The sequence below is a fragment of the Caproicibacter fermentans genome (assembly GCF_014303955.1).
GTDB lineage: Bacteria > Bacillota > Clostridia > Oscillospirales > Acutalibacteraceae > Caproicibacter > Caproicibacter fermentans.
Window position 1 is genome coordinate 284670 of the sequence record NZ_CP060286.1, and the last position, 57671, is coordinate 342340.

52 protein-coding genes, 1 tRNA gene and 2 pseudogenes (2 of these 55 cut by a window edge) are annotated in these 57671 nt (G+C 48.3%); 30 read left to right on the forward strand and 25 right to left on the reverse strand.

All coding sequences use genetic code 11. The annotated features are described in order from the left end of the window. From rpsB to HCR03_RS01450, 3 genes are all read left to right on the forward strand, one after another. A protein-coding gene (gene rpsB, locus HCR03_RS01440) for a 30S ribosomal protein S2 (RefSeq protein ID WP_066643887.1) crosses the window boundary here: on the forward strand, positions 1 to 370 show its end. The gene continues 374 nt to the left of window position 1, outside the view; 370 of the gene's 744 nt are visible here — the last part of the coding sequence; the start codon falls outside the window, past its left edge; the stop codon is at positions 368 to 370. A 46-nt stretch (positions 371 to 416) separates the two neighbouring features. Continuing rightward, positions 417 to 1331, forward strand: a complete 915-nt coding sequence (gene tsf / locus HCR03_RS01445) for a translation elongation factor Ts (RefSeq protein WP_187036353.1) — start codon at positions 417 to 419, stop codon at positions 1329 to 1331. A 405-nt stretch (positions 1332 to 1736) separates the two neighbouring features. Further along, positions 1737 to 2288 carry a M48 family metallopeptidase gene (locus HCR03_RS01450; RefSeq protein WP_066643824.1) on the forward strand — a complete coding sequence of 184 codons (552 nt, stop codon included), beginning with the start codon at positions 1737 to 1739 and terminating at the stop codon, positions 2286 to 2288. 47 nt (positions 2289 to 2335) lie between these two features. Here the strand turns inward: HCR03_RS01450 and HCR03_RS01455 are convergent, their stop codons facing one another. The 18 genes and pseudogenes from HCR03_RS01455 to HCR03_RS01540 all read right to left on the reverse strand — a co-directional run bounded on the left by HCR03_RS01455 (position 2336) and on the right by HCR03_RS01540 (position 26913). Beyond that, positions 2336 to 4438: a methyl-accepting chemotaxis protein gene (locus HCR03_RS01455; protein ID WP_187036355.1), complete on the reverse strand. Its 2103-nt coding sequence runs from the start codon at positions 4436 to 4438 to the stop codon at positions 2336 to 2338. A 43-nt stretch (positions 4439 to 4481) separates the two neighbouring features. Further along, complete coding sequence (locus HCR03_RS01460; RefSeq protein ID WP_187036357.1) at positions 4482 to 5507, reverse strand: galactose ABC transporter substrate-binding protein; 1026 nt, start codon at positions 5505 to 5507, stop codon at positions 4482 to 4484. Between the two features lie 15 nt (positions 5508 to 5522). Beyond that, positions 5523 to 6476, reverse strand: a complete 954-nt coding sequence (locus HCR03_RS01465) for a substrate-binding domain-containing protein (RefSeq protein ID WP_066643826.1) — start codon at positions 6474 to 6476, stop codon at positions 5523 to 5525. A 7-nt stretch (positions 6477 to 6483) separates the two neighbouring features. Continuing rightward, on the reverse strand, positions 6484 to 8286 hold the full coding sequence (locus HCR03_RS01470) for a histidine kinase (RefSeq protein ID WP_066643827.1): 1803 nt from the start codon (positions 8284 to 8286) through the stop codon (positions 6484 to 6486). Positions 8287 to 8295: 9 nt separating this feature from the next. Beyond that, positions 8296 to 9894 (reverse strand): response regulator, encoded by a 1599-nt coding sequence (locus HCR03_RS01475; RefSeq protein WP_187036359.1) that lies wholly within the window; start codon positions 9892 to 9894, stop codon positions 8296 to 8298. A gap of 163 nt (positions 9895 to 10057) precedes the next feature. Beyond that, positions 10058 to 11281 (reverse strand): galactose/methyl galactoside ABC transporter permease MglC, encoded by a 1224-nt coding sequence (gene mglC / locus HCR03_RS01480; RefSeq protein ID WP_187036361.1) that lies wholly within the window; start codon positions 11279 to 11281, stop codon positions 10058 to 10060. A gap of 20 nt (positions 11282 to 11301) precedes the next feature. Beyond that, the gene (locus HCR03_RS01485; RefSeq protein WP_156990701.1) at positions 11302 to 12801 is read right to left on the reverse strand and encodes a sugar ABC transporter ATP-binding protein; all 1500 of its coding nucleotides are present in this window, start codon (positions 12799 to 12801) and stop codon (positions 11302 to 11304) included. 85 nt (positions 12802 to 12886) lie between these two features. After that, on the reverse strand, positions 12887 to 13990 hold the full coding sequence (locus tag HCR03_RS01490) for a galactose ABC transporter substrate-binding protein (protein ID WP_187036363.1): 1104 nt from the start codon (positions 13988 to 13990) through the stop codon (positions 12887 to 12889). A gap of 798 nt (positions 13991 to 14788) precedes the next feature. Continuing rightward, positions 14789 to 15649 carry a FadR/GntR family transcriptional regulator gene (locus HCR03_RS01495; RefSeq protein WP_187036365.1) on the reverse strand — a complete coding sequence of 287 codons (861 nt, stop codon included), beginning with the start codon at positions 15647 to 15649 and terminating at the stop codon, positions 14789 to 14791. A gap of 219 nt (positions 15650 to 15868) precedes the next feature. Further along, positions 15869 to 17074, reverse strand: coding sequence for a mandelate racemase/muconate lactonizing enzyme family protein (locus tag HCR03_RS01500; RefSeq protein ID WP_187036367.1), 1206 nt, complete (start codon positions 17072 to 17074; stop codon positions 15869 to 15871). 59 nt (positions 17075 to 17133) lie between these two features. Then, positions 17134 to 18552, reverse strand: coding sequence for an APC family permease (locus HCR03_RS01505; protein WP_187036369.1), 1419 nt, complete (start codon positions 18550 to 18552; stop codon positions 17134 to 17136). A 141-nt stretch (positions 18553 to 18693) separates the two neighbouring features. Beyond that, positions 18694 to 19884, reverse strand: coding sequence for a mandelate racemase/muconate lactonizing enzyme family protein (locus HCR03_RS01510; RefSeq protein WP_187036371.1), 1191 nt, complete (start codon positions 19882 to 19884; stop codon positions 18694 to 18696). Between the two features lie 432 nt (positions 19885 to 20316). Continuing rightward, entirely contained in the window at positions 20317 to 21837 is a 1521-nt protein-coding gene (locus tag HCR03_RS01515) for an IS1182 family transposase (protein ID WP_187034602.1), read from the reverse strand. A gap of 243 nt (positions 21838 to 22080) precedes the next feature. Continuing rightward, a pseudogene (tnpA, locus tag HCR03_RS01520) lies at positions 22081 to 22456 on the reverse strand (IS200/IS605 family transposase). Between the two features lie 566 nt (positions 22457 to 23022). Then, positions 23023 to 23721, reverse strand: a complete 699-nt coding sequence (locus HCR03_RS01525; protein ID WP_228725051.1) for a FadR/GntR family transcriptional regulator — start codon at positions 23719 to 23721, stop codon at positions 23023 to 23025. Between the two features lie 102 nt (positions 23722 to 23823). After that, positions 23824 to 24186, reverse strand: a complete 363-nt coding sequence (locus HCR03_RS01530) for a DUF1667 domain-containing protein (protein WP_187036373.1) — start codon at positions 24184 to 24186, stop codon at positions 23824 to 23826. Next, positions 24180 to 25415, reverse strand: coding sequence for an NAD(P)/FAD-dependent oxidoreductase (locus HCR03_RS01535; protein ID WP_228725052.1), 1236 nt, complete (start codon positions 25413 to 25415; stop codon positions 24180 to 24182). Before HCR03_RS01535 ends, HCR03_RS01530 begins: the two co-directional genes overlap by 7 nt. A 43-nt stretch (positions 25416 to 25458) precedes the next feature. Beyond that, positions 25459 to 26913, reverse strand: a complete 1455-nt coding sequence (locus HCR03_RS01540; RefSeq protein WP_187036377.1) for an NAD(P)/FAD-dependent oxidoreductase — start codon at positions 26911 to 26913, stop codon at positions 25459 to 25461. A 581-nt stretch (positions 26914 to 27494) separates the two neighbouring features. Here HCR03_RS01540 and HCR03_RS01545 point away from each other — a divergent pair. From HCR03_RS01545 to tnpA (HCR03_RS01585), 9 genes and pseudogenes are all read left to right on the forward strand, one after another. Further along, positions 27495 to 27821 carry a hypothetical protein gene (locus tag HCR03_RS01545; RefSeq protein WP_187036379.1) on the forward strand — a complete coding sequence of 109 codons (327 nt, stop codon included), beginning with the start codon at positions 27495 to 27497 and terminating at the stop codon, positions 27819 to 27821. Between the two features lie 58 nt (positions 27822 to 27879). Further along, entirely contained in the window at positions 27880 to 28902 is a 1023-nt protein-coding gene (locus tag HCR03_RS01550; RefSeq protein ID WP_228725053.1) for a zinc-binding alcohol dehydrogenase family protein, read from the forward strand. A gap of 46 nt (positions 28903 to 28948) precedes the next feature. Continuing rightward, a complete protein-coding gene (locus HCR03_RS01555; RefSeq protein ID WP_228725054.1) occupies positions 28949 to 30001 on the forward strand; it encodes a TRAP transporter substrate-binding protein in 1053 nt (350 codons plus the stop codon). A gap of 82 nt (positions 30002 to 30083) precedes the next feature. After that, on the forward strand, positions 30084 to 30572 hold the full coding sequence (locus HCR03_RS01560) for a TRAP transporter small permease (RefSeq protein WP_187036383.1): 489 nt from the start codon (positions 30084 to 30086) through the stop codon (positions 30570 to 30572). Continuing rightward, entirely contained in the window at positions 30569 to 31852 is a 1284-nt protein-coding gene (locus HCR03_RS01565; RefSeq protein ID WP_228725055.1) for a TRAP transporter large permease, read from the forward strand. Before HCR03_RS01560 ends, HCR03_RS01565 begins: the two co-directional genes overlap by 4 nt. Before the next feature lie 162 nt (positions 31853 to 32014). Next, positions 32015 to 33088, forward strand: a complete 1074-nt coding sequence (uxuA, locus tag HCR03_RS01570) for a mannonate dehydratase (protein ID WP_187036385.1) — start codon at positions 32015 to 32017, stop codon at positions 33086 to 33088. A gap of 122 nt (positions 33089 to 33210) precedes the next feature. Next, on the forward strand, positions 33211 to 33987 hold the full coding sequence (locus HCR03_RS01575) for a GntR family transcriptional regulator (protein ID WP_187036386.1): 777 nt from the start codon (positions 33211 to 33213) through the stop codon (positions 33985 to 33987). Positions 33988 to 34055: 68 nt separating this feature from the next. Further along, positions 34056 to 35678 carry a mannitol dehydrogenase family protein gene (locus HCR03_RS01580; protein WP_187036388.1) on the forward strand — a complete coding sequence of 541 codons (1623 nt, stop codon included), beginning with the start codon at positions 34056 to 34058 and terminating at the stop codon, positions 35676 to 35678. Positions 35679 to 35993: 315 nt separating this feature from the next. Continuing rightward, positions 35994 to 36463: pseudogene (gene tnpA / locus HCR03_RS01585) on the forward strand (IS200/IS605 family transposase). Here tnpA (HCR03_RS01585) and HCR03_RS01590 read toward each other — a convergent pair. The 4 genes from HCR03_RS01590 to tnpA (HCR03_RS01600) form a co-directional block, all read right to left on the reverse strand. Then, positions 36435 to 36692 (reverse strand): hypothetical protein, encoded by a 258-nt coding sequence (locus HCR03_RS01590; protein WP_187036390.1) that lies wholly within the window; start codon positions 36690 to 36692, stop codon positions 36435 to 36437. The pseudogene tnpA (HCR03_RS01585) and the gene HCR03_RS01590 sit on opposite strands and share 29 nt — an antisense overlap. 203 nt (positions 36693 to 36895) lie before the next feature. After that, complete coding sequence (locus tag HCR03_RS20440) at positions 36896 to 36988, reverse strand: hypothetical protein (RefSeq protein ID WP_407926850.1); 93 nt, start codon at positions 36986 to 36988, stop codon at positions 36896 to 36898. A gap of 10 nt (positions 36989 to 36998) precedes the next feature. Beyond that, positions 36999 to 37253, reverse strand: a complete 255-nt coding sequence (gene tnpB, locus HCR03_RS01595) for an IS66 family insertion sequence element accessory protein TnpB (protein ID WP_187036392.1) — start codon at positions 37251 to 37253, stop codon at positions 36999 to 37001. Next, complete coding sequence (gene tnpA / locus HCR03_RS01600) at positions 37247 to 37597, reverse strand: IS66 family insertion sequence element accessory protein TnpA (protein ID WP_187036395.1); 351 nt, start codon at positions 37595 to 37597, stop codon at positions 37247 to 37249. Before tnpA (HCR03_RS01600) ends, tnpB begins: the two co-directional genes overlap by 7 nt. 184 nt (positions 37598 to 37781) lie before the next feature. Here tnpA (HCR03_RS01600) and HCR03_RS01605 point away from each other — a divergent pair. The 13 genes from HCR03_RS01605 (at position 37782) to HCR03_RS01660 (ending at position 46976) form a co-directional block, all read left to right on the forward strand. Then, a tRNA-Trp gene (locus HCR03_RS01605) sits at positions 37782 to 37857 on the forward strand. A 489-nt stretch (positions 37858 to 38346) separates the two neighbouring features. Then, a complete protein-coding gene (rpsU, locus tag HCR03_RS01610) occupies positions 38347 to 38523 on the forward strand; it encodes a 30S ribosomal protein S21 (RefSeq protein WP_066643841.1) in 177 nt (58 codons plus the stop codon). Positions 38524 to 38614: 91 nt separating this feature from the next. Then, positions 38615 to 39130 carry a YqeG family HAD IIIA-type phosphatase gene (locus HCR03_RS01615; protein WP_066643842.1) on the forward strand — a complete coding sequence of 172 codons (516 nt, stop codon included), beginning with the start codon at positions 38615 to 38617 and terminating at the stop codon, positions 39128 to 39130. A 13-nt stretch (positions 39131 to 39143) separates the two neighbouring features. Further along, entirely contained in the window at positions 39144 to 39581 is a 438-nt protein-coding gene (gene aroQ / locus HCR03_RS01620) for a type II 3-dehydroquinate dehydratase (RefSeq protein WP_156990706.1), read from the forward strand. 109 nt (positions 39582 to 39690) lie between these two features. Beyond that, positions 39691 to 40248, forward strand: a complete 558-nt coding sequence (gene efp, locus HCR03_RS01625; protein ID WP_066643843.1) for an elongation factor P — start codon at positions 39691 to 39693, stop codon at positions 40246 to 40248. A 49-nt stretch (positions 40249 to 40297) separates the two neighbouring features. Next, positions 40298 to 40768 (forward strand): CD1247 N-terminal domain-containing protein, encoded by a 471-nt coding sequence (locus HCR03_RS01630; RefSeq protein WP_066643844.1) that lies wholly within the window; start codon positions 40298 to 40300, stop codon positions 40766 to 40768. Positions 40769 to 40921: 153 nt separating this feature from the next. Continuing rightward, positions 40922 to 41608: a Crp/Fnr family transcriptional regulator gene (locus tag HCR03_RS01635; RefSeq protein ID WP_066643845.1), complete on the forward strand. Its 687-nt coding sequence runs from the start codon at positions 40922 to 40924 to the stop codon at positions 41606 to 41608. Positions 41609 to 41642: 34 nt separating this feature from the next. Next, on the forward strand, positions 41643 to 42179 hold the full coding sequence (locus HCR03_RS19600; protein WP_228725056.1) for a substrate-binding domain-containing protein: 537 nt from the start codon (positions 41643 to 41645) through the stop codon (positions 42177 to 42179). A gap of 19 nt (positions 42180 to 42198) precedes the next feature. After that, positions 42199 to 42690 carry a substrate-binding domain-containing protein gene (locus HCR03_RS19605; RefSeq protein WP_228725057.1) on the forward strand — a complete coding sequence of 164 codons (492 nt, stop codon included), beginning with the start codon at positions 42199 to 42201 and terminating at the stop codon, positions 42688 to 42690. Further along, positions 42668 to 43468 carry an ABC transporter permease gene (locus tag HCR03_RS01645; RefSeq protein ID WP_187036397.1) on the forward strand — a complete coding sequence of 267 codons (801 nt, stop codon included), beginning with the start codon at positions 42668 to 42670 and terminating at the stop codon, positions 43466 to 43468. Before HCR03_RS19605 ends, HCR03_RS01645 begins: the two co-directional genes overlap by 23 nt. Continuing rightward, positions 43458 to 43985 (forward strand): ABC transporter ATP-binding protein, encoded by a 528-nt coding sequence (locus tag HCR03_RS01650; RefSeq protein WP_228725058.1) that lies wholly within the window; start codon positions 43458 to 43460, stop codon positions 43983 to 43985. The genes HCR03_RS01645 and HCR03_RS01650 overlap by 11 nt, the downstream gene beginning before the upstream one ends. A gap of 205 nt (positions 43986 to 44190) precedes the next feature. Continuing rightward, the gene (locus HCR03_RS01655) at positions 44191 to 46101 is read left to right on the forward strand and encodes a nucleoside-diphosphate sugar epimerase/dehydratase (RefSeq protein WP_066643849.1); all 1911 of its coding nucleotides are present in this window, start codon (positions 44191 to 44193) and stop codon (positions 46099 to 46101) included. 110 nt (positions 46102 to 46211) lie between these two features. Then, a complete protein-coding gene (locus HCR03_RS01660) occupies positions 46212 to 46976 on the forward strand; it encodes an NYN domain-containing protein (RefSeq protein ID WP_066643850.1) in 765 nt (254 codons plus the stop codon). Positions 46977 to 47039: 63 nt separating this feature from the next. Here the strand turns inward: HCR03_RS01660 and HCR03_RS01665 are convergent, their stop codons facing one another. Genes HCR03_RS01665 through HCR03_RS01680 form a run of 3 tightly spaced genes read right to left on the reverse strand, consistent with a single transcriptional unit; the run spans position 47040 to position 51373 of the window. Next, complete coding sequence (locus HCR03_RS01665; RefSeq protein ID WP_187036399.1) at positions 47040 to 48083, reverse strand: glycosyltransferase; 1044 nt, start codon at positions 48081 to 48083, stop codon at positions 47040 to 47042. Next, the gene (locus HCR03_RS20245; RefSeq protein WP_330601098.1) at positions 48080 to 50317 is read right to left on the reverse strand and encodes a sugar phosphate nucleotidyltransferase; all 2238 of its coding nucleotides are present in this window, start codon (positions 50315 to 50317) and stop codon (positions 48080 to 48082) included. The genes HCR03_RS01665 and HCR03_RS20245 overlap by 4 nt, the downstream gene beginning before the upstream one ends. 48 nt (positions 50318 to 50365) lie before the next feature. Continuing rightward, on the reverse strand, positions 50366 to 51373 hold the full coding sequence (locus HCR03_RS01680) for a glycoside hydrolase family 130 protein (RefSeq protein ID WP_066643854.1): 1008 nt from the start codon (positions 51371 to 51373) through the stop codon (positions 50366 to 50368). 717 nt (positions 51374 to 52090) lie between these two features. On the opposite strand from HCR03_RS01680, the gene HCR03_RS01685 reads away from it, so the two are divergent. The 5 genes from HCR03_RS01685 to HCR03_RS01705 form a co-directional block, all read left to right on the forward strand. Further along, positions 52091 to 53680 carry an ABC transporter substrate-binding protein gene (locus tag HCR03_RS01685; protein WP_187037965.1) on the forward strand — a complete coding sequence of 530 codons (1590 nt, stop codon included), beginning with the start codon at positions 52091 to 52093 and terminating at the stop codon, positions 53678 to 53680. A gap of 166 nt (positions 53681 to 53846) precedes the next feature. Beyond that, positions 53847 to 54863 carry an ABC transporter permease gene (locus HCR03_RS01690; RefSeq protein WP_187037967.1) on the forward strand — a complete coding sequence of 339 codons (1017 nt, stop codon included), beginning with the start codon at positions 53847 to 53849 and terminating at the stop codon, positions 54861 to 54863. Between the two features lie 5 nt (positions 54864 to 54868). Further along, on the forward strand, positions 54869 to 55792 hold the full coding sequence (locus HCR03_RS01695) for an ABC transporter permease (protein WP_187036401.1): 924 nt from the start codon (positions 54869 to 54871) through the stop codon (positions 55790 to 55792). Between the two features lie 14 nt (positions 55793 to 55806). After that, a complete protein-coding gene (locus tag HCR03_RS01700) occupies positions 55807 to 56793 on the forward strand; it encodes an ABC transporter ATP-binding protein (protein WP_187036403.1) in 987 nt (328 codons plus the stop codon). Further along, on the forward strand, positions 56790 to 57671 hold the 5' portion of the coding sequence (locus tag HCR03_RS01705) for an ABC transporter ATP-binding protein (protein ID WP_187036405.1). 111 nt of this gene lie beyond the right edge of the window; only the first 882 of its 993 coding nucleotides appear in the window; the start codon lies at positions 56790 to 56792; its stop codon lies off the right edge, out of view. The genes HCR03_RS01700 and HCR03_RS01705 overlap by 4 nt, the downstream gene beginning before the upstream one ends.

The window sequence follows — 57671 nt, forward strand, 5'->3', positions numbered from 1 at the left end:
TTTCGAACTGCTTCCCAAGAAAGAAGTCGGCAAACTGAAACTTGAGATCGAGAAACTCGAAAAGTTCCTCGGCGGTATTAAAGATATGAAGAGCCTTCCCGGCGCGTTGTTTATCGTGGACCCGAGGAAGGAAAGAATTGCGGTCGCAGAGGCAAGAAAACTGAATATTCCGATTGTTGCGATTGTTGACACGAACTGCGACCCGGACGAAATCGATTATGTAATTCCGGGAAACGACGACGCAATCCGTGCCGTGAAACTGATTTCTGAGACAATGGCGAACGCAATTATTGAAGGCAGAGAAGGCCGTATGGGCGCAGCTGCCGCAGCGGAAAAGGAAGACGAGTCTGACGAAAGCGTCAAGGAATAATCCTTTTCCAACTGAAAACAAAATGAATGAAGCGGAGGAATATAACATGACTTTTACAGCTAAAGACGTCGCGGCCCTTCGCGCTAAGACAGGCTGCGGAATGATGGATTGCAAAAAAGCGCTGGACGCTTCCGGCGGGGATATGGACAAGGCGATTGATTTTCTGCGTGAAAAAGGTCTTGCCGCCGCAACGAAAAAAGCGGACCGTATTGCGGCGGAAGGCGTCGCATACGTTGCGCTGAATGACGCCGGCAACATCGGCGTGGTGATTGAAGTGAACGCGGAAACTGACTTTGTGGCAAAGAACGCGGAATTCCAGGAATTTGTCAAGACCTGCGCAAACACCGTGATTGAGCAGAATCCCGCGGATGTGGAAGCTTTGCTTCAGTGCAAGGCTTCCGGTTCCAATGAAACAATCGACGCGATTTTGAAAGAGAAGATTCTTAAGATCGGCGAAAATATAAAAGTGCGCCGTTTCCGTCGGATGGAAGGCGCGCTGGGCGCCTATATCCACGCGGACGGAAAAATCGGTGTCCTTACCAAATTCGACACAACCGCTGAAATCGCCGCAAAACCGGAGTTCCAGGAATACGCGAAGGATGTCTGCATGCAGATTGCCGCGATTGTACCGCAGTTTCTGGATGAGGAAAGCGTTCCGGCAGATGTTGTCGAACATGAGAAGAGCATTCTGAAACAGCAGATTATCGATTCCGGCAAACCTGCCGAAATCGCGGATAAAATTGTGACCGGCAGATTGCAGAAATTCTTTAAGGAAGTTTGCCTTGTCGACCAGCTTTATGTAAAGGATGACAAGCTGACCATTAAGGATTTTACGGACCAGACTGCGAAGAAGCTCGGCGGCACCATCAAAATCGTCGATTTTGCACGTTTTGAAAAGGGCGAAGGCCTTGAGAAACGTCAGGATAATTTTGCGGATGAAGTCGCGGGCATGGTTAAATAATTCATTCAATTCGTTTTTTGGCAGCGCAGATTGCATCTGCGCTGCTTTTTGTTATCATTCAAAAACTCCCGGTTATGACTGGACGCTTAGAAAAGCTCTAGCGGTGAGCTAAAATGCAAGTTGTACCTTGCCTGCAATCCTGCTGATTGCGGAAAACGGAATAGACATTTTATGAAACGCGAAGGGCTTTGGCGGGGAGAGGGTGCAGCCCCTCCCACATCGGTTCTCTTCCGCACAGAATTGCTTTCAATTTTCTGTGCGGAAGGGGGCAGGGGGTGAGCAGCGACGCTGCAAGTGTAAGATACTCCGAGCGCCTTGAGGCGCAGCCGGTAAAACAGGGCTTTGCCCACATAGGAAGAACCCCCGGCTGTGCCGGGGGTGGCTATTGTTTTGGGGGCAGATCATATGGACCGTACAATAAAAGTTCAAAGATCCAAACGAAAAACGATGTCGCTTTCCGTAAACAGAAACGGCGAGATCATTGTGAAAGCTCCCTTATTTCTGAAAAACGAGGTCATAGAGGAGTTTATCGGGAAACATGAAATGTGGTTGACAAAGCAGCTTTATTTTTGGAATGAACGGGCCGCAAGGGAGCGGGCGCTGGCACTGGCGATGACCCCGGAAAAAATAGCGGCGCTGAAGGAACGGGCACGGGCTGTTTTGAGCGAAAGGGTCAATTATTACAGTAAAATCATGGGGGTTCATCCGGTCGGGCTGAAAATCACCTCCGCCAGAACGCGCTGGGGGTCCTGCAGCGCGAAAAATGCTCTTTGCTTTTCTTATCGCCTGATTTTGCTGGAGCCGGATGCCGTAGATTATGTTGTCGTACATGAGCTTGCACACATCCGGGAGAAAAATCATGGCCCCGGATTTTACCGGGAAATAGAAAAATATCTTCCGGATTACCGAAGACGGATTCAACTGCTCAAAGAAAGTCAAAATAAAATCGGTTTATGATGCCGATACAAACGGGCTCCGGCTTGTCCGCCGGAGCCCGTTTCGAATCACTCAGCTGCTTTCACCGGAGTAAAGGAATGTGTTTCCAAAGATGGTTTCGGTTCCGGTACGGCTTCCCATGCCGGTAAATTTGTGCCCGGATTGTTCTTTCCTTCCTGCAGCTTGAATTTTTTTGTGAGCTCGTGGAGCTTTTGGGATTGCAGTGACAGATCATGACTGGCCGCGGCGTTTTCTTCGGAAGCCGCGGAATTTTTTTGCACTACTTCTGCAATTTGGGCGATTCCGGACGTTACTTCGGATACGGCGTTTGACTCCTCGCCGGTGGATTTGGAGATTTCATCGATCAGCCGCGTCGATTCATCCGTGCTTTTCTGAAACTTACGGAAAGCAGTTGCTGTTGAATCAACGGCTTGCATGCCCTTATTCACAAGAGAAATCGAATTTTCAATCAGCAGGGAAGACTGTTTTGCCGCCTGAGAGCTTTTTACAGCGAGATTTCTCACTTCATCCGCTACAACGGCGAAGCCTTTTCCGGCTTCGCCGGCCCTGGCGGATTCCACGGCTGCGTTTAGGGCCAGAATATTTGTCTGGAATGCAATTTCGTCGATGGTTTTAATGATCTTCCTGATTTGTTCGGAGGATCCGTTAATATCGTTCATTGCGGCAAGCAGACCGTTGACGTCCCGGTTGCCCGCTTCCACTTCTTCGAAAGATTTTTTGGAAATGGAACTCGCAAGGGCGGCGTTGTCCGCCGTCTTTTTAATTTGTGTGGAGATTTTTTCGATCGTATCGGACAACAGCTCCGTTGTGCCTGCCTGTTCCGCCGCTCCCTGAGATAGGGAAGAAGCGCTGTCGGCGATCTGTCTGGAACGACTTTCAATGGATTCCGCGGCGGCGTTGATGTCATGGAACACATGGTTCAACGATTGACAAATCGTATTCAAAGCCCGTTTGATTTCGATAAAATCGCCTAAATATTCTTTCTCGGTTCTTACGGTCAGGTCACCGCCGGAAACCGCGCTGAGTATGTCGGAAATTTCACCGATATAAGCCTGCAAACCGGATACGGTGTTTTCCAGTGCCGAAACAACCTGTCCGACCTCATCCCTGGAATGAACGGTAAGAGCAACGACGCTTTGATCAGTTAAGCCAATTTCCCCATGTTCCATATGGTTTGCAAGGGATACGACCTGTTCCAGCGGAGTCTTCACCCTCTTTTTGATGAAGCGTCTTAAAATCAATATTGCGGTCAGCATGAAAGCAACGCCAACAAGAATCGCGAATAAAATCATCGTGTTCTGCGTTTGCTCGATGCCCGAAATGTTTTTGCCTGTGAACAAAGCCCCAACGGCACTTCCGTTATAGCCAATGATCGGCATGTAACCGGAGATATAACTGCATCCTGAGAGATTTTCCTTGGAAAGATAGTTTTGCTTTTGCTGAATCACTTTCTCCTGAACATCTTGCTCCATGATTAAACCGTTTTGCCGAGTTTTATCCTTTGATGCCGTTGTATTAATTTGCTCGTTGCCCAGAAAAACTGAAAATTCACAGCCGGTGGTACTTTTCAGCCGGTCGAGAAAATTTGTCTCCACCGTGGAATCGGATACGCTTTGCAGGGAACACACCGCTGAAACGCATCCAATTACGGTTCCGTTCTCTTCAATCGGGGCGCCGTAGCAAACACACAGCATTTTCCCGGTTAAAACCTCATTGACCAGCGCTTTTTGATTTTTTAATGCCTGCTTGATATGCTGCAGGCCGGAGAGATCGTTCAGCTCCAGCTCATTGTCTGACGAGGCAATGATTTTACCGTTTTTGTCCGTAAGAAAGGCATAGCTCAGACCATAGGATAGCACATCGCTTTTCAGAGCCGACGCCATTCCGTAATTGTTTTTTTCCTTCACCGCACGGATCAGGTCAGAATTTTCGGAAAGATCATTTCCGGCACTCTGTACGTCGCTGTCGAAATCCTTTATAGTTTCAGACAGCCCGTTCAGCGCAACGGCGCAGTCCTGCCGGTAAGACTTTTCAAACGCGCGGTTTGTAAAGACGGTCATGATGAATATGACAACGGTTAGAATGACTGCCAGCAGCACAGCAAAAAACACGGATAATGCAGAACTCAGATTTTTCCATTTTTTTTTCATACGACTCACTCCTTTTGTAAATGATCCTTAATGCTCCCTGAATTTACTCGTAATCTTTCAGATTTTGTTTTGTAATCATTTGATAAGGAATGTAGACGTAATGCTGGTTTTTTAGTTCGACTGTTTCGGGAATCTTTTGTCCGCAGGCCAGAGCATAGGATAAATCCATAATGGCGTCCGCCTGCTTTTTTGCATCGTTATACACCGTGCCAAGCATGGAACCGTCTTTCACTGCCTCCAGGCCGGGCTGTGTGCCGTCGACTCCGACTACGACCGGTGCTCTTTTCAGGGAACTCCCTTGAATCGCGTCGATGGCGCCGAGCGCCATGTCGTCGTTATTGGAAAATACGACTTCGATTCTATCACCGTACTGTTTGATCCACTGTGTCATTTTAGCGGTAGCCTGTGCGCGCTGCCAGTTTGCCGTGTCGTTCGCAAGTTTTTCAACCTGAATGCCTGATTCAATCAGATATTTAATGGAATATTCCGTACGAAGCAAAGCGTCCTGGTGTCCCTGTTCCCCTTCCAGCATGACATACTGGATTTTTCCGTCTTTGTTTCTGTCAATAAGGTCGGGGTTCTCATGAAAAACGTTATCAATGATCTTGCCCTGTATGGTGCCGGACTGCGCTGCATCCGCTCCAACATAATAAACCTTATTCCACATACGCACGTCCTCTTCCACAGGTTCCCTGTTGAAGAACACAACGGGGATATTGGCTTTTTTTGCTTTATTGATGATCGTGGACGCTACGGTGCGGTCCACCATGTTCACACAGATAACCGAGTAGTTTTTAGAAAGAAAACGGTCCACCTGATCATCCTGAACAGCCTGGCTTGACTGACTGTCGGCAATATTCAAAACAATTTTTTTGCCGCTTTCAGCCTCCTTCTTTTTTACTTCTGATTCCAGGTAGGTATCGACGGACTGTATAAACGTGTCGTCCTTTCGGTAAATGGTAACCCCGATTTTAATGGTCTTGATCGGGACGCTTCCTGATGCACAGGAACCAAGCATTCCGGATAAAACGGTCAAAATGCAAACAACCGCCCGCTTCCAACTCCTCATCTTTTCATCTCCCTGTCAACTTACAAACGGAAACAGCATGTATTCGTTTTCGGGGTGATACATATTTGAACGGTCGGAGACAACGAAATTCACGCTCATATTCTTGCACGATATGTGATTGATGCGGTCAACTGCCATTTTGACACCCAGATACCCGATCCCATATTCATTTTCCACACCGATTGCTTTTATGATACCCTCTTCCAGGAGGGAGACGATCGTGCTGCTTCGACCGACTCCATAGATTTGAGAATTCGTCGCGGCCTTGGATTTCAGAACTTTTTCAGCCTTTCCAAAGAGCTCCAGAGTCGCACTGTCCGCAGCAATGAAAACTTCTCCTTTGTGTTGAAGCAAAATTCTTTCGGCATGGACGGGAGCATCCTGTGAAAGATCTGAAAAATCCAGATAAGAGGGCTTGACGCCTGCGTCTTTCAAAACCTTTTCCACGCCGCCGCAAAGCTCCGGACTGCTTTTGCGATTCAAAATCACAAAACGTTGAGAGGAACTTTCTTTCTGTAAGATTTCTTTCGCCAAATTTTGCCCCAGCTGGTCGTTGTTACAGGAGATGTTAACGAGGCCGGACAAATCCGAGAGAGAGGACTGCAGGACAATCACGGGAACTATTTTGTCCCCATCCTTCATTGGTTTCATCAGGTCGGGGGAATTAACCGGCATGATCAGCACCGCGTTTGCGCCGTTGTTGATTTCCCGTTTTAAAAGCTTAATCTGCTGATTTGCGTCATTGTCGCTGGTCAATGTGTAAAAGCTGATGTCCGCGTTCATCTCATCCGCGGCTTTTTCAATTCCCGACTTCATAACGGACAGATTTTCCGTGCTTTTTCCCGGACAAATGACGGAAATTGCATAGGGCTCGCCGGCGGATTTTGTACTTTTATTATTTAGATAAAGATAATAGCCCGACAGGATCAGCAGCAGGATGAAAAAGATGACGAGTTTGTTTCGTGACATCCGGCTTTCACTCCTTCTCTTCAAATTCTTCCAGACTTTTTTTAGGCAGGTGAATTCTTGCCGTGGTTCCGACATCCGGTTCGCTGAACAGGGAAAGACCGTACTGCATGCCGAAGTAAAGCTGTATTCTTTCATTGATGTTCTTCAGTCCGATGCCGGAGCCGCTTCCCTGAACGGGCGCAGTGTTTTCACTCAGCAGACGATCGGCCTGTTCCTGCGGCATTCCGGGCCCGTTGTCGATGACGTCGATCCATAATTCATGATCTTTGCAATAGGCCTCGATTTTGATTTCTCCGTCATCCATGAATTCCATTCCGTGATAAATGGAATTTTCGACCAGCGGCTGAATGATCAATTTGATCGTTGCGCACTGCAGAATCTGCGGCTCTGCATGAATCGAATATTGAAATTTGTCGGCAAACCTGTGATTCTGAATAATCAGATAATTCTTGACATGCTCCAGCTCATCGGCAACGGAAATCATGTTTTTTCCCTTGCTGATGCTGATACGAAACAGCTTTGCCAGAGAAGTGACCATTGTGTTTGCGTCCTGGTATTTTCCGTTTTCGTTCATCCAGACAATCGAGTCCAGAGTGTTATACAGAAAATGGGGATTGATCTGTGCCTGCAGAGCATCGAGCTCGCTTCGCCGCTTGGCTTTCTGCTCCGATACAATATCGTCCATCAGCTTTCTGGTCTGACGAACCATGGAACGGATCGCTTTTCCGAGGTGTTCGACTTCATAGGAACCGCTGATTGCGATCTTCTGTTCGTCAAGGTCGCCGCTTTCCAGATTTTTTACGGAATTTTCCAGCTTCATGATCGGTTTTGCAATGCGGGAGGATAAAAACATATTGACGATGATGAGCAGATAGGAAATGAACAGGGCAAACAAAAGGGTATAAGACGTAAAGTTGGAGTAATTCGCCGTGATATCCTGAATCGGGTTGACCGCTATAATTTTCCATCCCGTGTATCCGACGGTCTTGACGGTGACCAGACGCTGCCTGCCGTCAAACGTTTCCGAATAGGTACCGTCCTCATGCGTTGCATTCTCCAGGTTGTTTTCATTCGTCAGGTTGGAATAAATCAGCCTTTGCTTGGGGTGATAAATGATTTGACCGTTTTCATCCGTGATGTAAACATAGCCGGACCCGCCCAGATAGTTGTTTTTGCAGACCTGTTCAATTCCGCTGTAATTCATGTCGACCAGCAGGACGCCGTGGAGAATGGAGCCGGCCGAGGTCAGCTCTACCGAACGGCTGAGAGAAATCACCCAATGAGAATTGTCGTCCGGGTCTAAAAAAAGATCTTCCACATGCGGAGTCGAAAAATGAAGATTTTCGATTCTGGCCATCGCGATTTGAAACCAGCTTTGCTTTTTTACGTCGACAGAGGGTTTTAACTGAGAAAGCGGTTCCGACGCTATGATTTTTCCGTCATCTGAAAAGACGGCGATACTGACAAGCTGGTCTCTGTTTGTTTCATAAAGCAAACTCATCTGATAGTTGATATTGTCATCCTTCAGGTCGGAATTTTTAATGACCCGGTAATACATGGAGTCGGAGATTCTCATCATGCTTCGAAGGTAAGAATCCAAATTCAGGCTGATCTGATCCACAATGCGCTTATTGCTGTTCGAAATGACTTCCATTGTGGAATTTACATATCTTACGGACAGGGAGACGGCGATCAGCGCCATTCCGATTACCATTACGATCGTAAATGAAATGGAAATGGAAAACTGAATGCTCCTTTTATGCAAAGAGTGCCGGATACGATCTTTGAAAACTTTAATCTTGTCCCACATTGTAATCCCTCAGGAATCTCTGTATCTGGATGGAGATACTCCAAATTTTTTCTTAAAGACATAACTGAAATAATTGGGCTCTGCATAGCCTACCTTCTGAGCGATCACATAAGTTTTATCTTCGGTTGTGTTCAACAGGTCAACCGCCTGCCGAAGGCGCACTTCGGTCAGGTAGGATACGAAACTTTTTCCCGTTTCCCGCTTGAAAACAGTCGAGAAATAAGTCGGGCTTACGTGAAGAAAGGAACACAGGTCTTCGACGGAGATGCTGGTTTTCTGATAATTTTCCTCTATGTACTCAATCGCGTGCTGCGCGAGGATTTTTGTATTGTTGACCCGCTGGCGTTTGATCTTTGAACTGATTCTGATGCAAACCTGTGCGCACCACTGTTTGATTTCATCCGGGGTCTGCAATTTGGTAAGAGCGTCCGTGTAGCTGAAATTTTCGTCGAAAATCTCACTGCCGTCCAGGCCGTAAGCATGAAGAACCTTCAGAAACGACGTGATGATTTCCAGCAGATAAATCCGATATTGATCGAATGGAAGCAGAGCTGATTTTGGATGGGAGAAAAAGCTGTCGATCTTTTCTTTGATTTTTCGCTCGTCTCCCATTTTGATCAGATTGGAAATCGCTTCTTCATCCTCCTGAAAAAATTCGATTCTGGCTGTTTCGTCAGGTTCAACGTCGTTGATGTAAATCGCTTTATCTCCGCCCATACCGGCACTGTATTCCAGCGCGGTGAACGCTTCACGATAAGATTCCCTCAACTGATGCAGGTCGGGCTTTATGGTGCCGATCCCGGCCATTACTTTTAAATTCAGAACTCGCTGAGCCGACTTACAGACTTCGTTTATGCCGTTGATCATGGGAATTAAGTTGTTGTCATGAAAATATGCGATTACAATGACACAGTCATAGTACAGGAAATCAATAAAACTGCAGAAATTCCCCAACATATCATCCAGAATGCTTTTGACCGAAATAGGAATCAGCTCTTCTTTTCCTTTCAGATTGCATTTCTCATCGATATTCGGGTCTGCACGCAGAAGCGCGGCGGCCCATCCCTCCACATCCAGATTCAGATGGAAGGTGTGTGCCTGGGCGCTGAGTTGCTCCGGCGTCAAATGTCCTTCGATCAAGCCTGAAAAAAACTGCTGGCGCATAATCGGGAGGCTGTCCTCGTACGCTTTCCTGAGCATTTCGACATTTGTTTTTTCATTGAATTCCCGGTCCAGCTGGGCTTTCATTTTCTTTAGTGTCTTGGTCAGCTCCACGGAATCAATCGGTTTCAGGATATATTCGGCAACGTGAAGTTTGATTGCCTGCTGCGCAAACTTAAAGTCGTCGAAGCCTGAAAAGACAATCATTTTTGTGGAGGGCATCATGGCGCAGATTCTTTCGCAAAGATCAAGTCCGCTCAGGAACGGCATTTTAATATCCGTCATAATGACATCCGGATGCAGCCTTTCCGCCTTCTCCAGGGCGTCGACTCCGTTTTCTGCGGAGCCGACAAAGGTATAGCCCAGTTGAGCCCAGTCGATTCTTCTGGCGATTCCTTCGCAGATTTCTCTTTCATCGTCGGCTAATAAAATTCGATACAATCTCATAGGATTCCTTCGTTTCAATAATTGCAATGATTAAGCACAAAAAATAATTGATATCATCGGCAGAAAACATTATTATAACATAAAGGCGTTTCAAAAACAGCTTTCAGCTCATGACAACAGACCTGTCATGAGCTGAATATAGAAGGGTGCATTTGCAGCCATATCAGTGCCATAAAACCTTGTGGTATTTTGAAAGGTCTATTGCGACCGCGACCACAATGATAATACCTTTGATGACCTGCTGCCACATGGGGCTGACATTGATAAACTGCAGGCCGTACTGGATGACGGTGAAAATCAGGACGCCGGTTACGATGCCGCTGATTTTGCCGATGCCGCCGGCGAGAGATACACCGCCGACGCAGCAGGCGGCGATGGCGTCGAGTTCATATCCGTAGCCATATTGGTTGGAGGCTCCTGCTGTTCTGGCAGCTTCCAGAACGCCGCCGAACCCATACAGAACGCCTGCAAGAATAAAGATTCCCATCAGCGTCTTAAAAACATTGACCCCGGAGACGCGCGCGGCTTCCATATTTCCGCCGATCGCATAGATGTTTTTGCCGAAAACAGTTTTATTTAGAATAATCCACATTAAAATTGTGACGGCAATCGCGATGGGTACAAGGATCGATACTTTGTCAAAGAGTTTGGTTTGAGCCAGTCTGGTAAAATCGTCGCGGACACCGCCGATCGGCTGTGAATTGTTTGGCGGCATATCAAAATACAGGGAGCAGATGCCGTAAATGCTGACCGAACTTGCCAATGTTGCAATAAACGGATGCATGTTATATTTTGCCACAAGGAATCCGTTGATTGCTCCGAAGATACCGCACGCAAAAATCGCGAGAAGAATCGGCAGGATAATCGGAACCTGAGGGAGATTCGGGAAAAACCTGTGAGCATAATCGGGGTTCTGCAGCATGGAAGTGGAAATAACAGCAGCCAGTCCGACCATGCGCCCGGCGGAAAGATCGGTGCCTGCAATCAGCAGCGTAATGCAGATTCCCAGGGCGATAATTAAACGAATGGAAGACTGCGCGAGAATATCGAACAGCACGTCGAATTTCATGAAACGGGGTTCGATAAAAATGATGACGATAATTAATACAAGCAGCGCGAAAATTAACGCGTAATTCAGAAAAAAGGATTTCGCATTTTTGCGGGAGAACAGAACCTCTTCTCCTTTTCTGCCGGTGCTGATTGTCTGAAGAGCACCGTACCCCAGCAGGCACGCGCCGATGATGACGAGGAACCCGGGCAGGTCGTAAATCTTCTTGATATGAAACAGCAATCCCAGAATGGCGCCGAAAACCGCAAAGCAAATGCCTGCCGCCATAAATACCGCCGCAAATTTCTTGCGGGGCACAGTTTTTCCTTCCTGATCCATATGTACTTTCACTTCCTAATCTAATTTCTGTATTGTGTTGCGAGACGCATGACCGAAACCTGGTCGGCATCCTCACGGTTCAGAATACCCGTGACCCGGCCCTCGCACATTACCATGACTCTGTCCGCCATTCCAAGCAGCTCCGGCATTTCGGAAGAGATCATAATAATTGATTTGCCTGATTTGATCAGATCGAGCATGATGGTATAAATTTCATATTTGGCGCCAACGTCGATTCCGCGGGTGGGTTCATCCAGAATCAGTATGTCCGGATCGGTTAAAAGCCAGCGGGCAATCAGAACCTTTTGTTGATTGCCTCCGGAGAGATTCTCCATTTCCGTATCAAGATTCGGGGTTTTCACATTCAAGGTTTTACTTATTGATTCCGCGGCTTTGTAGCGTTTTGAATCGTTGAGCAGGCCGCTTTTGGCAAACTTTTTCTGGCTCGCGATGACCGTGTTGTCCAAAACGGACAGATGCGCATAGACGCCGGAAGCCCGGCGTTCCTCCGTCAGCAGGGCCAGACCGTTCCTTTTTGCGTCCTGAACCGACTTGATTTCAATTTTGTGACCATTTTTATAGATTTCTCCGGAGGCGATCCCCCGCAGGCCGAATATGGATTCGACCAATTCCGTCCGTTGGGCTCCTACCAGTCCTCCAAGTCCCAGAATTTCTCCCTTATGAAGTTCGAAGCTGACATGCTGGAAAGATCTTGCTTCGGCAGAACACAGATCGTTGACCCGAAAAACAACTTTGTTGCCGGGAACGCTGTTTTTAGGAGGGAATCTGTTGGTCAGTTCACGCCCGACCATCATCTGAATCATCTTGTCTGTGGTCATTTGGGAAGAAGGCCAGGAACCGATGTATTTTCCGTCTCGCATAACAGTGACTTCATCTGAGATTTTCAGGATTTCTTCCATCTTATGGGAGATATAAATGATCGCGCAGCCTTTTTCCTGAAGATGCCGCATAATGCTGAATAAATGCTCGGTTTCATTGTCCGTCAGGGAGGAGGTCGGCTCATCCATGATGATCAGCTTTGAATTGTAACTGACCGCCTTTGCAATTTCAACAAGCTGCAGGTTGGAAGGGGATAACGTAACCGCCAAGGCCTCCGGATTCACATCGAGGTTAATCTCCTGAAACAGCTCTTTTGTTTTGCGGACCATGGCTTTTGTGCTTACAATAGGCCCGCTTTTCGGGAAGCGCCCGAGCCAGATATTCTCCATGACCGGGCGGTAACGAATCGGGTGCTGTTCCTGATGGATCATAGAAATCCCCATGTCAAGCGCCTGCCTGGTGTTGGCAATCTCAACCTTTTGTCCGTTAAAAATCACATCACCCTCATCTTTGATGTAGATACCGAACAGGCATTTCATCAGGGTTGATTTTCCGGCTCCGTTTTCGCCAACCAATGCATGCACACTGCCTGGCCTTACTTTCAGGCTTACGTCTTCCAAGGCTTTTACGCCCGGAAATGATTTTGATATGTGATTCATTTCCAGGATGTATTCACTCAACTGTCAGCCCTCCTTTTTCGTAGAGGTGATCAGCGATGGGGAACGAAAAGAACCGTCTTCACGTTCCCCACATGCTGTCAGTATCTTATTTGGTCATGTAATCTGTATAATTATCCTGTGTCACCTGAACATAAGGGATCCACACATACTTTTCGTCGGTTAATTCGTAACCAATATTGTCTTTGGTAATGTCTTTGCCTTCCGCGGTGGCGACAGCAATATTCACGGAAGCGTTTCCCTGGTTGACGGCGTCATTCAGAACCGTGCCGTACATGGAACCCCCTTTCATGGCTTCCAGAGCCGGAGCAGTCGCATCCACGCCGACCACAGGAATGTACTTGGACTTGTCGCCCTTGTTGTAGCCGTGAGCCTTAAGCGCCTCAATGGCGCCGAGAGCCATGTCGTCATTGTTGCACAGAACGGCCTCGATCTTGTCGATTCCCTGGGAAGTGATGAAAGTGTTCATCAGGTCGGTTGCTTTTGCCTTATCCCAGTAAGCGGTATCGGCGGCCAGTTTTTCTGTTTCAAAGCCGCCGTCGTTGATCGCCTGAATCGAATACTTTGTGCGCAGAGTGGCATCCTGATGGCCCGGCTCGCCCTGAAGCATTACATACTGGATCTTTCCGTCACCGTTTTTATCTGCATCTTTGTTTTTCTTGAAGTAGTCTACGATCAGCTGGCCGGAAAGCGTACCGGATTGCTCCGCTTTTGCTCCGACGTACCATGTTTTATCATAGCTTTTCAGAATGTCGGCCTCCGGTTCGCGGTTCAGGAAGATAATCGGTATGTTCTTGTCCTTTGCCTTTTTCACAAGGGACTCGGCGGCGGTGCGGTCGACGGGGTTGACGCACAGTGCCGAAACGCCCTTTGTAATAAATGTATCCACCTGTTCGTTCTGAGTGGCCTGTTTGTTCTGCGAATCAACGATATTCAGAGTGACGCCGAACTTCTGGGCCTCTTTCGTCATCTGATCGCGAACGCCCGTCATAAAGGTATCGTCAAATTTGTAGATGCAGACGCCGATCGTCACATCGGACGGGTCAACTGCGGCGGTTTCGCTGGATGTGGGCTCCGTGCTGGCTGCCGACGATGCCCCTCCGGCCGATGAAGCCGGTGTCGAACTGGAACACCCAACTGTTACGGCGCCCATCATCAGAGCAGCCATAACCATTGCCAAGGTCTTTTTCATATAACTTCCTCCTTAGAATTAATTCGGACCGGAAAGCAAACCATTTGTGCGTGTTGACCAATTTGACGCTCGCAAGCCGGCCTTTCTTATTAATTAAATATAAGTATACGGTTCCGATAAGGAAAAATCTATATAAAATTCTTCTATCTTATATTAAAATTCTTAACTGATTGACATAATTTTGTCTATAATTGTGCAAGCGGATGTCCACGTGTCATTGATTGCGGGAGGACATCAACCGTGGAATTTGAACGGAAGGAAACCGCTGAATCTGCCAGTTGATTAAGGCAAATATGTCAGTGCAGGAAAGTACCTGTTAGCAAAAAACGACGGACAAAACAAAGTCCAGGCAGCTTTTGCGCCGCCTGGACTTAGAAGAAATTCTTATTGTTAAGTTACGGTATTTTAATGATTCCGGTTTCTGCCGGTGGATTTTTCTTTCGAACATCGGGAAAATACGGCAGACAGATCTCAACGCTTGAATAGGACTTCATCGCCGTAGAAAGCGGAGGGCACCCCAAGACAGATTTTTGCCCTCACCCCTGCGCTGCCGATGTTGAGCTTAAGCATTTTACTCACATAGGCACACATCTTAATAATTAGGTGGAATTTCATAGTGCATGGAGCACGGGAAAATGGAGAGAGTAGAACCAGTCAATGTAGGATTTTGAAACGCAAAAAATTGAGAACCGCAAAATTTATACACTCTGTCCAAATCGAGTCGCCGGGAATTTCAACGCTAAACTTGCACGTCGGAGGTTTCGGGGAAACATGCCATTGGCGCGGGCGGAAAATTGATTAACTGTTTTCATTCACGCTGTCATCGGGAGTTTTAGGATCCTGGCATGTTTTAGTGTGCTCTTTCCACTCATTGAAGCTTTGTCCGTTGAAAACGTCCATTCCTTCGACGGGGGTAATGCCGAGAAGCTCGTCCGTAATCTGTCGAAGCGCGGTGGTATCGGAGCTGATAATACAGTTATAAATTTTGTTGTGAGTATCATTTTCTCCCAGCGGAGGGAGACCGGCCTCGGCCCGACGATGGGCACGGGCTCTTACCAACTGGGTAATATGCCTACGGATTAGCTGCTGTACCATGAAATAAACGTCCTTATACAGTCTGTTATGACTCATCTTCACCACTTTATAGTGAAAGTTGAAATCTGCGTCCACCATACGCTCCAGTAAGTCTTCGTTGTCCACATCTATGTTATAATCCATCGAAAGGGTGTTGTAATGCATCAGAGCCTTATGCAGTTCCTCTTTCTCCGCATCGGTGCCAGAGAGGATTGCCAAGCGCATACAATCATATTCCAGCAGGCTGCGCAACTGCTGCACATCTTGGTAGCAATCTTTGCCCTCATAAAAGATGGATATCTCACTCAGCATGGGTTTGAGGGAAAAGTTACGGACGAATGACCCCTCGCCAACCCGGGTTTCAATAATGCCCAGGGTGCTGAGCTTCTGCAGGGCCATGCGCACGCTTAGGCGGTTCACGCCGAAAGCGTCAGCAAACTCAGACTCTGAGGGAAGCTTGTCTCCCACTTTCCAGATACCGTCCACGATATCCTGCTTGATGGACGCGCAAACCTGGTCCACAATAGATATTCGGCTTATTCTCATTTTTCGGTGGGAAGACTTGCCGAGGGACTCTTTTTCCATACTGCTCACCTATAATCGTATTTTTTCTAATTATAACTCTTATTTGATATAATGTCATTCTTTTTAAATATATACGGGGAAACGGAACCTCTTCAAAGCTCATCGGAATGAAAAGCAGGGAGGGGACTGGAACCAAAAGCAAATAGAGCAGTAAAAAAGCAGGCGCCTTTCGGTTGGAAGGCGCCTGCTTGCAAGAGAAGAAGAAATTATAATCGGTAGTTATTTAATAACGACTTTTTTAGCTTTCGCCATGTATTCCTCGCTCATCTCCTGACCGATGCCGGGGAGCTCGGGAATCTCGTAGAAGCCGTTCTTCGGCGCGTAATAGTACTTGCCGGCGTTCTTAAACTTCGTCAGCAGATTGGCGTTGTGTTCCTCGTGAATGACGAAATTGGGGATAGCAGCTTCCACCTGGAGAGCGGCGGCGGTAGCAATAGGGCCGCCGCAGACGTGAATTTGCACGCCTATGTCATAGACCTGAGCCATATCGCTTATTTTTTTGGTTTCTGTAATTCCGCCTGTGTTAGCAAGGTCGGGCTGGATCACGTCCAGAGTACGGTCTTCAAAGAACTGGCGGAACCCCCAGCGGGTGTAGCTGCGTTCGCCGGTAGCGAGAGGCAATCCGCTGCGCTCTTTGATATGTTTAAAGAGAGTGGGATTGCAGGGCATCGTGGGCTCTTCGAAATACATGATCCGATAGGGCTCGAGTGCCTTGCCTAAAATAGCGGAGGTGTTGGCGTCAAGCAGGGAGTGAATTTCGATGATGATGTCCATATCGTCGCCGCCGGCCTCGCGCGCCGCCGCGATGCGCTCAACGGAACGCTTTAAGTCATGTTCCCGGTAGCAGCCACGGATTTGGTTGCCCTGAGTTGCAAACACCTCGCCAAAGTCTTTTTCCTGGTACGGAGCGAAAACAGGGTCGATTTTAACGGCGTCGTAGCCGTCTGCCATAGCGTCCTTAACAACATCGTAGTAGTCCTTGGGGTCGTACAGAAGAGTAAGGGAGTCGTTCTTTTCGATGATCTTTCGCCAGCCGAACTGAAGCTGGGATGCGTAGGCACGGAGCTTGTCGTTGGTCTTGCCGCCTAGGAGTTTGTAGACGGGCAGATTCAGAGCCTTCCCCTTGATATCCCAGCAGGCGGTGTCTATGGCCGCCATGGCGGAGGTGACGACCACGCCGCCACCCATGCCCCAGAAGGTGTGGCGATGCAGGTGCTCCCAAATTTTCTCGGTATTAAAGGGATCCATGCCAAGAACAAGTTTGGCAAAGTCCTGGCACTGCCCAAAGGCTGCCTCAGAGCAGTTGCCGTAGGCAAGACCAGCCTCGCCGAATCCGCTGATGCCTTCGTCTGTGTTGACCTTGATGGTGATAAAACCGCCAAGGGCACCGTCGCCAAGATAACATTCAACATTTGTGATTTTCATAATGAAGTTGCTCCTTTCTTGTACAATAAAATTAATTGAAAACTTCAAGAGAAAACTGTTTATTCTGCGGGGACCTTTTCCTCATCATCGGCCCAAACAGAGGTGTGAATCTCAATATTGCCGCGCTTTGCGCGCCAGACTCCGATGGCCGCCATGATCAGCAGTGCCGCCACATTCGCAATTGCCAGAGCCGGGGTCATGGACAGGCAGGACTTCCAGAAAACCACGATTGCCCCAGCCAGGGACAAGACACAGATGACGTAATAAAGGCCATTGGAAACATGAAAGCGGGATTTACTCCAGGCCTCAGGATATTTTCCGGGCAGCCGGATCAGCGCCACGAAGTTCAGAAAAGCGAAAAAGGAGGTAAAGATCTGTACCATATTCGTAATGACGGTAATGGACAGACCGAAAATGACAGGGAGGATACCCAAGATGTACATGAAGGTCAGAATAAAGACGCGGGAGCCCTTGGCGTTCTTCTTTCCAAAAGTGGAAGGGAGCCAACCATCGTCGCAAGACTGGCCTATGGTGATGGCGTTATAGGCAAAGCTGGAGTTCAGGGTAGACAGCAGAGCCATAATGGGGCCGCCTATGATAAAAAAGTAAAACAGCCAGGAAGGGAAGATGCGTTGTGCGGCAAAAACCAAAGTAGTGGAAGACCCGTATTCTTTCACGCTTATCACGCCCACGCCGGCCATGGCTACGCCCACATAAAGAATGATGAGTGTGGGAACGGTCATCAGCAGGGCCGCAGGAATATCCCGCTTGGCGTTTTTGGCATCCCGGCCATAGGCAATAGTCATGTAATAACCCTGGCAGGAGTATACGAACAGCAGGACGGCGCCGGTGAAACCACCGGAAATCTGACCCTTGTTAAAGATAATACCCCAGCCGTTGATCAGAAAATTCGGGTCTGAAAAATTAAAGATCGGCAGCTTGATTTTAAAAATACCCACAATGGCAAAGAGTACCAGCGCGGCTATGAGCAGCCAGGTCATCAGCTTTTGGGCCTTTGCCATTACGTCCACGCCTAATAGATTGACAACAAAGAAGAAGGTCAATAAGGAAATTCCTATCATCGTGCGGGGAATTGCGCCGCCCAGAGCAGGAATAATATCGCCAAGATAGGCAGCCGCGGCGGTGCCGAAAAGGGACAGTGACAGGCATTGTGTCAAATAGGAGAATGCAAAAATTCCGGAAGTAACTGGTCCTGCCAGTTCACACAGCATGGAATAGTTGCCGCCGCCCAGCCGCAGAGTTGATGCGACAAAGATGTAAGGCAGAATCATAATGAAACCCATGATAATAGCCGCAAAGTAGGCAAGCCAGGCGGAATAACCAGTCATTTTGATTGCAGGGACAATAAGGGTGATGACGCCGGCGCCAATAACCTGTCCAACGGCTAGCGCAAAAAGTTCGGTTCTTCCGAGAGTTCCGGGTTTTGGTGCTGGCTCTTTAATCACTTTAATTGCCATAGTAATCTCCTCGTTTTCTCTCTTAATTTAACAGTAACCTCGCAATCTTGATTAAGTGCTTTGCCAGAGATGTCATAACAGGATTTTGACAGGTGGGATATTTGTACCTTTTTCCTCCGAAGTCATGACCGACGATTGAAATTACTCTACCATTTTGTAGAGAATCGCCTTGTCGATAGCTTCTTGAAGGAACTCGTTGCCGATACCGGGCAGGTCTGGAACGGTAAAGTACCCGTTTTCAGGCTGAAGGTTGTACTTCGTGAGGTTCAGGCAGGTGTCCATCCGGTTGCAGGTGTGATGCTCGTGAATTACAAAATTGGGGATGACACATTCCAGATGCAATGCTGCGTTGGTGGTCAGAGGACTGCCGGCGACATGAATCTGGATCCCTGCGTCAAAAGCATGAGCCATGTCGCAGATTTTCTTTACTTCACTGATGCCGCCGCAGTTTCCAATGTCAGGCTGGGCCAACTGCAGAAGGTTGCGCTTAAAGTAGTCGGCGTATTGCCAGCGAGAGAAAAGACGTTCGCCGTTGGCAATGGGAACACTGATGTATTTGGCGATGTATTCTACCGTCTGGGTGGTGGGAGTATTCGGCTCTTCAAATGCCAGAATGTGATATTTTTCGGCCAGCTTGCCAAGCTGCACCGCACCCAGGGCGTCCGGATAGGAGTGGTTTTCCATGATGATGTCAACATCGTCGCCGGCGGCTTCCCGCGACGCCTTCATCCGGGCTTCCACCATCTTGAGCTGAGAAGGCGTGAGAAAACCGGTAGTATCCAGAAAGCTCAGGGGCTTGCCCTCCTCGTCCCGGTCGAAGAAGTCGATCTTCACCGCGTCGAATCCCTCGGCCACAGCTAACTTCACATTGTGGGCGTAATCCTCCGGATTGACAGCCCAGAGGTGCTCGCTCACTCCGACCTGCCCCCAGCCAAACTGTAATTGGCTGGCGTAGGTGCGAAGCTTGTCGCGCGTTTTACCACCCAGCAACTGATAGACAGGAACATTAAAATATTTTCCTTTAATATCCCAAAGCGCGACATCAATCGCTGCAATACCGGAAAATACCACCGGGCCGCCGTTCTGGCCCCAAAAAGTCTTTTTATACATGCTTTCCCAGATTAGCTCAGTTTGCAGCGGATCCATACCGATGATAAGTTCAGCCAGGTCGCATACCATGCCAAACGCCGCGGAACCACCCACGCCGTAGGCCATGCCGGCTTCACCGTCGCCGCGAATTCCCGTGTCGGTGTGGATTCGGCAGCCGATTGGGCTGTTCATTTTGCTCTTGGCAGTGGGAAGGCGAAAGACTTCCACCTTTTTAATTTTCATACAACTCTTCTCCCTTTTCGTTTATTCGCTTGATCACTTGTTCGCTATGTAATCAGTATATATAACATTTATTGTAAAGTCAAGAAATATATATTGAATTCGTGAAAAAAATTGATTTAGCATATAAATTTTTGTTTAATTTTAGTAAATTGGCTTCAAAGGTTGACTGTTGCTAGACAACTCCCAATAAATGCTAAAGGGTTGCGAAGATTTCCAACATGGAAAAATTTCACATAAGAGCCGTAAAAGAATAGTTACGGGGGTGTTGCAAAATGAAAATTTTGCAACACCCCCGTTCATGTTGAAAAGTGATCTAAATACGAAGCTTTTGTTGAAAACTTTGCGAGACAAATCGTCGAAATAGGAATAGCAATGCTAAGCTCCGCCGTAAAGCGAAGCTGAAAAATCAATCATTTTCTGTTTTTCTGGAATCTACTCTTTTTGAAGGCAAAACAAATGTGTTTTTAACCTTCCTGTGTTGCATTTCGCACAGAGCTTGTTCAAGTTGTAGCCCATGCACAAAAGGTAAAGCTCCGTTGAAATGTTTGCCCGGCCCCGGGTAAGAAAGCGCTTGAATTTGCGGTTGCTTTTCAGAACGCCGAAGGCCCCTTCCACCTGGATAGAGCGGTTCATCCGAAGCGTAATTCCACGTTCGGTTTTAATGTTTTTCCGGGAATCGTCACTCAGGCGAACCAAATCCGTTTTCACTCTCAGTTCTTTCGGCGTGCCGCTTTTTGCCTTGCAGCAAGCTTCACGGCACGGGCAGCCGACGCAGCTATCGCACCGGTAATACGCCGTCGTTGGGAAATATCCCTGCCGATTCCGCTGCGTACTTTCGTGATGGAAAAGAAGCTTTCTGCCGGCCGCGCAGACATAGCAGTCTTGCTGTTTGTCATATTGCATATTCTCCCGGCGGCCGATCTGCTGCCTGAACTTTTTGTTTTTTTGTGCTTCGTAGTTGATGGGTTTGATGAAGCTGGTCTGCCCGTTTCCCTCCAGATACAGGTAGTTGTCCAGACTTTCATAGCCCGCGTCCGCCACAATATCCCGGTAGCGTTCCCCATGCTGCTGTTCGAGTCTGCGCAAAAAGGGTCGCAGCGTCCCGCTGTCCGTCCGGTTCGAAAAAGCCGCGGCGCCTGTGATGTACTCGCTGTTCACGGCAATCTGCACATTGTAGCCCGGTTTGAGCTGCCCGTTGCGCATATGGTCTTCCTTCATATGCATAAAGGTGGCATCCGGATCTGTTTTGGCATAACTGTTACGACTGTTTCCCATTAAAAACAGCTTCTTCTCATAGCCCTCCCACTTTTCCAGCAATGTAAAAATCTTCTCATACGCCCGCTGCCGGGGCGGCTTGCGGCGACCGGCTCCATGTACAAAATGAATTCCGTTTTTCTCACAGGCCGCCTTTTCCGATTTTACCAATTCACGGAACTTTTTCAGGGTCACATTGCCGGAAATTCCACGGCTTTCAAATTCCTCACGCACGGCATCCTTCACTTTGGCCAAATATTTCTCCGTCGTCTTGCGCCAGACAAACGTGTAGCGGTTCGCCCGGCTCTCCAGCTTGGTGCCGTCGATGAATACCTCGTCGTGCTCCGTCTCGCCCATCTGTTCCAGGCGCCGGACAAATTGGTAAAACAAATCTTCCACCGCTTCTTTGGTGCGTCCGGTGCGAAACCTCGCAAACGTGCTGTAGTCCGGCACCGGTTCTCCATTGAGCAGCCACATGAAGTCCACGCGTTTCCGGCAGGCCTCCTCCAGCTTTCGCGTCGAGTAGATGCCGCACATGTAACCGTACACCAATACCTCAAAGATGATCCGGGGTTCAGCCGCCGATTTCCTTCCCTGTGAAGAATAGGCGCGATACAGTTCCCTGTAATCCAGTTCCTCAAGCTGCGCGCTGGCAAGCCGTACCGGATCATCCTGCGGTATTGTTATTTCCATATCCATTGGGAGCGTCAACTGTTGATTTTTTCGCTCAAATCTGTTATGCTCTAAGAGCTTTTTATTTTCTTTCACAACTAAATTTTAAAGCAAAAAGCCGGAGCTGCCAATACCTTTTCGTATGGTTGCTCCGACTTTTTTTCGTGCCGTTTTGCAACACCCCCTACTTCCGCGGCGCCAAAGGCGCAACCTGTTCCCTGTGGCCCCCTGAAGGGGCTGATAGTTCCGCCGTCTGCTGTCGCTCTGTTGTTACTTTTTCTTGTAACTATCCATTGTGTCACTGAATGACATTTGATCTTCCGTCAAATCTTCTTTGAGCTGATTCTGAATATATTCCTGAATGATTTTTCTGTTTCTGCCAACTGTATCAACGTAATACCCCTCACCAAAAGCGCTTTCCGAATTTCTCAAAAACAGCTCAACTCTTTCCTTTGAGAAATTCTACAAATCCGGAAACGATCATTTTTGGTGGAATCGATACAAGCATGTGTATATGGTCCGGGCACGCATTCGCTTTTATAATTTCAACGCCCTTCCATGTGCATATGTCTCTCAACATCTTTCCTATTGCTGCTCGTTGCTTTCCATAGATTTCTTTTCTACGGTACTTTGGAGTAAAGACTATGTGATATTTTCAGTTCCATTTCGTATGTGCTAAACTGTAGCTGTCCTGCGGGTTACTTTTATTTGTGACCATGTAAACTACCTCCTTTTCCTGACTGTTGATGGCGAAACCACAGCCATTATAGCAAAAGGAGGTCCTTTTTTCACTTTTGATCGCGAAAGCTCTTATGATCTCACCGGCACCGCCGGTGGTTTTGCTAAACAACAAAGTCCAGGCAGCTTTTGCGCCGCCTGGACTTAGAAGAAATTCTTATTGTTAAGTTACGGTATTTTAATGATTCCGGTTTCTGCCGGTGGATTTTTCTTTCGAACATCGGGAAAATACGGCAGACAGATCTCAACGCTTGAATAGGACTTCATCGCCGTAGAAAGCGGAGGGCACCCCAAAAGAGCCCATCCTTCGCTTAACGCGTTGAATGGGTTCTTCGACCGGCTGGCGGCGGTATGAAGAGAATGCCGCCGTACTGCTTTTACATTATTATTTAAGTAAAACCCTGAGTCCCGAAAAACTAAGCTGGACAGCGTACACAGGGAAGGCGGGCAAAGGAGAGCCCAAAAGTTCTTAAATCAATTACCGAGATGGAAGCGATTCATGTTATACAGCAGATGAAAGAGCATCGCCTGTTCCGCTTCCACAGGACGTCTGTCCCGGATTGCTTCGAAAATACATCGGTGGGATTTCAGCGTCTGCTCGAATTCCTGACGGCTGACGACGGTGGAAAATACGGTGACGCCCTCGCTAATGATTGGGATCAAGTTGGAGACGACAAGGTTTCCGGAACAGCGCGCGATTTGAGCGTGGAAATTCCGGTCTTTTTCCGCAAACCGTGTGTGCTGGGCAATCTGCCCTTCTACCTCCAGCAGGGAGACTTCCAGATTCGCAATCTCCTGCGGGGTTGAATTCTGCGCCGCCAGCGCGGCGATCGGGGGTTCAATGACGCAGCGCAGCTGGAGCAGGTCCCTTGTCAGTTTATTTTTATCCTTGATCATGGAAAACCCCAGGGGGTCGTCCGGTACGCCCATCTTTTTCGAGATGAACGTGCCGGCGCCCTGACGGATTTCGATGACATTGTTCGACGCAAGCGCACGCAAAGCTTCGCGCGCCGTATTCCTGCTTACGCCGAGCATGCCGCCGAGCTCGTATTCATTGGGAAGCTTGTCGCCCGGCTGGTAATTTTTGTCCTGTATGATTTTTATGATTTCATTCGTAGTCCGCTCGATCAAAGTTTTATGATCCATGGATGGACCAGATGTTTTTTCCTGCATCGGCACAACCTTCCGCTGTCCGGCGGCGGAGCGCCGGCATGATTATTTTCCAAATAAGTTTAACACAAAAGATTTTATGATGAAATACCAAAGCCGTTAAAATTAGTGGGCGGAGATGTTTTTTGTAACAATGACGTCGCTGCCAAGCCCAAGAACATTGTGGATCACCGTCTGGCCGATTGAGACAGGAGCCGTCAGCTTTGCCTTTTTGATTTCGTCCATTACATCGAAAATCCGGCTCTTTGGTACGGGATTGGACAGGCGGACGCTTGCTAGAGGAAGGGCGCCGCCTTCCAGCAAAACGGAAGAGGCAATGTTTCGAACCGGGTTGATTAGTTCTTGACGCACATACTCCTGACCGCGTGAACAACCCGCTCCCTGGACGGAGATAATTCTCCCTTCTTCCAATTCCGCGGAGATTTCACATCCGTTGGGACAGATGATGCACACAAATTTTTTTAGCATAATGCTCGCACCTCCAGGTCTCCGTTCCCAGAGAGGGATTCCTGCCTGACGGGAATCTGAATCATTTCTGCGGGAATGGCCTTTTTCATTTTTTTGCGCTGTATGACCTTACCGTTCTGAAGAATCTGAATTTCACACCCGATAAGCGGCCGGTTGACCCGCAGAGACAGGGTGAAGCTTTCTTTACCGCTGATTTTTTGCGGAACGGTATGGTTGATGTTTCCGTCCGTCAAAATTCTCAGCCGGTTTTCCGGCAGACCGCCGGTTTTGATGTATTCTGCGACGGAATCCGCGAGATGTTCCGCCTCCAGTGATACGAAATCCACCAGGTCGTGGACATGCAGAACGTTACCGGCCGCAAAAATTCCTTCTACGCTGGTCCGGCAGAATTCATCCACCACAGCCCCTTTCGTCCGGGGATCCAGTTTTACACCGGCCTGCAGCGAAAGCTCGTTTTCCGGAATCAGACCAACGGAAAGAATCAGGGTATCGCAGGCAAAATCCTGTTCCGTGCCGGGAATCGGCTTCAGTTTTTCATCCACCTGCGACACTGTGACACCGGTTAGGCGCGTTTTCCCGTGGATATCCGTAACTGTTTTGCTCAGGTAAAGCGGGATGCCGTAGTCGTCCAGGCATTGGTGGATGTTTCTCGGCAGGCCGCTCGGATAGGGTTGAATTTCAAAAACGGCGGAAACTTCTGCGCCTTCCAGCTTTAGGCGCCTTGCCATGATCATGCCGATATCTCCGGAGCCCAGAATAACGACTTTCTTTCCGATCATCCGGTTGTGCAGGTTGATGTAGGACTGCGCGACTCCGGCGGTGAATACCCCGGCGGGCCGCTCGCCCGGGATCGCCAGTGCTCCGCGCGTGCGCTCCCTGCAGCCCATTGCGAGAACCACTGCTTTCGCCTCAAAATGTGTGAATCCTTCTCGGTTTACCGCCGTGACGACCCTGCCCGGAGTGAGGGACAAAACGGAAGTCCCGGTTAGAATCTGGATATTCTCTTTTTCCGCTTCGTCCAGAAACCTCTGCGCATATTCCGGGCCGCTGAGTGTTTTATGGAACCTGGTGAGGCCGAATCCGTCGTGGATACACTGTTTCAGGATGCCGCCGGCAGTATCCTCGCGCTCGAGAATCAGGATGTCCCTGATGCCTCTTCGGCAGAGTTCAACCGCCGCGGCGAGCCCGGCGGGGCCGCCTCCGATGATAACTACGTCTTTCTTTTTCAAGAATAGCACCTTCTTTTCACATATTTTCTCGTCCGGAGTCCGATTAACCCCGGACCTTTCCGGTAAAAATTCTTGAGTTTTTCCGTTCATAGAGAAGCTTTTCAGGGGGAATTCCCAGTTCCTGCTCGATCAGCTCTGCGACGCGCATCTGGCAGTACCCGCCCTGGCAGCGGCCCATCATGGAGCGTGTCCGGTATTTGATTCCGGTCAGCGTATGGACGCCGAGCGGATTATGGATCGCCTGAATGATGTCCGCCTTCGTGACTTCTTCACAGCGGCAAATCACGTCGCCGTAGTCCGGATCCAGAGCGACCAGTTCCCGCTTTCTTTCCTCGCTCTGCAGGGCGAAGCGCTCGGGGCCTTTCCGGCGCGGTTGGAAGTCCGAATTCGGTTTCAGATCGGTTCGCTCCGCTATCAGAGAGACCACCCTCCGTGCAATTGGCAAAGCAGCCGTCAGGCCGGGGGATTCAATGCCAATCAGGTTTACCGCCTGTGGGGCGACTTCGTCCCGCACCTCGATTTTGAAGTCCTGAATGACGCCGTTTTTATCCACCCATTTCGGAAGAATACCTGAGTAGTTTCTAATATAGTCAGCTCTGTGAATGCAGGGCCAGAGCTCGGAGGCGTTTTGAGCCAGAAAATCGATGCTTTTCTGCGAGACCCCGTAATAAGTGAAGTTCGTCACGTTTTCCGCATTCGGGCCGATGATGACGTTTCCGTCTACCGTCGGCGTAACATGAACCCCCATATAGGTATTGCTGGGAACGGGGTAAACGGGCATCGGAAGCAAGGAACCGGTTTTTTTGTCCAAGATGATATAGTCGCCCTTCGACCCGATAATCCGGTAGCCTGTGATTCCAAGCATATTGGAGATACTGCCGCATCCCAGTCCTGCACAGTTGACAATCCAGCGCGTGCGAAAAAATCCGTCCGTTGTGGTGACCGTATAGCTCTGATCCGGATTTCTGCGGATCGCTGTCACCTCATGCCCAAAGAAAAAAGAAGCCCCGTTCAAAGCCGCGTTTTCTGCAAGCGCGATGGTGTACCGAAACGGGTCGACGATGCCGCTGCCTGAGGAAAACAACGCAAATTCGCCCTGAACGGCGGGTACCAGTTCGTGCAGGCGCTTCCGACCGATCAGGGTCAGCCCGCGAACCCCGTTCCGTTTTCCCTGAAGCATCGTTTTTTCTAGATTTTTCATGTCTTCGTCCGTGTTTCCAACCAGCAATTTGCCGGTGCGCCGGAACGGTACGTCCAATTCTTCGGCGATATGATCGAATTCCTGGTTACCCTCCACACACAGCCGTGCCTTCAGGCTGCCGGTATCATAAGCGAAACCTCCGTGTATCACTCCGGAATTCCGGCCGCTGGTTTCGTTGCAGACGTCCAGATTTTTTTCCAGAACACCGATTTGCAGTTTGTATCTCGTCAATTCCCGGGCGACGGCCGAGCCAACAACGCCGCCTCCAATGATAAGTACATCGAATTGCTGCTGCATAATTTTTTCACCTCAATAATAGTGGTCCAATGTTTTACAGGACTGTTATAGCATATAAATGCAGTAATGTAAAGATATAAGCATTGATTTTATTTAATTTAAATAATTGTAATACCAATTTATTATAGTTTATAGCAATATAGGTACTATGTTTATAAAAACTAGATAATTATATGCTGGAAATATATATGATTAATATTCATTATTATATATAAGTGGTTAATTAATAAATCTCAGATTGTGATTTTGAGACTTGATTTTACACTGAAAAGTGAGGGAATAGAGCCTTTATTGGATGATTGTTATACAATATTAATAAAATAAATTAAACTATATCATGAAATATGTTAATAGACAAACTGATATATTAGTATTAACATATTAATCGATGAGTGTATTGAAAGAAGGGAAAATCAGACATGAGAAATCGTTCGGATAAGCGGATCACAGGAAATTTGCCGAATCTGTTACTTGAAGTTCCGGCCCTTCTTGCCGTAAGCGCTTCGTTCATATCGCTGCTCCTGAGGTACAGGTTTCTTCCGGAACAGATTCCGGATTTATTTTGGTCAGGATCGAATACGGTGTCCAAAAACTATTTGCTGTATCTGTTCGCTTTGCAGGTGGTTTCCTATCTGCTTTTAACTCTGTTTCAAATTCATCCTGAATGGAGAATGTACTCTTCAAAGCTGTTGCCGGTCCTGAAAGAGGAGAAAGCCAGAAAAGCACTTTACCGTTTCAGTACTTTTTCTGTGCTGGCAGTAAAAACCGAAGCGCTTTTAACCCTGAGCGCAATCGTGATTGGAACGATTCTTGGGAAAAATGTAACAGGGCTGGTACTTGTTATGCTGGCGGTCATACTGTTCACCCTGATCTTTTTCAAGACCGATTTGCCAAAGCAGCATGCCTGAAACTGCTGCCGTGGCATTGATGGAATATTGTGTCTGTCGTTGTTAGGAGATGTTGAGCTTGGATTACAAAGCAGTCAAAATTAATAAACCGGGTGATCTTGTTATCTCAACGGAGCATTTGCCGGATGAAATCGGTGAAAACGAGGTCTTGATCCGAGTCAGGGCAGCCGGCATCTGCGGTTCGGACGTGGGAATTTTCAAGGGAACCAATTCTCTTGCGACCTATCCGCGCGTTATTGGACATGAAATTGCGGGAGAGGTCGTGAAAACCGGATCCGTCTCCGGTTCCTTCAAAAAGGGCGACCATGTCGTGATTGATCCGGTCGTCGCCTGCGGTCATTGCTATGCGTGCCGAAAAGGTCAGCCAAACGTTTGTGAAAACCTGAAGGTCAGGGGTGTCCATGCCGACGGGGGATTTGCCGAGTACATGATTTCACGCAAGGAAAATGTCTATAAGATTTCCGACCGGATCAGCTTTGAGGAAGCAGCCCTGGTCGAACCGTTTTCCATCGCGGCGCAGGTGATCTGGCGTGGGAAGATTACTTCTGACGACCTGGTGCTGATCAATGGATGCGGCCCGATCGGACTGATTGTTCTGCAGGCCTGTAAGGTGATCGGAGCCCGGTGCATGGTCAGCGATCTTCTCGATTCCCGGTTAGAGAAGGCGAAAAGTTTCCATGCGGATTATATTGTGAATCCTTCCCGCCGGAACCTCGAAGAATATGCGATGGAGGTAACACAGGGGCGCGGAGTCAATAAAATCGTCGACGCTGTCGGTGTACCCGCTGTTCTGGAACAGGCTGTTCGGATTGCTTCGAATGCGGGTGCAATCATCACACTTGGATTTACCCCGAAGCTGTCCGCTGTCGCGGAACTGGATATCACGAAAAAAGAGCTGGAAATTTGCGGTTCCCGCCTGAACAGCCATAAATTCCCGCAGGTAATCGAGTGGTTTGAAAAAGGGCTGATTCAACCCGGCAAAATGATCTCGCATGAGTTCTTTTTCGAAAATATCCTGGACGCGTTGAAACTGAACGACTCGGAACCCCAGAATATTTCTAAAATTATTTTGAAGTTCTGAAGGCGTTTGTGTTTATATTTCTTAACAGAAAGAAAGGAAGAGGAATTTGAAAAGGAAATTAGCAAAACTGACAGGTGTGATTCTTTCCGCTTTGATGGTAGCGTCAATCGGAACAGGCTGCTCGAACAGCGGAGCCGCTTCCGGTGGCACGGGGAGTACGGATGGTTCGTCGGCCTCCGGCGGATCCGGCTCCACAAAGTATACGCTGCTGTTTGGCACAACAACGAACGAGGACGACCCCTGGTCCAAAGCCGCGGTAAAATTTGCAGATACAGTGAAAGAGAAGTCCAACGGGCTGATTGATGTTAAGGTGTATCCGAACAATCAGCTCGGTTCTGAAACCGACGTCATTCAGGCGGTTCAGAACGGAACGGCGGATATGCTTGTCACAGGCGAGTCCCTCCAGAAATGGGCGCCGCTTGCGGCGATGGTTGCCGTTCCATACCTGGTTCACGATGAAGCAAGCCTGAAAAAACTGGCGAGCGGTTCGATCGGAAAAGAAATCGAAGATCAGATTTCTCAAAAAGCAGGTTTAAAATGTCTGACCTATTTTGTCCGCGGACCCCGTGAACTGACCGCGAATAAAGAGATCAAAACTCCGGATGACGTAAAGGGGATCCGGTTGAGAATTCCGAATGCGCCTCTTTACATTAAACCTTGGGAAGCCGCCGGAGCAAAGCCTACTCCGATGGCGCTGACCGAAGTATTTACGGGGCTGCAGCAGAATACGATTGATGCCCAGGAAAATCCGTTCGCTATGATCAAGTCAAATAACTTCCAGGAAGTTCAGAAATACTGCATGCTGACGGACCATGTCAGAAGCTGGATTTATGTTGTAATCGGTCAGAAGAAATTTGACTCCATGCCTGCGGATCTTCAGAAGGTTGTCACGGATGCCGCCGCCGAAATGCAAACCTATGAAAACCAACTGTTTGAACAGAGTGAAAAGGATGACCGCGCCTGGCTGGAACAGAAAGGCATGAAGTTCGTCGATGTGGATCAGGCTGCTTTTGAAAAAGCAATGACGCCGGGGGTCCTTGCCACGCTGAGCAACGAACAGAAGAAAGTATACGACGAAATCAAGGCGACCTTTAAATAAGAGACAGTTGACGGAGGAGGCCGGTCCGTGGTTTACGGCGGACCGGCTTTGTATTTAAAGTATGACTGCAAAGGATTGGCTTATGGAAAAAATTAAAAAAATTTTAGATCGGGTCTTTGGAGTCGTTTCCATTCTTTGCCTTTTGGGGCTGATTTTTACCGTATTGATTCAGATTATCAGCAGAACATTCCTTCCGCAATCCCCGTCCTGGACAGAAGAAGTATCCCGCTTCTTTTTTGTGAGCGGTGTGTTATACACAACCGGTATCGCTAAAGGAGCGAATGCCTATGTAAATGTTGATATTCTGGAGCAAAATCTGCAGCCGGGTGCAAAAAAAGTCTATTCCGTTTTCATCGATTTGCTGGTTCTGGTATTTGCCGTGACATTCTTCTGCGAATCTCTCGCGTTTACCCAGTCGGGGGCGGGATTCATCGCAGATACGATTCCCATTACCATGAACTATATTTATTTTGGAACGATAGCCTCCGGACTTCTGATTGCGGTGTATACGTTGTTTGACATCGTCTTCATTTTGACCGATAAAAAAGAAAAGGCGGGTGATGCCAAATGATGGTGGTTATGCTTTTTGTAGTATTCCTGATTTTCGTCATGATCGGAGTACCGATTGCGTTCTGCCTTGGCCTATCTTCCATTTTGTATCTGCTGACTGCTGGGATTCCGCTCTCGATCGTTCCGCAGAAATTGTATTCCGGAATCGATAATTTTGTTTTGATTTGCATCCCAGGATTTATTCTCGCCGGTAATCTGATGAATACAGGCGGAATCACAAAAAGGATCGTGACGTTCAGCAATGCCCTGTTTGGCCGTTTGACGGGCGGGCTGGCGATGGCCGACGTGGGAGCTTCCATGATTTTTGCGGGAATTTCAGGAACGGCCGCGGCTGACTGTGCAAGCATCGGAGGAATTTTGATTCCCGCTCTGGTTGATGACGGCTATGATGCGGATTTTGCCTCAGCATTGACTGCAAGCGCTTCGACGCTTGGTCCGATCATTCCGCCCAGCGTCCCGATGATTGTGGCGGGTACGGTTGCAAGCCTGTCTGTCAGTAAATTGTTCGCGGTCGGCATCTTTCCAGGCTTGATTCTTGCCATTGCGCTTTGCGCTCTTTCCTATGTTATTTGTAAAAAGAGGAATTATCCAAAAGGCGAAAAAACCTCTTTGAAATACATTCTTCATACGCTGCGTGCCGCGATCTGGGCGATTCTTCTGGTTGTGTTAATCCTCTTCCTGATTCTGAGCGGCGTATGCACGCCCACAGAGGCGTCTATTATCGCAGTGATTTACGCGCTGGTGGTTGGGCTGTTCATTTACCGTGATCTGCATCTGAAGGTTTTGCCTAGAATTTTCATCGAAAGCATGATTGCGACAGCATCTATTGAACTTCTGGTGGGAATTGCAAATTTGTTTGCATGGATTTTGACCCGCGAACAGGTTCCGCAGATGGTTGCAAGCAGTATCCTGAGTCTGACTTCAAACAAATTCATCGTTTTGCTGCTCATTAACGTCCTGCTGCTGTTCGTGGGGACTTTTATGGATACGACCGTTGCGATCATCATCCTGATGCCGATTCTGCTGCCTGTCGCGACATCCGTAGGGGTGGACCCGATTCAGTTTACCCTGATTGTGGTCCTGAACCTGGTCATTGGACTGACAACGCCGCCGGTTGGTATCTGCTTGTTCATATCTTCCTCCATTGGGAAGGTATCGCTTGCGAAAATCACCAGGCAGGTCATGCCTTTCCTGGCGGTCAGCTTAGGTGTTCTGATGCTGATCACTTATGTGCCTCAGCTTTACATGTGGATCATTCCATTGCTTTTCCCTGCGGGTTAGCATTTGGGATGGAAGCGGCCTTCTGTTTTTGAATTTTCTGAACGGCTGATTTCAACGGAGCGCCGTCCTAAAAATGGTTTATACTGCCACCAGCTGTTCCGACATTCCCTTTTGCCGGATCTTCTGTTCATAGAATCTATCAGATTGGAGTACTAGCAACTTATGGAAATGACAATGAGATGGTTTGGAACCGGTTACGATTCCGTCACGTTGGAGCAAATTCGGCAAGTCCCGGGGGTTCAGGGCGTCGTTACGACTCTGTATGGGACCAAGCCCGGAGAAATTTGGCCGGTTGAGGCGATCCGGTCAATGAAAAAGCAAGTGGAAGACTGCGGCCTGCGTGTCAGCGGAATCGAAAGTGTTAATATTCACGATGCGATCAAAGCGGGGACGCCGGAAAGGGACAAGTATATTCAAAATTACATTACAACGTTGGAGCATCTTGGTCAGGAAGGGATTCGTCTTGTTTGTTACAATTTTATGCCTGTTTTTGACTGGACCAGGTCGGACCTTGCGAAGCGGAATCCTGACGGATCCACTACGATGAGCTACGACCAGGAAATGATCGACAAGATAAATCCGGATGAAGCGTTTGAATCCATTAACAAGAAGTCCAACGGATTTGTAATGCCGGGTTGGGAACCGGAACGGATGGCTGAGATGAAAAAGCTGTTTGAACTGTACCGGAACGTTGATGAAGAAACCCTTTTTGCAAACTTGAAATATTTTCTGGAAGCAATCATGCCCGTGTGCGAGAAATATGACATCAAGATGGCGATTCATCCGGATGATCCCGCGTGGCCGGTATTCGGTCTCGCCCGAATTATGACCAATAAGAAAAATCTTTTGCGGTTGGTTCACATGGTGGACCATCCCTGCAACGGGATAACGCTTTGCACCGGCTCCCTGGGTTCGAATCCCAAAAACGATATTCCGGATATGATCTACGCGTTAAAGAGCCGTATCTATTTTGCACATGTCCGCAATCTGAAACATAACGGACCCGGACGCTTTGAAGAAACCGCTCATTTATCTTCCTGCGGTTCCATTGATATGTATGATGTCATGAAGGCGCTGTACGAAACCGGATTTAACGGCGTGATCCGCCCTGACCACGGAAGGGCCATTTGGGGAGAAGTCTCCATGCCGGGCTACGGCCTTTATGACCGTGCGCTGGGAGTGGCTTATCTGAACGGACTCTGGGAGAGTATTGAAAAATCCGCTTGCGGACGCTGAAAACTGAAACTGTTTTGATCGCGTATGATCCATCTTTTTTCTATATGAAGTTTATGATATACTATTAAAAATAGTATCAATATGGTGTTTGACAAGATTACAGATAGGTCTGCGGAAGGGAAATGGAAACGATGGACCATGAAAAAGCGGTAGGAAGCAGAGAAGAATTTCAAAAGCGGACGAAAACCATGGGCGACGATATCTACACTAATCTTCGAAGTTATATCATTGAACTGAAAATCCGGCCGGGTGAAATTGTCAGCATAAAAGACATTGCGGAGGAATGGGGAGTGGGGCGCTCTCCGGTGCGCGACGCGCTGATCCGGCTGGAAAAGGAAGGCCTAATCACCTCCCTCCCGCAGCGCGGAACTATGATTTCACGAATCGACCTGCACCGCGTTGAAGAGGAACGGTTCCTCCGCGCCTGCCTGGAGGAAAAAACGGTCTCCATCTTTCTGCAGAAGCATACGGATGAAGATATCGAAAACCTGAAAAAATGCCTGAATGATTTGAAGGAAAGCGTACTGAGCCATGATTGCCGCAAACTTTTGTGGTACGACGACAATTTTCATAAGGTCTTTTTCACCGCTACGAATAAGGAGCTTTGCTGGGAAACGCTTCAGAATTTTTCCGGCCATTACAGAAGAGTGCGTCTTCTTACCGTTCTGCAGAGAACGATTCTCGATAATATCATCATTCAGCATGAAGAAATTCTGGAGTGTATCATCAGCAAAAAAGAAGAGCAGCTGCAAAAGCTATTGCAGTATCATCTGGAAAAAATTAATTGCGAAGAGCTCGAGCTTCAGGAGCGTTATCCCGATCTTTTTGAACGGGAACAGGGAATTCACCGGCAGCCTTCCGATTTTTTGCAAACTGATTTTCTTCGAAGGCTTGAATAGAAAATGAACTCAGCGATCTGAGCGGAAACTTTCTTCCGTTCGTCCCGGAGATCATGGAGGAACAGAATATGAAATTGAATTTACGGGAATTAAGGAATCAAAAGGTCTGGCAGAAAGCTGAAATCAAGCTGCCGTGCTTCGACCTGGAGAAGGTCCGTCTTGAAACGCATAAACGGCCAGTCTGGATTCATTTCGGAGCCGGAAATATTTTTCGCGCCTTTCTGGCGGCTGTTCAGCAGAATCTGCTGAACAGCGGGCTTGAGAAAACGGGGATTATCGTGGCCGAAGGGTATGATTACGAAATTATTGAAAAAACTTACCGCCCTCATGATAACCTGAGCCTGCTCGTGACTTTAAAGGCGGACGGCAAAATAGAAAAAACCGTTGTCGGCAGCATCACGGAATCCCTGGTTGTCGACGGCAAATACCGGGAGGACGCTTCCCGCCTGAAGGAAATCTTTACCGCTCCTTCCCTTCAGATGGTCAGCTTTACGATCACGGAAAAAGGCTACTGCCTGACCCGCCCGACTGGAGAACTGCTTCCCGACGTGGAAGAGGACTTTGCAAACGGAATGGTCAGCCCTAAAAGCTATATTGGAAAGCTGGTATCCCATCTGCATGAGCGCTACCTTGCCGGAAAACTCCCGCTAGCGCTGGTCAGTATGGACAACTGCTCTCACAATGGAAGCAAACTGTATGAAGCGGTCAACCGTTTTGCGCGGGAGTGGGTGAAAAACGGCTTTGCGGACGAAGGATTCTCCGCTTACCTCAACAATCCAAAGCTGATTTCTTTTCCATGGACCATGATCGACAAAATAACCCCCAGGCCGGACGAGGGCGTGAGGGAAATGCTGAGTGAATGCGGGTTTGAGGACACCGCCGACATTATTACTCGGAAACATACCTACAGCGCGCCGTTTGTCAATTCGGAAGAGGTTCAGTATCTGGTGGCGGAAGACTGGTTCCCGAATGGCCGTCCCATGCTCGAGCGCGGCGGGGTTATCTTTACGACGCGTGAGACAGTGGACAAGGTGGAGAAAATGAAAGTGTGCACCTGCTTGAATCCGCTTCACACCGCTCTGGCAATTTTCGGCTGCCTGCTGTCTTTTACCAAGATCAGCAGCGAGATGAAGGACCCGGACCTTCGAAAACTGGTCGAGATCATCGGATACCGCGAAGGGTTGCCCGTTGTAGTAAACCCGGGAATCATCGATCCCCGCATGTTTATCGACGAGGTCCTGAACATCCGGATTCCAAACCCATTCATGCCGGACACCCCCCAAAGGATCGCGACGGATACTTCCCAGAAGCTTCCCATCCGATTCGGTGAGACGATCAAAGCGTATCTGCGCAGCGAAACCCTCAAGGCTCAGGATCTGAAGCTGATTCCGCTGGTTCTGGCCGGATGGTGCCGGTACCTGATGGGAATCGACGACTCAGGAAAGCCTTTTGAGGTCAGTCCGGACCCGATGTATGAAAGTGTAAGCGCCTGTCTTTCCCATATCAGGCTGGGGCAAAAAGGTCCTTTCCACACCGAACTGGGGCCGATCTTTTCCAACGATAAAATTTTTGGAGTCAATTTGTATGAGGCCGGCCTGGGCGATGTTGTGGAAAAAGATTTCGAGGAGCTCGTTTCCGGAGTGGGTGCCGTCAGGCTCGCACTGAAAAAGCATTTGTCGGAAGATGAGTAGAAGTTGGGTTCTTGCAAAAAATTCCGCGACGGAAAAACCGCCGCGGCATTTTTATGTTGTAGCTTGAGCGCAAACAAGGGACTGTTGCAAAATAGCCTCGACGAAAAATATTGCACAAAAAATGCGCCTTGATTGGGCTTCGGCAGCCGCTTCAAGACGCACTTTCTTGCTTTTGGAGCTATTCCTTTGTGCAATTTGCTATCGCAAATTCATTTTGCAACAGCCTCAATTAAAAGCTTATAGCGAAAAAAGGCCTCCAATGTTAGAATTGATGAAGGTTCGCCAACCGCATCAAAAAACAAAGGAGGACATGTCATGAATGACATAAACAGTCTATCACATTCAAAATGGAGATGCAAATATCATATAGTTTTCGCTCCAAAGTACAGGCGGCAAGAAATATACGGTCAAATAAAAGCGGACATAGGGCAGATATTACGAAAGCTATGCGAACAAAATGGAGTGGAAATAATAGAGGCACAAGCGTGCCCAGACCACATACACATGATGGTGAGTATACCACCAAACCTAAGTGTAGCGCAGTTTGTGGGATATTTAAAGGGAAAAGGCTCATTGATGATATTTGACAGACACGCAAATTTGAAATACAAATATGGGAACAGACATTTTTGGTGCAGAGGGACTATGTAGACACAGTGGGAAGAAATGCGAAAGTAATTGAAGAATATATCAAAAATCAATTACAAGAAGATATAGCATCCGACCAAATAACACTCAAAGAATACATAGACCCGTTTACAGGTAGCAAGGAAACAAAGGCATAAAAATAGGCAGCCGCTTTAGCGGCTGCCAGTGAAAGTCGGAATAGTCCGGCGGACGCTTAACGATGATTTGGGACGCTACGGCAAGACGTCGCGTTTCGGTCTCAAAGGACGGAAAATGGTCGATGACATAACCTGAGTAATCGAGATCGAACTCCCAGCGCTCCATTTCGCCGTTGACGTAGGCGGATATAAAATTCACAAGGAATTGTCCGTGCTTCCCTAATTTCAATTAGTCATCTCCCATGCGTAGCCCTCTGCTTTTGGTATCGGACAAAAGCAGCTTCGCGGTATATTTTTGCCGTCGGGCAAGTAACCATCGCGGCTTGTTTTCATCATCTTTTTGATACCGATAGTTTACGACATTTCAGCAAATTAAGATATTGGCAACCCGACGAAAATCACGGTGGAATAAATGTGGAAAACTTGAACGGCTCAAACAACGCTCAGCCCTTCCAACTGATGTACGGCGCGAGGCTGGTCAATGGACAGGTCTTCGGTCAGCCACCGAAACTGCTGCGGTGTGATGCATCGCGCTTCATTTTCCGACCGCGGCCACTGAAAGCGCCCCCCACTCCAGCCTTTTGTAAAGCAGTACGAACCCGTTGCCTTCCCAGTACAGCGCTTTAAGGCGGTCACACCGCCGCCCGCAGAACAGAAACAGCGCGTTGGAGAAGGGATCCAGCTGAAAGCTTTGTTGTACCATCGCCGACAGGCCGTCGATTGATTTGCGCAGGTCGGTGTAACCGCACGCCACATAGATTTGTTCGGCGTGGGATATGTCCCTTAACATCCCCGTAACACCTTCAGAACGGTCTCCACGGCGGACAGATTCGCTTCGCCTCCGATTTCGATTTCAGCGCCGTTCAAACGGATGACGATACTGCCGCTGTCTCTGCTGCTCGGCATAGTCAATGCGGCAAATACCGGAGATTCCTTTTGTGAAGGCATATCTTCCGATGCCAACCATTCGCAAGCCGCTTGCCCCAATCGCCTCTGCCAGTAGTAATATGTTTTTTCGTTGATGCCTTGCTCTTGGCAGTAGCACCGCACGCTCAGTCCACTATCTCGTCGGGCTCGAACAATCCCCGCCCAGTTTGCCAACCGTACCTCCTGTGCCATTTCCCGCATATTCATATCCCATTCCTCCTATGAGTACTTACCTTTCTTTTCTCATCTTTAAAATGATCGCTTTTCTGATAAAATAAGAAAATTGATGGAAATTTATATTTTTTTAATTGACTTAAATCATTCTCTGCTCTTGACATACACCCTGAAAGATGATAAAATAATGCCTGCGTCACAGAGAAACGCTTTAGATAGGGGTATAGCTCAGTTGGTAGAGCAGTGGTCTCCAAAACCACGTGCCGAGGGTTCAAATCCTTCTGCCCCTGCCAAAGAAATCATTAGAAATGGCCGGAAATCCTGGGCTTATGCGGATTTTCGGCCATTTTATTGTCGGCCAGAATTAGATTGATTCCTATCAAGAATTATTTTTTTTGCCGTTTCCCTATGTATTCAAACATTTATTGCATGTCCAAAGTTAATTTGTACGAAGGAGGAACCTGTAGGATCGCGAGAAAAGCAATCGGCCGGGTGTCAGGCCCCTGTCAAAGGTGATGAACGTTTACTCCACCAATTCAGTCCCATTGCATTTTCACGTTTCAGTAAATGATTTTATGATAAAATATATTACAAAAAATATTATATAATAGATAAAGGATAAAGAAAGAAATCGATTTAGTATTCTAAAGTTGACCGGCTTAATTTATGGTTTCTTTTAACTGCCACATTTGACTTGACAGATTCAGGTAATACCTATATAATTATTCTATGTAATATGACTTACAAAACCCCTGCCTTTCGGCGGATGGGAGGGAAGATAAATGGCTGAAATCCGAGTAAAAGAGAATGAATCTCTGGACAGTGCTCTTAGACGGTTTAAAAAGCAGTGCGCCAGATCTGGAGTGATCGCGGAAGTTCGCAAAAGAGAAGCTTATGAAAAGCCCTCTGTTAGGCGGAAGAAAAAATCTGAAGCGGCACGCAAACGCAAGTTTAAGTAAGTTGCTGCTTGCTGCCAAACGATAGTAAAAAAGCGGGCATTATGCCCGCTTTTTTAAACGAATTTCACGATCGTGTACAGGGGGTGCTTTTTTGTCTTTGTTTCTGCCGACAGTTTCCGTTGGGAAAGCGACGGATATCACTCCGGAATTGATCCGTGCCATGGACGCGAATGCAATTCTGCTTGATGTTGACAATACGCTTGCTCTTCATGGTTCGCAAACGCCTTTTCCGGGTACGGTCGAATGGGCAAAGCATATGCGCAAGGCAGGAATCCGCCTTGTATTGGTCTCAAATAATTTCAAAAAGCGTGTTGAGCCGTTCGCTGCAAAATATGGCCTTCCATTTCTTTCGCTTTCGCTGAAACCTTTTCCGGCGGCGTATCATCGCGCCGTCAGGCGCCTTGGCGTTGAACCGGGGGAGGCCGTGGTGGTCGGCGACCAGATTTTCACGGACGTTTTCGGTGCGAATTGGGCCGGCATCAAATCCATTCTGCTGGTCCCCGCGGGTATGGAGCAATCCCTTTCTTTCAGACTGCGGCGCGCTTTGGAAAAGCCAATCAGAAGAAAAATCAAGGAAAAAGGCTGCGGAAGCCAATTTACAAAATAAAGGATGATGGATTTTGGGCCATAAAAAAATTCTGATCCTTCTCGGACCTAATCTGAATATGGTCGGGGTCCGCGAAAAGGGAGTTTACGGCGATGAAACTGCGGAAAGCATCAACCGTCAGATTGAGGAGCATGCGAAGAGTCTGGGATACGAATGTGAGATTTTTCAATCCAATCATGAGGGGGAACTGATTGACCGGATTCACGCCGCAAGAAACGTTTATGACGGCGTTGTAATAAACGCGGGGGCGCTGACGCATTATAGTTATGCGCTTCGCGACGCAATCGCGTCCGTAAGGATTCCTTTTATCGAGGTGCACATGAGCAACATTTACGCTAGAGAGGAATTCCGCCATAAAAGCGTTATTTCCTGCGTTTGCGCGGGACAAATCGCCGGCTTTGGGAAGAACAGTTACTTTTTGGCGCTTCAGGCTCTTCATGATCTGATTTAAAAGATTCTTTTCGTTGTTTACCGTGCAGATTTGTTAAAATTCGCTTGAAAAAGCGTCTTAAATATTATACACTATCTTTACAGGAAAAAGTAAACGGAGGATTAAACCAATGATATCAGCAGGCGATTTCAGGAATGGCGCAACATTTGAGATGGACGGAAACGTCTATTCTATTATTGAATTTCAGCATGTAAAACCGGGTAAGGGCGCGGCGTTTGTCCGCACGAAAATCCGCAACGTCATTTCCGGGGCGGTCACCGAAAGAACCTTCAACCCTAATGATAAATTTCCAACCGCATTTATTGAGCGCAAGGATATGCAGTATCTTTATAACGACGGTGATCTGTATTACTTTATGGATCCGGAGTCGTTTGAACAGATTCCGATCAGCGCAGGCGTGCTGGGCGACAGTTTTAAATTTGTAAAAGAGAATATGGAGTGCAAAATCCTTTCTTACAAGGGAAACGTCTTCGGCGTTGAGCCGCCTAATTTTGTAGAGCTTGAGATTATCAAGACAGATCCCGGCTTTAAGGGAGACACCGCAACGAACGCAACAAAACCTGCAACGGTGGAAACCGGCGCTGAAATTAGGGTCCCGCTGTTTATCAATGAAGGTGAAAAAATCCGTATTGACACCCGAACCGGTGAATATATGGAACGCGCTTAACTGATACTATTCTTTGGAGATCGGATTGAAATAAAAAGGGGGCACTGTAATGAAAAACACAGAACGAGTATCCTATATCAGGGGTCTGGCGGAAGGCTTGGAGCTTGATGAAAACAAAAAGGAAGTTAAAGTTCTGAATGCGATCATTGATCTTCTGGACGACATGGCTTTGACCATGAAGGAAATGGAAGACAATATGAACGACATGGCTGACCAGCTGGATGCTGTGGACGAGGATCTTGGTTCCCTTGAAGACGACTTTTATGACGACGGGGACGAAGAGGACGGTTTTGGCGACGAAGAAGATGTCGTAGACGATGACGACGACGACGGAATTGATGAAGCTGAATGCTATTATGAGGTCACCTGCCCGAACTGTCATGAAACGGTCTGCCTCTCGGAAGATCTTGTCAAGGACGGTCAGATTGACTGCCCAAACTGTGGGGAAACGCTGGAATTTGATTTGGACGACGCTGAGGATGCGCCCTGCACTTGCGAATCCTGCAAAAGGGACGAGTAGAAACACCTTTTTCCTGCAATTTTCCGGCACCGCTTTTAGCGGTGCCTTTTTTCGTTGTGAGATCGTATCGGCGCTTTCCATTAGTTGACAGATGGATGGCGATCAATTATAATTATCACAAACCTGTATCATATGATACGTTTCGGAGGAGTTATGAAAGAAATCAGAAAAACAAAAAAGTATGGTCAGGTATTATCCAAAATATTTTTATTCCATGGTGTCGGTCCGGAATTGTCTGAATCGGCATATGAATCTTCTCAGTGCACCTGCGCGGAGTTTGAACAGGGAGAAGATATTTATACCAGAACGGATTTTCAAAGAAGTATCGGCATTGTGTTGTCCGGCGGGCTGAAGGCAATCAAGGGCGGCGGTCAGGGCATTGTTTTGAATACATTTGAAAGCGGCGGCATATTCGGGGTTGCGGGGCTGTTCAACAGCTCCTGCCATTATGTATCCGAAATCGTTGCGACGCGCCGCAGCCGAGTTCTGTTTTTGCCGCAGGCTTTACTCAAAGACCTGATTTACCGCGAACCGCGTGTTGCGGAAAATTATATCACGTTTCTCTCCGGCAGAATTCGCTTTTTAAACATCTGCATTGATCATTTTACAGGCGGTTCTGCGGAAGCGAGGATCGCTCATTTCCTGGTGGCGCTGGGAGAGGGCAAGCACGGTCCCTTTGAGCTGCCTTGCTCGCTGACTCAGCTTTCGGACACGCTCGGAATCGGACGCGCTTCCCTGTATCGGGCGCTGGGTACGCTGGTCGGCAGCGGGCTGATCAAGCGCAGCGGCAGATGGGTGGAAATTTTGGATCCGGAAGGCTTAAAGAACGCAAGGTTCTGAAAGATAAATTGAAACGAAAGAGGTATTTCTTGGAATGAAACGATCGAAACGAATCGGAGCGCTGACTCTGGCGGCAGCACTGCTTTTTACCATCACTGCGTGTTCTTCATCCGGTCAGGAGAGTTCAAAGGGTTTACAAGCAGCTTCCACAATTTCTTCTTCCAATAGCAGCAGTGATTCGGCTAAGACGGTGGTTCGCGTTGCCGGACTGAAGGGGCCCACGGGCCTGAGTATGGTCAAGCTGATGAGTGACAGCAGGAACGGGGACGCGTCGGAAGACGATCAGTTTACGGTGGTATCATCTCCGGATGAAATCGTGGCGAAGATCAGCAGCGGAGAAGTTGACGTTGCAGCTGCTCCGACCAATCTCGCAGCTGCCCTTTACAATAAGACGAACGGCGGGGTCCAGCTGGCGGCGGTTACGACTTTGGGCGTTTTATATGTTCTGACCGCCAACGGCGAAACCATCAAAAGCCTTTCGGACCTGAAAGGGAAAACGGTCTACTCTTCCGGGCAGGGCGCAACCCCCGGAATACGCGTTAAATTTTATCCTTCGACAGAATGGACTTGAGCCGGGAAAGGACGTCACTGTGGAGTATGAGGCGGAACACGCGGAGCTTGCCTCCATGATGATCGCGGGAAAGGTGAAAATCGCCGTGCTGCCCGAGCCGTTTGTAACACAGGTTTTGTCAAAAAACAGTACGGCAAAAATCGCGCTGAATCTGACGGACGAGTGGAATAAGGCGGCAAAAAAGCAGAGCGTACTGACCATGGGCTGTCTGATTGTAAGAAAGAAATTTGCACAGGAAAACAAATCCGCGCTGGACTCTTTTTTAGCTGATTATAAGTCGTCAGCGGATTATGTCAATTCCAATCCCGGCAAAGCGGCCGTACTTTCCCAGCAGTTTGGAATGATGGACAGCGCCGTTGCGGAAAAGGCGATACCGAACTGTGCGATTGTTTATATGGACGGAACGGAAATGAAGGAAAAAATCCCTGAATTTTTAAATGTCTTGTATCAGGCAAACCCGAAATCGGTTGGAGGAAAACTGCCGGCAGATGATTTCTATTATCAAAAGTAAGAAGATTCTCCGCCGCTTTTTCGTCGGCTGTATTTCCATCACCTTCTGGATTTGCGTCTGGCAATGGGTTTATTGGGCGGTGGGGGAGGAGATTCTTGTCGTTTCTCCCCTGGAAGTCCTGAATCGGCTTGGTGTTTTGCTCCGCCATTGGAGCTTTTGGATGACTGTGATTCTTTCCATGTTCAGAATTTTGGAAGGATTTCTTCTGGGGATTTTTCTGGGGACCGGCTTCGCGATTCTGACGGAGGTCTCCCGTGTCGGAAGTGCTTTACTGCGCCCGGTCATTGGAATCATGAAGGCTACGCCGGTTGCTTCCTTTATTATCCTTGCCCTTGTATGGATGAAATCGTCCCAGGTTCCGGTGTTTGCCTCCGTTTTGATCGTTCTGCCGATTCTGTGGGCGAATGTATCGGAGGGAATCAGAAAAACGGACCGCAGCCTGCTGCAAATGGCGGAAATGTATCGGTTTGGCAGAGTTGGAACGGTTAAAAAGGTATATCTGCCTTCCGTCCTTCCGTATTTTACCGCCGCCTGTACAACGGGAATGGGGATGGCATGGAAGGGCGGAGTTGCCGCTGAGGTCCTGTCTTCTTTACCGCTTTCTCTGGGCGGAGAAATCTACCGCTCAAAAATATATCTGGAAACTACGGATCTGTTTGCCTGGACCGCCGTCGTAATTCTGCTCAGCGTATTGCTGGAGCGTGCGATGCTGTGTGCCGTAAAAGCCGCGGGGGTAAGGTTCGGATTTTATTCCGGGGAGGGATACGATGAGCATTGAAATCCGCAGTGCGTCCAAATCGTATCATGGCGCTGCCGTCTTAAACAACTTTTCCCTGTCCCTTCCTTCAACGGGAACAGTGTGCCTGTTTGGCCCTTCCGGCTGCGGCAAAACGACGATTCTGAACTGCATTGCCGGCTTGGAATCCCTTGACTCCGGCCGGATCATCGGAACCGAAAATCTAAAAATATCTTATTTGTTTCAGGAGGATCGGCTTCTTCCCTGGAATACCGCGCTGAAAAATATAGAGGCGGTGCTCCCGCGGAAAAACAGTAGGGCTCTCGCGGCGGAATGGCTGCGCCTTGTGGGACTGGAAGCGGCCGCGGACAAATATCCATGCCAGCTCAGCGGCGGCATGAGAAGGCGCGTCGCAATCGCAAGGGCTCTTGCCTATGGAGGCGATCTGCTTCTTCTGGATGAACCGTTTCAGCGTTTGGACGCGGGCAGCAAAGACAGGATGATGGAGCTAATCGAAAAAAAAAACAGAGGGAAAACTGAAAATACTTGTCACACATGACAAGAAAGCAGCGGACCATCTCTCTGATATTATTTATCATTTTGACGGGAAAATGATTAAAATATTGGATAATATAAACAGTGAAAGACAACATTATACCTGAGTAATGAATGATTCACTCCAAAATTAAGAAATTGCTTGTTTATTTTGTCGGGAGTTTGTGCTATACTATTCCGGTTAAAAACTTAAGTATTGGAGTAATTTGATGATAAATAAAAGGGATGGGTTCAAGAAACTGATTCCACAGATCATGATTGACGCGGTATGTATTTTTTTCAGCTATTGGATTGCTTTTGTCCTTCGTTTTGTCGACGAGGGTGGAATTCCGTTCTTCTATGTCGATTCCTTCCGCCTCTGCATTCCGTGGATGACGCTAATCTGTCTTGCGGTTTTCGCGCTTTTTCGCTTTTACAGTACAATGTGGCAATTTGCCAGCTTGGACGAGCTGCTGCAGATTTTCTTCGGAACCACGGCGGCCTGTCTGCTCATTACGATTCTGGGCTATGTCTTGTTTCCTCATCTTATCAAGGATTCCTACGGCTATTCCATTCAGCGCTTTCCGATAACCGTGTATGTGATGGGATGGGTATTGACCCTGTTTTTTATCGGTGCGTCCCGCTTTGGATTCCGGTTGGCGCACAGAAGGAAAAAGAAAGTCCTTCGCGGCGATTCCGGCCTGTTCAGCAGGGTCATGGTGATCGGCGCGGGGGAAATGGGCTCCATGATCATCAAGGATCTGAAATCTTCGCCCCAGTCCCAGGGAACGCCCGTCATCGCGGTTGACGACGATAAAAAGAAGCGCGGTACCCGCATTAACGGCGTCAAAGTCGCCGGTGGAAGAGAGAGCATTCAAAAGCTGGTTGACCGCTACCGGGTCGATCAGATTATTTTGGCAATCGCGACCGCTTCCAACAGGGACAAGCATGAAATTTTGAGAATCTGCGCGGCAACGGGCTGCAAGCTGAAGACGGTGCCCGCGCTTTATGAAATTTTGGAAGGCAACGCGGATCCGCATAAGGTCCGGGACGTGAATATCGTCGATCTTCTGGGCAGGGATGAAATTAACCTGGATGTGGAAAAAATCAGCGGCTATCTGAAAAACAAAACGATTCTCGTTACAGGCGGAGGCGGCTCCATCGGAAGCGAGCTATGCCGTCAGATCGCGATTTTCCATCCAAAGAGACTGATTGTTTTCGATATTTATGAAAATAACGCTTATGAGCTGCAAAACGAGCTGCACCGCCGGTATCCAAAGCTCGATATGGATGTGGTGATCGGTTCGGTGCGTGACAAAAACCGCCTCCGCGGCGTATTCGACGCGTTCCGGCCCGATGTCGTTTTTCACGCGGCGGCCCACAAGCATGTTCCGCTGATGGAACTGAGCCCGGGCGAAGCGGTAAAAAACAATGTGTTCGGAACGCTGAATGTTGCGCAGACCTGTGATGAGTTTCAGGTGAAGCGCATGGTTTTGATTTCAACGGATAAGGCGGTCAACCCGACGAATATCATGGGCGCGACCAAAAGAATCTGTGAACTGATCGTTCAGTATTTCAGCCGTCACAGCAAAACCGGTTTTGTAGCAGTGCGGTTCGGCAACGTTTTGGGCAGCAGCGGCAGCGTGATTCCTCTTTTTATGCGCCAGATTGAGGAAGGCGGGCCCGTTACGGTGACGGATCCTGAGATTGTCCGATTCTTTATGACAATCCCCGAAGCCGCGCGCCTTGTGATTCAAGCGGGCGGTATGGCCAAGGGCGGTGAAATCTTTGTTCTGGACATGGGGCAGCCGGTCAAAATCGCGGATCTGGCGAGGAATCTGATCCGCCTTTCCGGATTAAGACCGGATGAAGACATCAAAATACAGTATACGGGGCTGCGGCCGGGTGAAAAGCTGTACGAAGAGCTTTTGCTTGACTGCGAAGGCGGATGTCAGAAAACATCTCACGAATTGATTTACATTGGGTCACCGATCCCGTTTGACGAAAATACTTTTCTGTCACAGTTGGAAAACCTTCGAAAGGTTGCCGGCGTCAATAACCCCAAAATGCTTGAGCTGGTACATGAGCTGGTTCCAACTTACTCGGGACATGCTGAGAAAACGGACCTTCTTGCAAAGTAGAGAAAGACATTTTTTTAGCGGACTGGACGGTTGTCTTAAATTCTGGTACAATGGAACTGGAAGGAATAGCCTTTCTCCATTGGGGAAGAATTATATATTGAGGTGCGTATATGGCTGATGAAAAACGGTTTGCCGTTCTGATCGACGCTGATAATGTTTCTGAGAAATATGTTAAATTTATACTGGATGAAATATCAAACGATGGAATCGCGACAATTAAGCGGATTTACGGGGACTGGACCAAGCCTACCATGAGCTCCTGGAAAAACGTTTTGCTGGATAATTCCATTACTCCAATTCAGCAGTATGGGTATACGACGGGCAAAAACGCGACGGATTCCGCAATGATTATCGACGCGATGGATATATTATACGCGGGTAACATTGAAGGCTTTTCCATCGTTTCCAGCGACAGCGATTTCACCCGTCTTGCATCCAGGTTAAGAGAGTCCGGGATGTATGTGGTCGGCATGGGTGAAAAGAAGACGCCAAACGCTTTTATTGCCGCATGCAACAAGTTTAAATATCTGGAAATTCTGGCACAGACTCCGATTCTTACGGATGATCAGCCGTCGGAGGCTGCGGTCGAACAGGTCAGCGGTCTGGATCACACGTCGTTGAACGAAGTCCGCAATACCATACGGACGATCGTGGATGAAACATCGGATGACGATGGATGGGCGGCCCTCGGGGATGTGGGGAACATTCTGAATAAGCGTTACCCGGACTTTGATGTACGAAACTACGGATTTAAAAAACTGACTCCGTTTATCAATTCCCTGAAAGTGTTTGAGATACGCTGCAGCCGCAGCAAGGACGGGCATGTTCGTCTGATTTTTGTCCGCGAAAAGGGACGGCGCGGTTCAAAGTCTTAAAAAAAGAACATGCAACGGGAAAGGCCTTTCAAAAGACTTTTCCCGTTGTTTTTTGAAGAATCCTCAGGACGGAATCGCCGTAAGATTTTCATCGGTCAGCTTTTCTCTTTTTGCCGTAAGCGCGGAGATCATCCAGCAGACAATGCTCTCCGCTCCTTCGTTCCGGTTTATTCCGATTTTGGTCAGTCCGTCGCGGCAGCCGCCGGTTTCCCGGTCAATTAGCGATTTTTTCAGTGAATTGTCGCCTAAATACCAGCGATAGCATCGTAGTGCGGACTCACGGTACCCGGGTTCACCGGTTAGGCGGTACGCGGCAAGGCAGGCGAGCATGGTGCAGCAGGCCTCCACGGGCTGCTCATCAAATTCGGCGGGAGAGCCGCCTCTTTGATACCATCCTTTGCACCCGATCGGATGAAAGATTCCATCTTTTATGGTCGCTGAAAGCAGAAAGTCGAGACTTTCGAGCGCAACGCTTGCGGCTTTTTTCAGATGAGCCTTTTCGTTGGCGCATAACAGCGAAAGCGGGAGTATCCCGCTGCAATACGTCATCTGATCTTCAAACCATCGCCAATCCTCTCTGCGGCTCTGCGCATATGTATCGACGATGGATTCGCACAGCGCTTCTGCTCCGGGAAGTCCGGCTGGCTCACCCCACAGCAGCAGGCCCGTCAGCGCATAGGCTTTTCCTTTCAAATACGAAAGGCTGGAACAGCTTCGATACGTTTTTAAGAGCAGCTTTTGTGAGGCCTGTAAAATGGAAGACGGGAGGTCCTTGCGGCCGGCGGTGAACCCCAACGAACAGATACAGCGCCCAAAGGAATCTTCTGAACCGCGTTTTTCCAGAAACCTTCGGTCATAGCCCATAAAGTTTCGGAACCAGCCTCTTTTTTGCGCAAACAATAAAAAGGAAGTATAGCGGTAAAGAAGGTCTTCATATTTCTTTTCAGGGGACAGCTCGTACAGCAGGTCCGCCATAATCAAAGCCCGTGCGTTGTCGTCCAGCGTGTAGCCTTCCGTTGGGTCCGGCACACCAGAAACGGCATGCTGAAGCATGCCGGTATCGTCGGTGATGCGAAAAACATACGTGTCGTCGATCAGTTCATTCATGCCGGTGGTTCCTTTCCTCTCTGAAGTTCCGCTTGAAAGAGATGCAAATAATGAAGAGATACCTCTCCCCAATACATGGTTTTACCAAGTTCCTGTGTTCGTCTTTCCATTTCTTCCTGCTGTTCCGGGTGTGTCATAACTTCTTCAATCCGTTCTGCAAGTGTCGCGGGGCTGCGGAAGTCAGCCAGAAGGCCCCTTCCGTCTTTCAGCATTTCTTCGGCGTACAGGTAAGGAGTGGAAATGATTACTCTGCCGTATCCCGCCGCATAGGCGAGAGTTCCGCTGACAGCCTGATCCTTGCCAAGGTACGGCGTCATATACACATCGGATAATTGAAGATACCGGATGATTTCTTCTATTTTTAAATAGCGGTTTACAAAACGGACTTTTTCTTCAAGACCGAAATTCTTTACGGTGCGTTCCAGCTTCTCGCGGTATTTTTCACCGTCTTTTCGTTTTACGACGGGATGTGTCTGGCCTAGAATAAAATATAGAATATCCGGATGCTTTTTGGCCACTCTCGCGATTGCTTCTATCCCGTACTCCAATCCTTTTCCCGGACTGATGAGTCCAAAGGTGCTGACAATAAAGCGACCGGTCAGACCCAGCTCTTTTTTCAAAGTATCCCGTTCGGTTGAGGGATATTCGGGAACCCCGTGGTGAACCACTTCTATTTTTGTTCTCTCGATTCCATAAGTGTTTTGCAGAATATCCACGGTGTTGCTTGCCATGGTTATGATCTTTCGGCTTTTGGCAGCCAGAGTACTCATGATTTCTTTCTGCGATTCTGCCGGATTCGGCAGGACCGTATGGAGTGTGACAAAGTAGGGGATTTTCAGCCTGCTGGTCAAATTCAAAAGAAATTTTCCCCATTTTCCCCCGAAAATCCCGTACTCATGCTCAACCATTAAAAGATCAAAGCCGGAGCTGTTGATTTTTTCCGCGGCTTCGGCATATGCTTCTTCATTTTGCTGTTCAATTGTAAATTTGACTCTGGGAGGATAGGAATACTCCGAATCGCTGACCGCGGCGACCGATGTGTCTACCTGCCCGGTCTTTTCAAGTTCGCAGATCAAATCCTGTGTGAAGGTTGCAATTCCGCAGGCGCGCGGAGGATAGGTGCTTAAAAACAGGATTTTGATTTTTTTATCTTGACTCAATTTGTGACAATCCTTTCTTCCATAAGTGCTGATTATATGACCAGATGCCGTTTGCTTTCCTGGGAGTAGATGGTATTTGCGCACTGAATACCGCTTCCGATTCTGCACCCCCGCGGTAACAACGGATTTGGTGATGCTTACCCCGCTGCCGACCGAAACGTTGTTCCAAAGAATACTGTCGCTGATGACGCACCCCCTTCCGCTTTCAAACCCGCTGCCGACAACGACATTCGGCCCGACAGTAACATTGGCTCCTATCCGGACATCGTCACCAAACCATACGGGTCCGATGACCCTCGCGGTGTCGTGAATCTGAATTCTCTCCAGACCGTAGATGCGATTCGTCAGAAAATTGTTCTCCGGTATTTTACACAGCCCGCTGAAAATATCGGCGTGGACACGCATGTATTTTTCAGGCGTTCCGATGTCGATCCAGTAGGTGCCGCCGCGGTAGACCGCGATTTTATACCCATTCTGTAAAAGAGCCGGGAACGTTTCCTTTTCAACGGAAACAACCCGGTTAGAGGGAATCAGGTCCAGTACCTTCGGATTGAAAACGTAAACACCGGCATTGATAAAATCGGATTTTTCTTCCCCCGGTTTCGGCTTTTCGGTAAATGTGGTTGCAAAGCCGAATTCGTCATATTCAATCACGCCGTAACTGGAAGGGTTTTGAACCCGTGTGGCCGCAATGGTGACATCCGCACGTTTCTTTTTGTGAAACGCGACCATGTCGTTCAAATCTATATTGCTGACAATATCGGAGTTGAAAATGATAAATGTGTCGTTAAAATAGTCGGCGCAGTTTTTGATCGCGCCGCCGGTCCCCAAGGGAATATCTTCACAGACATAATGAATGTTTACGCCAAATTCACTGCTGGAAAAATATTTTTCAATATCATCGGCCCGGTAGCCGGTGCTGAATACAACTTTATTTACGCCGCATTCTTTCAGCGCTTCAATACTGCGCTCCAGAAGCGGCCGGCCCATAACGGGGACCATCGGTTTCGGAAGATGGTCCGTCAAAGGCCTGAGACGAGTCCCTTTTCCCCCTGCGAGAAAAAGTGCTTTCATACGATTTCCCCCTTGTTTTATAATCAGAATGATTGAGCTGCTTCGCTTTCATTGATCCTTCGGCGCCGGGCAGCTCTTTATATATTCCAGTAGATCGCTGACGGATGCGGTTGCCAGCGCGATGCAGGTATCGGCTCCGCCATAGTACATTTTCACTTTTCCGGACGGTTTATCCAGTACCCACCCGCACGGGAAAACAACATCCCGTACATCGCCCTCGCGTTCATAGCTTTCCTCAGGCCCGAAAATCCATTCATCGCCGCGATGCAGTACTTTCCACGGGTTTTCAAGGTCAAGAAGAGCAAGCCCCAGCCGGTAGATGGAACCGGATGCGGTTCGCTTCACCCCATGGTACAGAATCAGCCAGCCTTCCGGCGTCTCCAGCGGCTGAGAGCATAGTCCGACTTTATTGGCATCCCACCAGCCGCCGCTTCTCGCATTGATCAAAATGCTGTGGTCGCCCCAGTATTTCAAATCGCTGGAACAGGAAACCCAGATGTGGGCGCCCGGCCCGAGGCGAGCGACGTTCCCAATGTGAGTTCCGATGGGCCGGTGGATTAGAATCCATTTGTTTTTAAATTTTTTGGGGAAGAGCGCGGCGTCCTTATCTTCAGGCGGCATAATGGAACCCATTTTTTCAAAATTGACAAAATCCTTTGTCAGCGCCAGCGAGACTGTCGGGCCGGAGCGCGAAAACGAAGTATAAACCACAGCCCAGCGATTCAGTTCATCAATCCGCGAAATCCGCGGATCTTCAATACCCCATGCTTCTTCCGGGTAATCCGGATTCGCTTCCAGCGTGGGACATTTATCTATCTGCCAGTTGGTTACGCCGTCATCGCTTACGGCTTTTGTAAAATGAGAAAAGCCCCGCCGGTCTTCGACCCTCGCAAGAAGAAGTATTTTATCGTTAAAAACAGTTGCTGCCGGATTAAATACGCTGTTGACCGCGTACGGCCAGTCTTTTGCGGTCAGAATCGGATTGTTCGGGTAACGGAGAAACAATTCTTTATAGGTGTTATCGTTGCTTTTCAGCCTTGTTTCAAAATGTCTCATGATGTGCCTCTTTCATGCTCTCTTGAGAGAAATAAAAAGTAAGCCGACCGTAATTGAAAAGCCGATGAAAGCGGCGGCCGGTAATGCAGGCTTTTGATTCAGACGTTTACATCCTTAATTAGTATTAATCCAAAGTAATAAATCATTCCTCAAAATTATAATTGTATTAAACTAAAAAAACGGAAAACGCCTTCAGATTCTGAAGGCGTTTTCCGTTTTGTGAAAAGAAGTATGTGTCCAAATGCTACTCTTGTAATCAATTTTAAGTGAAAATGATGGATCATTAATTCAACTTCCAAAACAACATTTTACAGGCTTTCCATAAAATTGTCAATATAAAACAAAAAATCTTTTTTAATTTTATGTTAAATTGTAAGATTCAATAATAATTTCCTTCTTTTTTTGTAATAATCATTTATTTTCTTATATTTTTAATAAATTATTTCAGTTGTGTTACATTGCAGAGAATTTTTATGCTACATTGAAATTATAGCCCGCGAAAATGAATAAATCTGTTTTAATATTGCAGATGATGAAAGAAATAATGTATGAATTTCTTAATTTTTTTAATTTTGCTCTAGCTGACTATTGATTGAAAAGGTGGAACATGATAAAATGATTTCCAAGGATGCAGAAGGCGTTTGACAAAGATCCGTCAGGCGCCTTCTACTCATAATCTATTATGAAAAATGTTGGGAGTGTTATGAATTGAAGAAAATGAACAAATTGATTGCGTTTGTGCTTGCAGGTGCAATCTCGTTCGCGTCACTTGCAGGATGTGCAGGAAACGGAGCGAGCTCCGCCACAGCTTCCGGCTCAGCGTCCGGGGCGGCGTCAAGCCGGAAATCCGAAGCGAGCGATACCCTGACCTATGCGCAGGGCGCCGAACCGAGAGGATTGGATCCCGCGCTTGTCGACGATGGCGAATCCGCCAAAGTTACATGCAACATTTATGAAGGTCTTCTGAAATACGACAAGGATTCCACAAAAGTCGAACCCTGTCTAGCAAAAACCTGGGATATCAGCGACGATGGGCTTACATACACGTTTCATCTTCAGGAAGGCGTAAAATTCCAGGACGGCACTGATTTCAACGCGGACGCGGTTGTCTATAACATTGACCGACAGCTTCCGCCTAAAGTGACAAAAGACATGTCCTATGCTTCTTTTGTTTACAGCTCAGTGAAAAGTGCCGAGGCGGTAGACGAAAATACGGTAAAAATCACATTGAATTCGCCCTGCACTCCGCTGCTGAAAAATCTGGCCATGGTTTTCGGCGCACCGGTCGTGAGCCCGAAAGCCTTGAAGGACAATAATAATAATGTTAACCAGGCTCCCTGCGGCACGGGTCCTTATAAATTCGTTCGCTGGGATAAGGGCGAAGACATCGTTCTGATCCGGAATGATAATTACTGGGGCGACAAAGCCAAATGTAAAAATGTCGTTTTCAAATTCATTACAGATAACTCCGCGCGTGTTGTTGCTTTGAATAACGGCGAAGCGGATATGATCGACGGAATCGACGCGACGGTCGTCAGCCAGATCCAGAGCGCAGGCAACAAGCTGTATCAGGCAAAGGGCATGAATACCAACTATATGGCGTATAACGCCAGCAAGGCTCCGTTTAACGATGCAAAACTCCGCAAAGCAATTTCACAGGCCGTTAATGTTCCGGAACTCGTCACGAGTCTGTATCAGGGCTATTCCGAGCCGGCAACCTCCGTCCTTCCGACATTTATTGGCGGCTACGACAAGAGCATTACCCAGACTGCCTATGATGCTGACGCCGCTGCGGCAGTATTAAAGGCCGCCGGGCTGACCCAGGTTCATATGATTACGTATACGAACCCCAGACCGTATAACACCGTAAACGGGCAGGCTCTTGCAGAAGCGATTCAGGGCTATCTGTCCAAGGTGGGCGTAAGCTGCAAAATTGATTCTTATGACTGGACGACATATAAATCAAAGGTAACCGAGGGCGACTACGATATTTGCTTCTACGGCTGGAACGGCGACAACGGCGACCCGGACAATTTCATGAGTCTGATGTCCGTGGATGACCCCAGTCAGAACGTTGCCCGTTATAAAAACCCTGAATTCAACAAATTGATTGCGCAGGGCCTTTCCACTCCTGAAGGCGACGCGCGCAATGCGATTTACACACAGCTGGAGAAAATTGCCGCCGAGGAGAATGTATGGCTGACGATTTCCCACGCTCAGAACCTCTGCGCCTATCGCCCGGATATCCATGATTTCTATTATCATGTAACCGGCGATGTTCCGCTTGCAGGTGTTTCGAAAGACTGAAAGAAAGCCTAAATGACACGGCAGCGCCGGGCATTTGCATTGATGTGGTGCCCGGCACAAGCTGTTTGCAGAGAGTACACCTTACCTGAGTTGCCGCAGGGCGTTCGATTTTAAACAGCGGTTTACTGTTCAAAATCGAGTGCCTAAGGCGGAAAGGCTGATGCAAATGATAAAATATATGATCAAAAGAATCTTGATGCTGATCCCTGTATTAATCGGCGTCTCCATCATTGTGTTCCTGATTATGCGCGTGTTTTCTCCAGACCCGGCGCCGATTGTTCTGGGCGAACATGCGACGCAGCAATCCATGCAGGAATGGAGACTGGCAAACGGCCTGAATGATCCGATCTGGCTTCAGTATGTCAATTACATAAAGGATGCGATGACCGGAAATCTGGGAACCTCTTATTATACAAAAGCGCCGGTTACCCAGGAGATTTTTTCACGTTTTCCTGCTACAATAGAACTGGCAATCGCGGCGATCATTTTTGCTTCACTATTAGGTATTTTTCTTGGAGTTGTATCTGCTGTTAAAAAGAATTCTATTTTTGACAACGGCGGAAGGATCCTTGCGCTGATCGGTGTTTCCATGCCGATTTTCTGGCTCGGCATCCTGCTGATCATTCTGTTTTCGGGAACACTGCATTGGCTGCCGTCAACAGGCCGATTAAACCCGCTGTACCAGCCAACGCAGATTACGGGATTCTATCTGATCGACTCCCTCCTGACAGGAAATATGAATGCTTTGGTCGACGCGCTGAGACATTTGGTTCTTCCCGCGCTCGCGCTCGGCATGTATTCCATGGCAATTATTACGAGAATGACGCGTTCCAGCATGTTGGAAAGCATGAGCCAGGATTATATCCGAACCGCCAGGGCAAAGGGGATAACCAATCGGCGGGTGATTCGTAAACATGCTCTTCGCAACGCGCTGATCCCGATTGTAACGGTCATCGGCCTTCAGTTCGGCAGTCTTCTTGGCGGAGCGGTTCTGACTGAAACCGTCTTTTCCTGGCCGGGGATCGGGGCGTATACGGTCAACTGCATTCTGAAATCCGATTTTCCAGTTGTGCAGGGCGTAGTTTTGCTGGTTGCGGTTGTTTATGTTCTGGTAAATCTTGCGGTGGATATTATTTATGCGTTCCTTGATCCCCGTATTAAATACGCTAAGAGGGAGGGGTAGCCTGTATGAACCAGGTGAAAGAAGCAAAAAAGCCGTTACAGGCGGAACGGAACGCGGATAAGCCCGAGTCACAGGTCAAAGCCATGTGGGAAGCTTTAAAAACGAACAAGGCTGCGATTGCGGGGTTGGTTCTTATCCTGATTCTAACCGTCGTCGCGGTTGTTGTCTGGGCCAGCGAACTGATGGGAATGCGGATTCTGCCGTTCGACCCGAATGATTCCGATTTATCCCAGAGCTTTGTCGCGCCCAACAGCCAACACTGGTTCGGAACAGACCAGTTGGGCCGCGACATTTTCAGCCGTGTACTTGACGGAACCAAAATCTCGCTATTCGTCGGAATTGCGGCGGTTGCGATTTCCATGACCATAGGCGTCGTTTTTGGTTCCATAGCGGGATACCGCGGCGGGAAGACGGACACGATTATTATGCGCTTTATGGATATGATGCTTGCGATTCCTTCCATTCTGCTTGCCATTGCCTTTATGGCGGCGTTGGGAAAGGGAATCGACAAGGCGATTATCGCGATCGGCCTGGTTTCAATTCCGGAGTATGCCCGTATCATCCGCGGCAGTATTCTTTCCGCGAAAGAAAACGATTATGTTCAGGCGGCTCGGGTCATCGGCAACAACGATTACAGCATTATATTTAAACATATTCTGCCCAATGTTGTGTCTTCCATCGTGGTTCGCGCGACGCTTGGGGTTTCCTCCGCCATTCTGGATACGGCCGCCCTTGGTTTTCTGGGGCTGGGCGTTCAGCCGCCCTACGCCGAATGGGGCGATATGCTGGGCAGGGCGCGTGGATTTATTTTTTCCGCTCCTTACACACTGGTCTTTCCCGGTGTGGCAATTACGATTACGGTTCTGGCGTTTAACCTGTTCGGCGACGGACTTCGCGATGCGCTTGACCCAAAGTCCAGATTAAGATAAGGCGGTACGGAATCATGTTGCTTGAAGTGAACCATTTAAAAACGGATTTTAAACTGAAAAAGGGAATTGTGCACGCTGTGAACGACGTCAGTTTCGGCATTGAAAAAGGAGAAATCCTTGCGATTGTAGGAGAATCCGGTTCCGGAAAAAGCGTAACCTCGCTTTCCGTCATGGGACTTTTGCAGGAGCCCGGCAAAGTCGTGGACGGCGAGATTTTGTATAAAGGCGAAGATCTTTTGAAAAAGAGCGAAAAGGAACTTCAAAAGATCCGCGGGGATCAGATTTCGATGATCTTTCAGGAGCCGATGACCTCGTTGAATCCGGTCTATCGAATCAAGGACCAGATTATTGAAAGTATTATGACCCATATGAAGCTGTCCCGGAAAGAAGCGCTTGCCCGTACGGTTGAAATGCTGAAAACGGTCGGCATTCCTTCCCCGGGGCAGCGCGCCAATGACTACCCGCACCAGATGAGCGGAGGCATGCGCCAGCGTGTTATGATTGCAATGGCGCTGGCCTGCAATCCGGAGTTGCTGATTGCCGACGAGCCGACAACCGCCCTGGACGTTACGATTCAGGCTCAGATTCTTGAGCTGTTATATTCATTGCGTGAAAAATTTAATATGGCCGTTCTGCTGATTACACACGATCTCGGTGTTGTTGCAGAGGCTGCGGATCGCGTTATTGTCATGTACTGCGGCCAGATTATGGAAGAAGCGGATGTAAAAAGTCTGTTCGCGAATCCGATGCATCCGTATACGCTTGGGCTTCTTAACTCGATTCCGCGAATTGAGGACGAAAGCGGGGAACGGCTTTATATGATCAAAGGCATGGTTCCAAACCCGCTGCATATGCCTCAGGGCTGTCCGTTTTCCGATCGCTGTGACCGCTGCATGGAACGGTGTACCCTTGAAATGCCAGAACTGAAAGAAGTGGGCGGGCATAAGGTGCGCTGTTTCCTCTACAATCAGGAAGCCGGAAAGGAGGCGGATGACCGGTGAGCGATACTCTAGTGGAGATTCAGAATCTGTCAAAGCATTTTACTGTGGAAACCAATTTCTTTGGAAAGCCGACCTCCGTACTGAAGGCGGTGGAGGATGTTTCCTTCACAATTCAAAAGGGCGAGGCGTTTGGCCTTGTCGGGGAATCGGGGTGCGGAAAAACCACGCTTGGAAAAATGCTGGTAAACCTTTACCGGCCGAGTTCCGGGAAGATTTTGTATGACGGAACGGACCTGACTGCGCTGAACGAGAAAGAACGCAGGAAATACTGCAAGGATATCCAGCTGATTTTTCAGGATCCCTATGCTTCCCTGAATCCAAGAATGACGGTCGGTGACATTATTGCGGAACCGATCCGGATTAATCATCTGCTGCCGGAGGGCAAAGTGGAAGGCCGTGTGATTGAACTGCTTAACTGCGTCGGTCTTGCACAGCATCAGCGCAACCGCTTTCCCTATGAGTTTTCCGGCGGTCAGCGCCAGCGCGTCGGAATTGCGAGAGCGCTTGCCGCAAATCCAAAGCTGATTGTATGCGACGAACCTGTTTCGGCGCTGGATGTATCCATTCAGGCACAGGTGCTGAACCTGCTGGACGATCTGAAAGATGAGTTTGGGCTGACTTACCTGTTCATTGCACACGGGCTAAACGTGGTCAAACATATCAGCGACCGGGTCGGTGTCATGTACTTGGGAAGAATGATGGAAATCGCCCCCAAAAAGGAGCTGTATTCCAACGCGCTTCATCCTTATACCAAAGCGCTTCTTTCGGCAATTCCACTCATTGATCCTACAAAGAAGAAAGAGCGCATCATTTTGCAGGGAGAGGTCCCAAGCCCGATCAATCCTCCGTCCGGGTGTCGTTTTTGTACCCGGTGCAGT

Bases quoted from the DNA above. Each gene is read 5' to 3' on its own strand.
- tsf (WP_187036353.1), top strand. From the start codon at position 417: ATGACTTTTACAGCTAAAGACGTCGCGGCCCTTCGCGCTAAGACAGGC.
- HCR03_RS01450 (WP_066643824.1), top strand. From the start codon at position 1,737: ATGGACCGTACAATAAAAGTTCAAAGATCCAAACGAAAAACGATGTCG.
- HCR03_RS01455 (WP_187036355.1), bottom strand. From the start codon at position 4,438: ATGAAAAAAAAATGGAAAAATCTGAGTTCTGCATTATCCGTGTTTTTT.
- HCR03_RS01460 (WP_187036357.1), bottom strand. From the start codon at position 5,507: ATGAGGAGTTGGAAGCGGGCGGTTGTTTGCATTTTGACCGTTTTATCC.
- HCR03_RS01465 (WP_066643826.1), bottom strand. From the start codon at position 6,476: ATGTCACGAAACAAACTCGTCATCTTTTTCATCCTGCTGCTGATCCTG.
- HCR03_RS01470 (WP_066643827.1), bottom strand. From the start codon at position 8,286: ATGTGGGACAAGATTAAAGTTTTCAAAGATCGTATCCGGCACTCTTTG.
- HCR03_RS01475 (WP_187036359.1), bottom strand. From the start codon at position 9,894: ATGAGATTGTATCGAATTTTATTAGCCGACGATGAAAGAGAAATCTGC.
- mglC (WP_187036361.1), bottom strand. From the start codon at position 11,281: ATGGATCAGGAAGGAAAAACTGTGCCCCGCAAGAAATTTGCGGCGGTA.
- HCR03_RS01490 (WP_187036363.1), bottom strand. From the start codon at position 13,990: ATGAAAAAGACCTTGGCAATGGTTATGGCTGCTCTGATGATGGGCGCC.
- HCR03_RS01495 (WP_187036365.1), bottom strand. From the start codon at position 15,649: ATGGAAAAAGAGTCCCTCGGCAAGTCTTCCCACCGAAAAATGAGAATA.
- HCR03_RS01500 (WP_187036367.1), bottom strand. From the start codon at position 17,074: ATGAAAATCACAAATGTTGAATGTTATCTTGGCGACGGTGCCCTTGGC.
- HCR03_RS01505 (WP_187036369.1), bottom strand. From the start codon at position 18,552: ATGGCAATTAAAGTGATTAAAGAGCCAGCACCAAAACCCGGAACTCTC.
- HCR03_RS01510 (WP_187036371.1), bottom strand. From the start codon at position 19,884: ATGAAAATTAAAAAGGTGGAAGTCTTTCGCCTTCCCACTGCCAAGAGC.
- HCR03_RS01515 (WP_187034602.1), bottom strand. From the start codon at position 21,837: ATGGATATGGAAATAACAATACCGCAGGATGATCCGGTACGGCTTGCC.
- HCR03_RS01525 (WP_228725051.1), bottom strand. From the start codon at position 23,721: ATGCAGGAAAAAACATCTGGTCCATCCATGGATCATAAAACTTTGATC.
- HCR03_RS01530 (WP_187036373.1), bottom strand. From the start codon at position 24,186: ATGCTAAAAAAATTTGTGTGCATCATCTGTCCCAACGGATGTGAAATC.
- HCR03_RS01540 (WP_187036377.1), bottom strand. From the start codon at position 26,913: ATGCAGCAGCAATTCGATGTACTTATCATTGGAGGCGGCGTTGTTGGC.
- HCR03_RS01560 (WP_187036383.1), top strand. From the start codon at position 30,084: ATGGAAAAAATTAAAAAAATTTTAGATCGGGTCTTTGGAGTCGTTTCC.
- HCR03_RS01565 (WP_228725055.1), top strand. From the start codon at position 30,569: ATGATGGTGGTTATGCTTTTTGTAGTATTCCTGATTTTCGTCATGATC.
- uxuA (WP_187036385.1), top strand. From the start codon at position 32,015: ATGGAAATGACAATGAGATGGTTTGGAACCGGTTACGATTCCGTCACG.
- HCR03_RS01575 (WP_187036386.1), top strand. From the start codon at position 33,211: ATGGAAACGATGGACCATGAAAAAGCGGTAGGAAGCAGAGAAGAATTT.
- HCR03_RS01580 (WP_187036388.1), top strand. From the start codon at position 34,056: ATGAAATTGAATTTACGGGAATTAAGGAATCAAAAGGTCTGGCAGAAA.
- tnpB (WP_187036392.1), bottom strand. From the start codon at position 37,253: ATGTTAAGGGACATATCCCACGCCGAACAAATCTATGTGGCGTGCGGT.
- tnpA (WP_187036395.1), bottom strand. From the start codon at position 37,597: ATGAATATGCGGGAAATGGCACAGGAGGTACGGTTGGCAAACTGGGCG.
- rpsU (WP_066643841.1), top strand. From the start codon at position 38,347: ATGGCTGAAATCCGAGTAAAAGAGAATGAATCTCTGGACAGTGCTCTT.
- efp (WP_066643843.1), top strand. From the start codon at position 39,691: ATGATATCAGCAGGCGATTTCAGGAATGGCGCAACATTTGAGATGGAC.
- HCR03_RS01630 (WP_066643844.1), top strand. From the start codon at position 40,298: ATGAAAAACACAGAACGAGTATCCTATATCAGGGGTCTGGCGGAAGGC.
- HCR03_RS01635 (WP_066643845.1), top strand. From the start codon at position 40,922: ATGAAAGAAATCAGAAAAACAAAAAAGTATGGTCAGGTATTATCCAAA.
- HCR03_RS19600 (WP_228725056.1), top strand. From the start codon at position 41,643: ATGAAACGATCGAAACGAATCGGAGCGCTGACTCTGGCGGCAGCACTG.
- HCR03_RS01645 (WP_187036397.1), top strand. From the start codon at position 42,668: ATGATTTCTATTATCAAAAGTAAGAAGATTCTCCGCCGCTTTTTCGTC.
- HCR03_RS01650 (WP_228725058.1), top strand. From the start codon at position 43,458: ATGAGCATTGAAATCCGCAGTGCGTCCAAATCGTATCATGGCGCTGCC.
- HCR03_RS01655 (WP_066643849.1), top strand. From the start codon at position 44,191: ATGATAAATAAAAGGGATGGGTTCAAGAAACTGATTCCACAGATCATG.
- HCR03_RS01660 (WP_066643850.1), top strand. From the start codon at position 46,212: ATGGCTGATGAAAAACGGTTTGCCGTTCTGATCGACGCTGATAATGTT.
- HCR03_RS01665 (WP_187036399.1), bottom strand. From the start codon at position 48,083: ATGAATGAACTGATCGACGACACGTATGTTTTTCGCATCACCGACGAT.
- HCR03_RS20245 (WP_330601098.1), bottom strand. From the start codon at position 50,317: ATGAAAGCACTTTTTCTCGCAGGGGGAAAAGGGACTCGTCTCAGGCCT.
- HCR03_RS01680 (WP_066643854.1), bottom strand. From the start codon at position 51,373: ATGAGACATTTTGAAACAAGGCTGAAAAGCAACGATAACACCTATAAA.
- HCR03_RS01685 (WP_187037965.1), top strand. From the start codon at position 52,091: ATGAACAAATTGATTGCGTTTGTGCTTGCAGGTGCAATCTCGTTCGCG.
- HCR03_RS01690 (WP_187037967.1), top strand. From the start codon at position 53,847: ATGATAAAATATATGATCAAAAGAATCTTGATGCTGATCCCTGTATTA.
- HCR03_RS01695 (WP_187036401.1), top strand. From the start codon at position 54,869: ATGAACCAGGTGAAAGAAGCAAAAAAGCCGTTACAGGCGGAACGGAAC.
- HCR03_RS01700 (WP_187036403.1), top strand. From the start codon at position 55,807: ATGTTGCTTGAAGTGAACCATTTAAAAACGGATTTTAAACTGAAAAAG.